Origin of the sequence: Wenjunlia tyrosinilytica (assembly GCF_014646055.1) — a bacterium.
GTDB lineage: Bacteria > Actinomycetota > Actinomycetes > Streptomycetales > Streptomycetaceae > Wenjunlia > Wenjunlia tyrosinilytica.
In genome coordinates, this window is sequence record NZ_BMMS01000010.1 from 168,825 (window position 1) to 225,951 (window position 57,127).

Below are 57,127 nucleotides of genomic sequence, written 5' to 3' on the forward strand. Positions count from 1 at the left end.
GCCGTGCGCCGTTCACCGAACGGGTACGGATGAGTACAGTGCGCTGTGCGAAACCGCCCACCGCGGAGGAGAGTTGATGAGGGTCCGTTGCGCCATGGCCGCCGCCGTCACGGTGGCGGCGCTGTCCGCCGCCGGTCCGGCCGACGCCGCTGAACAGCGGATCGCGCCGGGCCGACTGGGTTTCACCTTCTTCCAGTTCGACGCCCTCGGCGCGGACGACAGCACCAATGCCTCCATCAACGGTGAGTACCTCCGGCTGACGAACACCACCGACCTCCCCAGGCAGCTCAGCGGCTGGACCATTCCCGACCCCACCTCCGCGGGGCAGGACTTCGCCTTCCCCTCCTTCGTCCTCGCCCCCGGCAGGTCGGTGACGATCCATTCGGGCAGGGGCACCGGCACCTCCACCGACCTGTACTGGGGCCGGGGGCGGCACGTCTGGGACAACGAGAGCGGGTTCGCCTTCCTCTGGGACCAGGACTCCAGGACCAGGGACGTGTGCGACTACGACAGCGATTTCGACCCGGGCTGGGCGGGCTGCTGATCATGGCGAGGGGCGTGCCGGAAGCGCTCCCGCGCCGCTGATAGCGTTCAGCGGCGCGGTGGGGCCCAGGTCGGCCGCCCGCTCGCCATGGCCGTGTACAGGGGACGCCGTGGCCGTTCTCGTTGGACTGGAGAAGAGTGTGAGCCGCAGAACAACTGCCGCCGCCGTACTGCTGGCGACGGCGGCGGCCCTGACGGCCTGCTCCCACGAGGCGCCCGCCGACGGCGGCGCCCCCGCCGGCGCGACCCCGCCGTCCAAGCACGCCGTCGCCATCGGCCGCGGGGGAGCGGTCTCCAGCGTCAACCCCTACGCCTCCAAGGTCGGGCTGGACATCCTGCGGCACGGCGGCAACGCGGTGGACGCGGCCGTCGGCACGGCCGCCGCCCTCGGAGTGGTCGAGCCGTACTCCGCCGGTATCGGCGGAGGCGGCTATCTGGTGCGCTACGACGCCCGCACCCACCGCGTGGACACCGTCGACGGCCGGGAGACCGCTCCCTCGCGGATGAGGGCCGACTCGTTCACCGACCCGGGCACCGGGGAACCGATGGACCCCTCCGAAGCGATGGACTCCGGCCTGTCGGTGGGTGTGCCCGGCACGGTGAAGACCTGGCAGGAGGCGCTGAAGCGCTGGGGCACGCTGTCGTTCGCCAAGGCCGTCGAGCCGTCTGCGGCGCTGGCCGACAAGGGCTTCGTCGTGAACGAGGAGTTCCGCGCCCAGACCGAGATGAACGAGAAGCGCTTCCGCGCCGTCGACCCGACCCGGGAACTCTTCCTGCCCGGAGGGCGGCTGCCCGCCGTGGGCTCGACGTTCCGCAATCCCGACCTGGCCCGCACCTACCGGCTGCTCGCCCAGCAGGGCCCGGACACCCTCTACACCGGGCGGCTCGCCCGCGACATCGTCCACACGGTCCAGCACCCGCCGGCCGCCGAGGGCCATGAGGGCACCGTCACCCCGGGCCTGATGAGGCTGGGCGACCTCGACTCCTACACCGCCCCCACCCGGCGTCCGGTCCATTCCACGTACCACGGCCTCGACCTCTACGGCATGGGGCCCTCCACCTCCGGCGGCATCGCCGTGGGGGAGGCGCTGAACATCCTCAAGAGGTTCTCCGTGTCGAACGGCGACAAGGCGCAGGCCCTGCACCACTACCTCGAGGCCTCGCGGATCGCTTTCGCCGACCGCAACCGCTGGGTCGGCGACCCGAGCACCGTGCACGTCCCCAGTGACAAGATGCTCTCCCGGTTCTTCGCCAAGGACCGCGCCTGCCTCATCAACCCCCACCGCGCGCTCAACAGCCCGCTGGCGCCGGGCGACCCCAACCACTCGGATCACGCCTGCTCGGCCGGCAAGGGTGCGAGGCAGCCCCACGAGGGGACCTCCACCACGCACCTGGTGACCAGCGACAGGTGGGGCAATGTCGTCTCCTACACCCTCACCATCGAGCAGACCGGCGGTTCGGCCATCACGGTGCCGGACCGCGGTTTCCTGCTCAACAACGAGCTGACGGACTTCGACTTCGTCCCCGTCTCGCCCGGTACCTACGACCCCAATCTGCCCGGTCCCGGCAAGCGCCCGCGCAGCAGTATGTCCCCGACGATCATCCTGAAGAACGGCAAGCCCTGTCTGACCGTGGGTTCGCCCGGCGGGGCCACCATCATCACCACCGTCCTCCAGACGCTCGTCAACCGCCTCGACCTCGGCATGAGCCTGCCTCAGGCGATCGCCGCCCCACGGGCCTCGCAGCGCAACGCGGCGCAGACCGAGGCGGAGCCCGACTTCCTTGCCCTGCCGGAGCGCAAGGCGCTCGAGCGGCTCGGGCACAGCTTCGTTCCCGCCCCCAGGACGTTCACCCCGCGCCCGGAGATCGGCGCGGCCACGGGGATCGAGTTCCGGCCCGACGGGACCGTCCTCGCCGCCGCCGAACCCGTGCGCCGCGGGGGCGGATCGGCCATGGTGGTCGACCCCGTCCATTGAGCCGCAACAGGGCCGCAACGCTTCGGAATTAATTTCAAACGGTGAGCAATCCACGATGCGAGACGGGGCGAGAAATCGTTGACGCGGCCGAGAACCGCTGACATTCTCCAACATGTGAGTCAAGCCAAGAGCCTCGTAGCGCGCCTGCACGTCGATCTTCGACGGCACGCGAGCGCCCTCTGTGCCGGCGGTCGCTGAACCGCGTCCGGCTGACTCGCCCTTTCCTGCCTCCCCGGCCGAGTGGAGGCCGCAAGGCTCCGTCACGCCCCTGAGGTGCGGCAACGCGGTCATCTCCCGTGCCGCCCGCAAAGCCGCGGGCGGTCCCCGCGCGAGATCCCACCTCTGAAAACCATCCCCCACATCACCTCTCACATCACCACCGCTCCCGTCCCGTTCACCACCGGCGGGATCAGTGGATTTACGCATCCCGTGTCACGCGCGTATTCCCGCGCGCGCCGTGCGCGTATTTCGCCATGCCTTTTTCCGTGAATTCACGGCCGAACCCGAACTCTGAAACCTGGAGGAGCTCTTGTCCTCGATCATTGCCATTTCCGGGAGCCCTTCCGCGCAGTCGCGCACCGCCGTCGCGGTGGGCAAGGCGCTCGAGCGCCTGTCGTCGATCGGCTTCGACGTGCGGCACATCGCCGTTCGCGACCTGCCCGCCGAGGACCTGCTGGCGGGCCGGACCGACAGCCCCGCCCTCAGTGACGCCATCGGGGCAGTGGCCGCCGCCGACGGCGTCATCGTGGCCACCCCGGTGTACAAGGCCGCCTACACGGGCCTGCTGAAGTCCTTCCTCGACCTGCTGCCGCAGTCGGGCCTCGCGGGCAAGGCGGTGCTCCCCCTGGTGACCGGGGGGACCAACGCCCATGTACTCGCCATCGACTACGCCCTGCGGCCGGTGCTCACCTCGCTGGGCGCCCGCCATGTCGTCGCGGGCTGCTTCCTCCTCGACCAGCTCATCGACCGGCAGGCCGACGGCACCGCGACGCTGCGGCCCGAGGCCGAACTCAGGCTCTTCGACGTCGTCGGCCAGTTGACCGAGGCGCTGCCCGTCGGCTCCACGCTCGCCGCCTCCCGCTGACCGTCGCGCACGCGGCGTTCGTCCCGCTTCCGCTCCCCGTACAGACACCACAGAAGGACCGTGTCCATGCACACCACATCCCGCCGCCAGTTCCTCGTCATCGCCGGCCTCGCGACCGCTGCCGTCAGCTGCGGCACGGCGTCCGCCGAGCGTTCCGCCGGGGGCAAGGGCGAGACCAAGAAACTCCGATACCAGGGCTCGGTGGGTGCGGTGACCCTGCCCGAACTGGCCCAGGACCTGGGCTACCTGGGCGATGTGAAGCTGGATTGGGTCGGCAACACCATCAGCGGCCCCCAGGACATCCAGTCCGCGGCGACCGGCCAGACGGACTTCGGAGGCGCGTTCAACGGAGCGGTGGTCAAGCTGGCGGCCGCCGGATCCCCCATCAAGGCCGTGATCGGCTACTACGGCGCCGACAAGGACGCGTACAGCGGCTTCTACGTCCTCCAGGACAGCTCCGTCCACGGACCGCGCGACCTGATCGGCAAGAAGGTCGGCATGAACACCCTCGGGGCGCACAGCGAGGCCATGCTCGACATCTACCTCCAGCGGCACGGAGTGTCCGGCAAGGAGATCGCGAAGGTCGAGCCTTTGGTGGTGCCGCCGGTCAACACCGAGCAGTCGCTTCGCAAGAAGCAGATCCAGGTCGCCGTGCTCGGCGGCATCCTGCGCGACAAGGCCCTCGCGTCCGGCGGCATCCGCCGCCTGTTCACCGACTACGAACTGCTCGGCGCCTTCACCGCCGGGACCTATGTGATGACCGAGAAGTTCATCGAGCGCAACCCGACGACGGTGAAGACATTCGTCACCGGCGTGGCCAAGGCCATCGAGTGGTCCCGCAGGACCCCGCGCGAGGAGGTCGTGGCCCGCATGACCGACATCGTGAACAAGCGCGGGCGCAACGAGGACGCCAAGGCGCTCCAGTTCTGGAAGTCGTTCGGCGTGGCCGACACCGGGGGCCGGATCAGCGACAAGGAGTTCTCGCTCTGGATCGACTGGCTGGAGAAGCGGGGCGAGATCAAGAAGGGCCAGGTGAAGCTCTCGGAGATCTACACCAACGAGTTCAACGGCCTGGCCTCCGGCGGCGGTTCCTCCTCCGCCCCGTCCGCCTCCGCAGCCTCCTCCTCTCCCTCGTCCGCCTCGTCCGGGAACGGGTGACCGCCATGACCGCGAGCATCAGTTTCCGCGACGTCACCAAGACGTTCCCCGTCCGCGAGAAGGCGGGCTCCGGACGGCGTACGGAGTTCACCGCCGTCCAGGGCGTCGACCTGGAGGTCGCCGCGGGCGAGTTCACCGTCCTCGTCGGGCCCAGCGGCTGCGGCAAGTCCACCCTGCTCGACCTGCTCGGAGGGCTCACCCAGCCCTCCGGCGGGCAGATCCTCGTGGACGGCGAACCGGTGACCGGCCCCGGACTGGACCGCGGCATCGTCTTCCAGCAGTACGCCCTGCTGCCCTGGCGCACGGCGCAGGGCAATGTCGAGTTCGGCCTGGAGGCGACCGGGGTCCCCCGGCGCCGGCGTGCCGAGCGGGCCCGGCACTACCTCGACCTCGTGGGCCTCGCCGGCTTCGAGGACCGTCACCCCCATGAGCTCTCCGGAGGGATGAAGCAGCGGGTGGCGATCGCCCGCAGCCTCGCCTACGACCCGGACGTCCTGCTCATGGACGAGCCGTTCGCCGCTCTGGACGCCCAGACCAGGGAGTCCCTGCAGGACGAACTGCTGGGGATCTGGGAGCGCACCGGCAAGACCATCGTGTTCATCACCCACGGCATCGAGGAGGCGGTCTACCTCGGACAACGGGTGGCGGTGCTGACGTCCCGGCCGGGCCGGGTCAAGCAGGTGGTGCCGATCGACCTGGGGCGGCGCACCGATGTCGCCGACCTGCGGTCCAGCCCGGAGTTCGCGCACTACCGGCACCGGATCTGGGACCTGCTGCACGACGAGGTCGCCCGCGCACAGGAGCTGGAGAGGGCCCAACGGCTCGAGGCAGCCGATCCGGTGGGCAGGGCCCAGCGGATCGAGAAGGCCCTTCAGCACGACGAAGCCCTCGAGAAAGGGACGGTTCGCGCATGAGCACCGACATCGGCACCTCGGTCACCGGCACCGGGGCCCCCGCCCCGGCTGCCCCGCGTGACCACGAGCCCGCGGTCCCCCGGACCGCGGTGGCCACCGCCACGGCCCCCGTCCGGGAGGCCACCGGGCGCCCGCGAGCGCTGCGGATCGCCGCCGACTGGGGCCGGCGGACACCCGGCCTGCTGCTCGGGGCCCTGACCAAGACGGCCGCGGTCGCCGTCGTGGCGCTCCTGTGGGAGGTCGCCCCGAGGCTCGGGTGGGTCGACCGGACGTTCCTGCCTCCGCTCTCCCAGGTCGTCAAGGCCTGGCTGGACCTGCTCTCCAGCGGCCAGCTCGCCACGCATGTCGAGGCCAGCCTGGTCCGCTCCCTCAGCGGCTTCGGGCTCGCGGTGGCCATCGCCGTGCCGCTCGGCCTGCTCATCGGCTGGTACCGCCCGGTCGCGGACCTGCTCAATCCGCTGCTGGAGGTCTTCCGCAACACCGCGGCGCTCGCCCTGCTGCCGGTGTTCGTCCTGATCCTCGGCATAGGGGAGACATCCAAGATCTCCATCGTCCTGTACGCCTGCGCCTGGCCCATCCTGCTCAACACGGTCAGCGCGGTCCGCACGGTCGACCCCACCCTGGTCAGGCTCGCCAGGTCGATGGACCTGTCCGCGCCGAGGGTGTTCCAGAAGGTCATCCTGCCCGCCGCCGTGCCGACCGTCTTCACCGGCATCCGGCTGGCCGGCGCCGTGTCGATCCTCGTCCTGGTCGCCGCCGAGATGGTCGGCGCGAAGGCCGGGCTCGGCTACCTCATCAACGCCTCGCAGTTCAACTTCGCCATCCCGCAGATGTACGCCGGGATCATCACCGTCTCCGCCATCGGCGTGGTCTTCAACCAGCTCCTGGTCTCCCTGGAGCGCCGCTTCACCCGCTGGCGCGCTCCCCGGGGCGACTGACGCGCGCACCCAGGGATCACCACGGCGCCGAGCACCACGACCACCGAGACCGCAGAGAAGCAAAAAGGAAAGAGGACAACGTGACCACCGACCGCCGGTTCCATCTGAACGCGTTCCTGATGAACGCGGGTCACCACGACGCCGCGTGGCGCCATCCGCGCACCAGCCCCGAGCGCGCCACCGATCTGCGGTACTTCCAGGAGCTGGCGCGGACCGCCGAGCGCGGCAAGCTCGACTCGGTGTTCCTCGCGGACGGCCTCGCTCTGTGGGGCAACGCACGCCACAACGTGCTCGGCGGCTTCGAGCCGCTGACCCTGCTCTCCGCCCTGGCCGCGGTGACCGAGCACGTCGGGCTGATCGCCACCGTCTCCACCACGTTCAACGAGCCCTTCCACACCGCCCGCAAATTCGCCTCCCTCGACCACCTCAGCGGTGGGCGCGCCGGCTGGAACATCGTCACCTCCGGCAGCGTGGACGAGGCCCGCAACTTCGGGCAGGACGAGCACCTGGAGCACCGCCTGCGGTACGACAGGGCACGTGAGTTCGTCGACGTCGCCACCAAGCTGTGGGACAGCTGGGAGGACGAGGCCCCGGTGATCGACCGGGAGCGCGGGGTCTACGCCGACACCGACAAGGTGCGCGCGATCGATCACGAGGGCGAGTACTTCCGGGTGCGCGGCCCGCTCAACGTCCAGCGATCCCCGCAGGGCTACCCGCTCCTCGTCCAGGCCGGCTCGTCCGAGGACGGCAAGGAGTTCGCGGCGCAGCACGCCGAGGCGGTCTTCACGGCACAGCAGACCCTCGCCGACGGGCAGACCTTCTACAAGGACCTCAAGTCGCGGCTGGCCGGCCACGGCCGCGCGCCGCAGGAGTTGAAGATCCTCCCCGGCATCTGCCCGGTCATCGGCTCGACCGAGGCCGAAGCGCGGGCGCTGGAGGAGGAGCTGACCGCCCTTCAGGTCCCCGAGTACGGGCTGCACCAGCTGTCGAAGATGCTCGATGTGGATCTGAGCGGCCTCCCGCTGGACGGGACCCTCCCGGATCTGCCCGAGGAGCGGGACATCAACGGCAACAAGAGCCGCTTCACCCTGGTCGCCGAGATGGCCCGCCGGGACGGGCTGAACCTGCGGCAGCTGATCGCCCGGCTCGGCGGCGGCCGGGGCCACCGGGTCTTCGCCGGAACGCCCGAGCAGATCGCCGACCAGTTGGAGGAGTGGTTCACCGAGGGCGCCGCCGACGGCTTCAACATCATGCCGCCGCATCTGCCGGGCGGGCTCGAGGACTTCGTCGACCATGTCGTCCCGATCCTCCAGAGGCGTGGGCTGTTCCGTACCGAGTACACCGGGCGCACGCTGCGCGACCACTACGGCCTGCCCCGCCCCGCCAACCGGCTGGCCGTCCACGCCTGACCGACGCCTGGCGCAGGCCCGGCGGCCACCTGGGCCGCGCTCGAGGCGGCGCGGGCCGGTGCGGCCGTCGTCCGGCCGGCGGCCGCACACCGGGAGCCTCCCGGGCCATCCATCGGTCCACCGGCCCGGTGCTCGGACCTGCCCCGGATCGTCCGCGGCCGTCATTTCCGGAACGCTCCCTCCCGGCTCGTTCCCGGCTCCTGCGGCGCTTCCCGGCCTCCTCGAACCCGTCCGGTGGGGCGGCGGCCCCGGTACCGTCATGGGTGGATCCCCGTGGCATGCTTGGTCGTCCACAGCTCTGCCGGACGGGGAATGGCGGGCGTCTGGGGAGAGCCGGGGGGACAGGTTGAGACTGTGCTTTCTCGTTGAGGAGCACTACCGCGACGACGGCATGCCGTTGGACGTGGTGGGACGCCTCAGGTCCTGGGGGCACTCGGTGGACGTGCTGCTGCCCGGCAGCTCGCTCATCGCCATGCCGGAGCTCATCCGGGCCGGGACGCACGACGCCTGGGTCCTCAAGACCGTCTCCGGCGGCCCGGGCCTGAGCATGCTGGAGTCCGCCGCCGCGGTGGGCCTTCCCACGATCAACGACGCCCGCTCCATCCGGCCCGTCCGGGACAAGGCGGTCGCCGCGACGGTGGCCCGCAGCCGGGGCATACCCGTCCCTCCCACGTACTTCGCCGCCACACCCGCGCTGCTGGCCCGGGTCCCCGACGAGCACTACCCGCTGGTGGTCAAGCCCTGCGACGGAAGCTCGGGACGGTCGGTGCACCTCGTCAGCTCGCCCGGACAACTGGCCGACACCGGCGCCCTGCTGCGGGGCGAGGGGTACCTGCTCGCCCAGCCCTACATCCCCAACTCGGGCGCGGATCTGAAGGTCTACAGCATCACCGGTGAGCTGCACGCCACCGTCCGCCGCTCGCCCCTGCACCCCGGCCGACCGGTCCTGGAACGCGAGGTTCCGCTGACGACGGAGTTGGCGCGGCTGACGGCGAAGGTCGGCGAGGTCTTCGGGCTCGACCTGTTCGGCGTGGACATCGTCGAGGGCCCGGAGGGCCCGATGGTCGTGGACATCAATGACTTCCCCAGCTTCCGGCAGGTGCCCGACGCCGTCGACCGGGTGGCCCGTGCGGTGCTCCGCCTGGCGGGGTCGGCCGGCGACCGCGCCCCGATGGACCCCGAGCGCACGCTCGTCGGCTGACGGGACCGCACCGTTGCGGATATGCCTGCTCACCTCGCGTCCCGACCACCCTCTGCTGGAGGGGGCCCGCAGGGCGCTGGCCCCCCGTCACCAGGTGGTGGCGGCCGACCCCGACGCATCCCACGGCTCCCCCGCCGCGCCCGCGCCCGACCCGCCGTCCGCCGATGTGTACCTGCTCAAGACCCGGACCCCGCGGGCCCTGGCCCTCGCCCACCGGCTGGAGCGCCGCGGCGCCCGGGTGCTGAACTCGGCCTCGGCGACCGAGCTGTGCCAGGACCGGGCCCGTATGGCCGAGGTGGCCGGGAAGGCGGGACTGCCGTTCCCGCGCACCCGTGCCTATGACTGCCCGTCGAGGATCGCCGGGGACATCGGTGAGCTGGGCTTCCCGCTGATGGTCAAGAGCCGCAGGAGCGCGCGGCTCGACGTGGTCGCCCGGATCGACGACCGCGAGGGCCTGTCGGCGCTGGCGCGGAGCCGGCCGGGGCACCCGGTCGTCGTGCAGAGGTTCGTGGAGAACGACGGCTGGGACCGCAAGCTGTGGGTGGTGGACACCCAGGTCTACGCCGGGCTGCGCCCCACCCCGCTCGCGGACCCTCTCCCGGTGGGGGACAAGTCCCTCACCGAGCCGCTCGATCCCGCCGACGTGCCCGAGGCGTGGACCGCGCTCGCCCTGCGCGCCGGGCGGGCGTTCGGCCTCCAGGTCTACGGCGTCGACCTGATCGAGCGCGACGGCGCCCCGGTGATCGTGGACGTCAATGCCTTCCCGGGGATGCGCGGCATGGACGGCGCCCCCGAGGCCCTCGCCGCCCTTGCGGTCTCGGCGGGCTCCGGCCGATAGTCGCCCTCGTGCCCGAGGACCAGGTCACCGCGCTCATCGAACGCTTCATCGCCGACATCCGCCCCGTCGTCCCGCTGATCTGCGAAGGGCACGGCTGGCACGGGACTTTGTCCGCATCGGGATCGACCGGACGCCGGCGATGTGAACCGCGGCAGCTGTACTGCCGCTGGTGTGCCCGGCTGGATCAGCCGGAGTCGGATCCCGAGCCGGACTCCGGCGGCGGGGAGGGCGTCGTGTGCCTGGGGCGGATCCCGCGGCGTTCCAGGGGCTTGGTGGCCGGACCGTGCAGCACCGCGCCGTCGACGCCGAACCGGGAGCCGTGGCAGGGGCAGTCCCAGGTGCGCTCGGCGTCGTTGTACGCGACCACGCATCTGAGGTGGGTGCAGATCGCGGAGACCGCGTGCAGGTCGCCGTTCTCGTCGCGGTGGACGGCGCACCGATCCCCGCTCAGGCGCACCACGGCTCCGCCGCCGGGCGGGATGTCGTCCACCGACTCGATGTGGGCGGGGTGCAGCCGGTCGCCGACGAAGTGCCGGGCGACGGCGGCACCGGCCTTGAGGAGTTCGGCCGTCTCCACGGTGGGGTTGATCCGCCGAGGGTCGTACACCGAGGCCCACGGCGGCCGGTCGCCGCGCACAAGTTCCCGCAGCAGCCTTCCGGCGAGGACCCCGCTGCTCATGCCCCAGCCGTTGAACCCGGTGGCGACATAGACGTGTTCGGCGCGGGGGTGGAAGTGGCCGATGTAGGGCAGCCGGTCGGTGCTGATGTTGTCCTGGGCCGCCCAGCGGTGGGTGATCTCGTCGACGCCGAATCGTTCCTTCGTCCAGGCGGCCAGCCGCTCGAAGCGCTCGGCCACCTCCTCGGTGCCGGGCCGGAAGGTCTCGCCGGTCACGATGAGCAGCCGCCGCCCCTCACCGTAGGGGGCCGTGCGCACCGAACGGGTCGCCTCGTCCGGGGTGATGTACATGCCCCGCGGATCCCGGTCGGCCGGAATCGGCGCGGCCACCACCAGCTCACGGCGCGGGATGAGCCGGGAGAACAGCATGGCGCGGTCGAAGACGGGGTAGTGCGTGGCGACGACGACGGTACCCGCGGTGATCTCGACGCCGTCGTCGGTGGTGAGCCGGCAGGGCGCTGCCTCGTGCAGGCCGACCACCCTGGTCCGCTCGAAGATGCGCCCGCCCCGCCGGAGAAGGTCCTCGGCGAGCGCGAGCAGGTAGCGGCGGGGATGGAACTGGGCCTGCCCCTCCACCCGGACGGCCGCCGCGACCGGGAACGGCAGGTGGGTGTCGGTGGTGAAGGACGCGGCCAGGCCGGCGTCCTTCGCGGCCTCCGCCTCGTCCCGGAACTCCTCCACCCGATCGGCGGAGCCGGTGTAGGTGTAGGCGGGAGCGCGCTCGAACTGGCAGTCGATGCCGAGGCTCTGCGAGACGGCCTCGACGTGCTCCACCGCATCCTGCTGCGAACGCGCGTACAGGGCCGCCGCGTCGGCGCCGAACGACTTGCGGACATGACCGTAGATGAGGGTGTGCTGCGCGCAGAGCTTGGCCGTCGTATGGCCGGTCACCCCGGCGGCGATCCGGTCGGCCTCCAGCACCACCACGGAACGTCCGTCCCTGGCCATCTCCCAGGCCGTGCACAGCCCGGCGATCCCGCCGCCCACGACGGCCACGTCGGCGCCGACGGCCTCGGTGGCGCGCGGATGGTCGGTGGGCGCCGTGGACTCCATCCAGTACGAACCGGCCCTGCCCGGAAGTGCGCTCACTCCGCCACCTTCTTCGTCCCGGCGCCGGAGGCCGACCGCGTCACGGTCGCCCTCCTGCCCCTCGTATGCCTCGTGGGTATGCCTTCGTGGGTATGCCTTCGTGCTCCTGGCGTGTCCACCAGTACCCCCCGACCGGTGCGGCATACCCGCCGGTGGCCCGATTCCCCGTTTTCCGCCCCCCGCGCCGGGTACCCAGCGCCCGGCGACCCGCCGTCGTGAGGCCGCTGAGCGGGCCGGGAGCGGCAGAGCGGGCCGGGAGTGGAGGAGGCGATGGACGCCGACGCGGACGCGATCGTGGTGGGCGCGGGCCCCAACGGCCTGGTGGCGGCGAACATCCTCAGCGACGCCGGGTGGCGGGTCCTGGTCCTGGAGGCCCAGCCCGTGCCTGGCGGCGGCGTACGCAGTGACCGCGGAGTCCATCCGGACTTCGAGAGCGACCTGTGCAGCTCGTTCTATCCGCTGGCCGTCGCCTCGCCCGCCATCAGGGCGCTGCGACTCGAGCAGTGGGGCCTGACGTGGAGCCACGCGCCCACCGTCCTCGCCCACCCTCTGCCCGACGGCCGCTGCCCCGTCCTCGACCGGGACCTGGAGCGCACGGCGATGAGCCTGGACGCGTTCGCACCGGGCGACGGGCTGGCGTACGTGCGTCTGACCGGGCTCTGGGACCGGATCGGCGACGACCTCCTGCGCGCCCTGTTCACCCCGTTCCCCCCGGTGCGGGCGGGACTGGCGCTGGCCGCCGGGATGCGCGCCGCGGGGGGCCTGAGGCTGCTGCGGATGATGACGCTGCCGGTGCGGCGCCTGGGTGAGGAGGAGTTCGCCGGAGCCGGTGCGCCCGTGCTCCTGGCGGGCTGCGCCATGCACGCCGATTTCAGTCCCGAGTCCGCGGGCAGCGCCGCCTTCGGCTGGCTGATGGCGATGCTCGGCCAGAGGTTCGGCTGGCCGGTGCCGGCCGGTGGCGCGAGCGCGCTCACCACCGCCCTGGTGCGCCGCCCTGGAGGCCGGGGGCGGGAGCGTGCACTGCTCGACCCCCGCGCGGTCGGTGACCGTGAGGGACGGCCGCGCGGTCGCGGTGGTGACCGAGGACGGGGAGCCGGTACGGGCAGGGCGGGCGGTCCTGGCCGACGTACCCGCGCCCGCGCTGTACGGCGGGCTGGTCTCCTTCGACGACCTGCCACCGCGCACGCGCGACGACATCCGCCGCTTCCACTGGGACTACGCCACCTTCAAGGTGGACTGGGCGCTGTCCGGCCCGATCCCCTGGACCGCGCCGGCGGCCGCCGGCGCGGGCACCGTGCATCTGGCCGAGGGAGTGGACCACTTGACGCGCTGCAACGCGCAACTGACCACCGGCCGGGTTCCCGACCGGCCGTTCGCGCTGCTGGGACAGATGACCACCGCGGACCGGCTGCGCTCGCCCGAGGGCACCGAGTCCGCGTGGGCGTACACCCATCTTCCGCAGCACATAAGGGGTGACGCCGGGGACGCCGGAATCCGGGGGAGATGGGGGCCGGGGGAGTGCGAGGCGATGGCGGAGCGGGTGGAGGCCGAGATCGAGCGGCTGGCCCCGGGGTTCCGCGACCGTATCGCCGCACGCCGTGTGCTGGCCCCCGCGGACCTCCAGCGGCACAACGCGAGCCTCCTCAACGGTGCCGTCAACGGCGGCACGGCCGCCGTGCACCAGCAGCTGGTCTTCCGGCCGGTACCGGGCTCCGGCCGCCCCGAGACACCGGTCACCGGCCTCTACCTGGCCTCCTCGTCCGCCCACCCGGGCGGCGGAGTGCACGGCGCCTGCGGGGCGAACGCCGCCCGCGCCGCGCTGCGCGGGCAGCGGGCGGTGACCCGCAAGGTCCTGGGCCCGGGGCTGGCGCGGGTGCAGCGGTCACTCGCCGGGGGACGCGGAGGGAGCGGGGGAGGCGGGGGAGGCGGAGAAAGCGGATCCGAGCGCCGGGAGTGATCCACCCGGCGGCGGGTACCCGGACCGGCACCGACGGCAGCCGAGGATCAGGTGAGACACATGGCCGCACGACATGTCCTGGTGAACAGGCCCCCGCAGGCGGTGTGGGCGGTGCTCAGCGACGGCGAGAGGTACAAGGAATGGGTCGTGGGCACCAAGCAGTCGTGGGAGGTGGAGGGGCACTGGCCCTCGGAGGGCTCCTCGATCGGCTGGACCGTGGACGCGGGGATCACAACGCTGCGGGGCAGCACCGTGGTGCGCATCTGCGAGCCGGGGCGCAGGCTCGAACTGGAGGCCCTGGCGGGGCAGCTCGGTTCCGCGCGCATTTCCTTCCAGATCATGCCGTGGGGCGGGGGCGCCCTGGTGATCGTGGACGAACACCCCCTCAGCGGCCCGGGCGCCGCCCTGCACAACCTGGTCCTGGACGCCCTGCTGCAACTGCGGCACCGGCGCATGCTGGACCGGCTCGCCGAGGTCGTGGAGTCCTCCACTCCCGCCCCGAGGGAGAGGGAGGCGGCAGCCGCGTGAGCGGGCATCCACGATCCTGACGGGTCGTGCGACCCGCGTACGAGGTCCCTGTGCGGTGCCGGAGCCCCCGCTCCCAGCAGGCCGGGCACCGAGCTGCTGGACCCGCCCACCGGGGTGGTGGCGTCCTGTGTCCTCCTCGTGGGAAGAAGGCACGGCGGCCGCCCGAGCGGGGCCACCCGCCCCGTTCACTGGAGGGCGTGCACGGCGGCGTTGAAGAGCGGGGGGATCCGGGAGGCCGCCGGGACCACCAGGCGGGAGGCTGCCGGGTGGGCGCTCAGGCGGACGAGTCCTTCCGTCAGCAGGCGGTGGCGCCGCGAAAGCCCGCGCCAGCGTTGCTCGTAGTCCTGGGGGCGGCCCCGCGCCAGGCATCGCACCGCCGCCTGCGCCGAGGCCAGCGCCAGAGCCACGCCCTCGCCGGTCATCGCGTCCACGTATCCCGCCGCGTCGCCCACCAGGAGGACCCTGCCCGCCACGCGGGTGCGCACGCGGCGCCGCAGCGGGCCGGCGCCTCGGACGCCGCCCACCGGGGGACCGGCGAGGAGGGCGGCCAGCCGGGGAAAGCGGGCCAGATGCTCGTCGTACCCGCACCGGTCCGTGCTCAGCACGGCCACACCCACCAGGTCCTCGGCGACCGGCGTCACATACGCCTCACCACCTCGCGACCAGTGCACCTCGACGAAATCGCTCCACGGCCGCACCCGGTAGTGCCGCCGCAGCCCGTAGCGGCGTGGACGGCGGTCGGCCACGTCGAGCCCCAGCGACCTGCGCACCGGGGAGTGCAGACCGTCCGCCGCGATGAGCCACCGTGCCCGCAGCCCCGCGGCCCGGACCGTGTCCGAGCTCTGCTCGACGGCCTCGATCCTCCCGCGCACGACCCGCACCCCCAGCTCGGCGGCCCGCCGGTACAGCGCGGAGTGCAGCACCGTGCGCCGCACGCCCAGACCCGTCGCGCCCCGGAAGGCCGCCGTCGCCCGGCGCGGGCCCTGGACGTAGGCGATGCCGCGCAGCGGGTACCCGTCCACGTCCACGCCCAGGAAGCGCAGATGACGTGCCCCGCTCGGCATGATCCCCTCACCGCACGCCTTGTCCACCGGGGCCGTGCGCGGCTCGACCACCACGGCCTCCATCCCCGCCAGCGCGGCGTGGACGGCCGCGGCCAGCCCGCCCGGACCCCCGCCCGCCACCAGTACGTCGATCACCCGGACGCTCCCGCCGCCACCGGCTCGCCCGCCGAGCCGAGAGCCGTGTTCTCGCAGGCGATCCGTACCCCCAGCAGCACCCCGTTCAGCGCCGTGAACACCAGCGCGGTGATCCAGGCGCCGTGGACCAGCGGCAGGGCGATCCCCTCGGCCACCACCGCCACATAGTTGGGGTGGGACAGCCACCGGTACGGCCCCCGGTCCACCAACGGCAGTCCAGGAACGACGATCACCCGGGTGTTCCAGCGCGGCCCCAGCGTGCTGACGCACCACCACCGCAGCGCCTGGGCCGCCGCCAGCACTACGACCATGGGCACGCCCAGCGCGGCCACGAAGGGGCGCCCGCCGAGCCCCACCTCCGCCGCGCACCCGGCGAGCAACCCCGTGTGCAGGGCGACCATCACCGGATAGTGGCCCCTGCCCGACTCCACGGCACCACGCGCCAGGCTCCACTCGGCGTTTCGGCGCGCGACCGCCAGCTCCGCGACCCGCTCGGCCGCCACGGCCATCACCACCAGCGTGTACCAGCTCATCGGCTCCCCGCTCCCCCTACCACCGCAGCAGGACCAGTTCCGAGCAGAAGCCCGGCCCCAGCGCGAGCATCAGACCCGGACTGCCCGCAGGAAGCCGCCGCCGCTCGAGGGTGTCGCGCAGCACATGCAGCACCGAGGACGAGGAGAGGTTGCCGACGCGTCCCAGCGAGTCCCAGGTGATCTCCAGCGCGCCCTCGGGCAGGCCGAGCGATTCCGCCACGGCCTCCAGGACCCTCGGCCCGCCCGGATGGCAGATCCAGGCGGCCACGTCCTTGGGCTTGAGCCCGTGGTCGTCCAGGAATTCCATGACGTCGTCCGCGAGATGGGTGCGCACCACGTCCGGAACGGTGGAGTCCAGGACGACCCGGAAACCGCTGCCGGTGACGTCCCACCCCATGACCCGCTCGCTGTCGGGGTAGAGCCTGCTGCGGGTGGCCACCACGGTGGGCCCCGTGACCGCGGGCAGATGCCGCCCGGGGCCGCAGGCCACCACGGCGGCGGCTCCGTCGCCGAAGAGCGCCGTGGCCACCAGGTTGGCCCGCGAGGCGTCGTCGTGCTGGAAGGTCAGCGAGCACAGCTCCACCGACAGCAGCACCGCCACATGCCGGGGCCAGCCGCGCAGATAGTCGTGGAGCCGGGCGATCCCGGCCGCCCCCGCCACGCAGCCGAGGCCGAAGACCGGCAGGCGTTTGACGTCGGGGCGCAGGCCCAGCCGCCCGACGAGCCGGGCGTCCACGGACGGCGCCGCGACCCCGGTCACGGTGGTGAACAGCAGCAGGTCCACATCCCTGGGCGACAGGCCCGCCGCCCTCAGCGCCCCGCTGACCGCCCGGGCCCCGAGGTCGACGGCGGTGGAGATGAACCGGTCGTTGGCGGCGCCGAAGTCGGTCAGCTCGGCGTACTCGTCCAGCGGCAGTGCCATATGGCGGGTCCGCACCCCGGCGCTGCGGTGCAGACGGTCCAGGAGGCGGCGGTCTTCACCTGCGGGCAGGCAGGTGCGGGCCACCATGTCGGTGATCTCGCGCTGCTCGTGCCGGTGCGGTGCCAAAGTCGCGTGGACTGCGGCGATGCGGGTCATGGGATTCCCACGTCGGAGGGCGTCGGACGCTTTCCAATGTGTCCACCGCGCGTCCCGGCCATGCTCGATGTCCCCCGTCCGGCGCTGCCGACGCCGTCCTCTCCCCGGCTCCCGGCGTGGCCGCGGGGCGGCGGCGCGGGCCGCGTCTACCATCGCCGGCGTGGGCGCCCCGAACCGAACACCCCCCGGTAGCGCGGCCACACCGCCGTACCGGCGGACGGTGGGCCTGCTGAGGGCCTGCCACCCTGGCCCCAGCGCCGCGGTGACCCTGCTCGCGACCGGACTGGCCCGGAGTGCGGGTCAGGACACCGGGGGCTGTCTGCGCGTGGCCGCCTGTGTGCTCGCGGGACAGCTCTCGGTGGGCTGGTGCAACGACGCCGTGGACGCGCGGCGTGACACCGCCGCCGGGCGCCCCGGGAAGCCCGTGGCGTCAGGAGCCGTGGACGCCGCCACCGTCCTGGCCGCCGCGCTCGCCGCGCTGGCCCTCACCGTGCCGCTGTCCTTCCTGTGCGGCCTGCTCGCCGGGGCCGTCCACCTGGTCGCCGTCGGCGCGGCATGGGGGTACAACCTGCGCCTCAAGGCCACGGCGCTGTCCTGGCTCCCGTACGCGGTGGGCTTCGGCGGCCTGGCCGGCTTTGTCGCGCTGGGCCTGCCCGGCAACCCCCGGCCGACCTGGTGGGTCGTCGTCGCGGCGGCGCTGCTGGGTGTCGGGGCGCATCTGGCCGATGTGCTCCCGGACATCGGGATGGACCTGGCGAACGGGGTACGGGGCTGGCCCCAGCGTCTGGGCGCGGCCAGGGTGCGGCGCCTGCTGCCGCTCCCGCTGGTCGCCGCCTCCGCCGTCCTCGTCCTCGCCCCTCCCGGGCCGCCGGGCACCGTGGGCCTCATCGCGCTCGCGGCGGCGGCGGTGACCGCGTGCGCGGGCGCCGCCCTGAGCGGTGAGCGGCCGAGGGCCCCGTTCCCCGCGGCGGTCGCGGTGGCGGCGATCGACGTGGCGCTGCTGCTCTCCAGCGGCGCCACGATCGTGTGAGCCCGTCGTCCGCGCCCTCCTACGGGCAGGGCAGGGCCGCCCCATGGGCAGGGCAGGATCGGGCGGGGCAGGGGCCGGTGGGGCAGGGCAGGGTCCGGCGGGGCCAGGGCAGGGCCGCGCTCGTACCGCTCAGCGGGCCGTCCGCCCGCTGCGCCGGTGCGCGAGATGGAGTCCCGCCCAGATCAGATCGCCCACGAGTACGAGTACACCGATGACCAGCAGATAGGTCAGGCCCTCGGCGGCGGCGCCGATCAGCCCCAGGACCATGGCGACGATGATCAGGAACAGGAACAGGCTCATGGCACCCCCTTCCGCTCAGCGGCGGGCGAGTCGGCGCTCGCCGCCCGCGCCCGCCCGGTAGGTCAGGCCGTAGTGCTCGAAGACGCCCGCCTCGTCCTGCGCGAGGAGCTCGCCGTCGACGTCGATCGAGGGAGCGTCCTTGACCTGCTTTTTGTCGAAGGGGACCGTCAGGTGCCCCGGGCTCACCGTGGCACCGTGCAGGGGGACGAAGACCAGCCGCTGGCGGGTCAGCATTCCCGTCTTGACCGTCGCGAAGGACGGCTGATCGGTCCCGGTGTCGACATAGATCGCCTCGAGGTCGCCGATCTTGCCGCCGTCGGACCCCACGACCGCGTAGCCGCGCCACTGACGGATGTCCTGGGCCTCGAACATGGAGCCCTCCTGTCCTCGCACACCACCGCTGACACCTCTTGTAGGCATCGCTACCCCGTACCGCGCGGTGTACATCAAGCTTGCGCCGCCCGAGAAGGGCGGAACAGCCGCGGCTGATCCGATTGCGGCCGTCCGGGCCATCTCCTCCCGGAGTGCCCCGGCATCCGGCGCAGCCGCCGCCCCGCGTCCGGCCGGCCAGGGGTGGTGGAGGAGCCGCGGTCGGTGGTGGAGCGGCCACAGGGTGGCTCGAAGGCGGCTTCCCGCGCCCCGGTGCGCCGTCTTTCCTCGCTTCACGGTGGCCGAGGGGGAGACGGCTCGTGGAATCATGGACCCAGGCCCGCTTGGGAGAACAGGCGGTCCGCAAGACCGGTCCGTCGTGCTTCGCCGACGGGTGGAATGGTTGTACGCGGGCAAGCTTGTGAGGGCGGGCATGGTGGGCGAGAACAGAGATCGAAACGCGCGTACTGCGGCGGAGGGCAGAACCCCCCGGCCGGGCGACGGCGCGGGCGCGCCCGAGCTGGGGCAGTTGCTGGCCGGGCTGACGGCCGTCCGCGACGGAGACTTCGGGACCAGGCTGCCGGACGACGCGGACGGCCTGCTGGGCGAGATCGCCACGGTGTTCAACGGGATGGTCGACCAGCTGTCCCTGTTCACCTCCGAGGTGACCCGGGTGGCCCGCGAGGTCGGCACGGAAGGACGCCTCGGCGGCCAGGCGGAGGTACCGGGGGTCTCGGGCACCTGGAAGGACCTCACCGACTCGGTCAACGCCATGGCGGGCAATCTGACGACCCAGGTGCGCGACATCGCCCAGGTGGCGACCGCCGTGGCCACGGGGGACCTGTCGCAGAAGATCGACGTGGACGCCCGTGGGGAGATCCTGGAGCTGAAGGAGACCGTCAACACGATGGTCGACCAGCTCTCGGCGTTCGCCGACGAGGTCACCCGTATGGCGCGCGAGGTCGGCAGCGAGGGCCGCCTCGGCGGCCAGGCCGAGGTGCCCGGTGTCGGCGGGGTGTGGCGCGATCTGACCGACTCGGTGAACTTCATGGCGGGCAACCTCACCGACCAGGTGCGCAATATCGCCCAGGTCACCACGGCGGTGGCCCGCGGAGACCTGTCGCAGAAGATCACCGTGGACGCCCGCGGGGAGATCCTGGAGCTGAAGAACACCATCAACACGATGGTCGACGAGCTCTCGGCGTTCGCCGACGAGGTCACCCGCGTCGCCCGGGAGGTGGGCACGGAGGGCCGCCTCGGCGGTCAGGCGCAGGTGCCCGGCGTCGGCGGCACCTGGCGCGATCTGACCGACTCGGTGAACTTCATGGCGGGCAACCTCACCGCGCAGGTGCGCTCGATCGCCCAGGTGGCGACCGCGGTGGCCAAGGGCGACCTGTCGCAGAAGATCACGGTCGACGCCCGCGGGGAGATCCTGGAGCTGAAGAACACCATCAACACGATGGTGGACCAGCTCTCGGCGTTCGCCGACGAGGTCACCCGCGTCGCCCGGGAGGTGGGCACCGAGGGCCGCCTCGGCGGCCAGGCCGACGTCAAGGGGGTCTCCGGCACCTGGAAGGACCTGACCGAATCGGTCAATGTCATGGGCGACAACCTCACCGCCCAGGTGCGCTCGATCGCCCAGGTCACCACGGCGGTGGCCAAGGGCGACCTGTCGCAGAAGATCCGCGTGGACGCCCGCGGGGAGATCCTGGAGCTGAAGGAGACCATCAACACGATGGTGGACCAGCTCTCGGCGTTCGCCGACGAGGTCACCCGCGTCGCCCGGGAGGTCGGCACCGAGGGGAACCTCGGCGGCCAGGCGACGGTGCGGGGAGTCTCCGGCACCTGGAAGGACCTCACGGACAACGTCAACGTCATGGCGTCCAACCTCACCGGGCAGGTGCGCTCGATCGCCCAGGTGGCGACCGCGGTGGCCAAGGGCGATCTGTCGCAGAAGATCACGGTGGAGGCCAAGGGCGAGGTGGCGGCCCTTGCCGGAGTGATTAACACCATGGTGGACACCCTCTCGGCGTTCGCCGACGAGGTGACCCGCGTGGCCCGCGAGGTCGGCACCGAGGGCATCCTCGGCGGCCAGGCCAGGGTGCCGAATGTGGCGGGGACCTGGAAGGACCTCACCGACAACGTCAACTCGATGGCGAACAACCTCACCAACCAGGTCCGCAATATCGCCCAGGTCACCACGGCGGTCGCCAAGGGCGACCTCAACCGCAAGATCGACGTGGACGCCCGCGGCGAGATCCTGGAGCTGAAGACGACCATCAACACGATGGTCGACCAGCTGTCCTCCTTCGCCGCCGAGGTCACCCGGGTCGCCCGCGAGGTGGGCAGCGAGGGCCGGCTCGGCGGCCAGGCCGAGGTGGAGGGCGTCTCCGGCACCTGGAAGCGGCTGACCGAGAACGTCAATGAGCTCGCCGGGAACCTCACCCGCCAGGTCCGCGCGATCGCCGAGGTCACCAGCGCGGTCGCCGAGGGCGACCTGACCCGTTCGATCACCGTGGACGCCTCGGGAGAGGTGTCGGAGCTCAAGGACAACATCAACTCGATGGTGGAGTCGCTGCGCGAGACCACCCGGGCCAATCACGAGCAGGACTGGCTGAAGTCGAATCTGGCCCGGATCTCGGGGCTCATGCAGGGCCGCCGCGACCTCGCCGTCGTCGCCGAGCTCATCATGGACGAGCTCACTCCGCTGGTCTCCGCCCAGTACGGCGCCTTCTACCTGGCCGAGGAGTCGCCCGAGGGCACCCGGCTCGTCCTGATCGGCTCCTACGGCCACCCCGACAACGCGGTGCCCGGCTCCATGCGCTTCCGGCTGGGCCAGTCCCTGGTCGGGCAGGCGGCCCGCAGCCGCCAGACCATCGCGGTCGACGACGTCCCCGAGGGCTACGTCGCCATCTCCTCGGGACTCGGCCGGGCCGCCCCGGCGAGCCTGATCGTCCTGCCCATCGTGGTCGAGGGCCAGGTGCTCGGAGTGATCGAGCTCGCGGCCGTGCACCCGTTCACCCAGGTCCACCGCGGCTTCCTCGACCAGCTCATGGAGACCGTGGGCGTCAATATGAACACCATCGTGGCCAACGCCCGCACCGACGAGCTGCTGGACGAGTCCCAGCGGCTCGCGGGAGAGCTGAGGGCGCGCTCCGAGGAGCTCCAGGTCCGCCAGGAGGAACTGCAGATCTCCAACGCGGAGCTGGAGGAGAAGGCAGCGCTGCTGGCCAGCCAGAACCGCGACATCGAGACGAAGAACCTGGAGATCGAGCAGGCCCGGCAGGAGCTCGAGGACCGCGCCCAGCAACTGGCGCTGGCGTCGAAGTACAAGTCGGAGTTCCTGGCCAATATGAGCCATGAGCTGCGCACCCCCCTCAACAGCCTGCTGATCCTCGCCCAGCTGCTCGCCCAGAACCCCGGCCGCAATCTCACCCCCAAGCAGGTGGAGTACGCCGGAGTCATCCACTCGGCGGGCTCCGATCTGCTCCAGCTGATCAATGACATCCTCGACCTGTCCAAGGTCGAGGCGGGCAAGATGGACGTCAGCCCGGAGCGGGTCTCGCTGCGCCAGCTCCTCGAATACGTCGAGGTCACCTTCCGCCCGCTGACCTCGCAGAAGGGGCTCGACTTCCGTATCGGCGTCGCTCCCGGCGTGCCCGGCGAACTGGTCACGGACGACTCACGGCTGCGGCAGGTGCTGCGCAATCTGCTGTCCAACGCCGTCAAGTTCACCGAATCGGGCAGTGTGGAGCTGCGGATCGCCCCGGCGGAGGAGTCCGAACTGCCGCCCTTCGTGCGGCCGCACGGCCAGGCCGTGGTCTTCCGCGTCGTGGACACCGGCATAGGGATCGCCGAACAGCAACTGGAGACCATCTTCGGGGCGTTCCAGCAGGCGGACGGGACGACCAACCGCAAATACGGAGGCACGGGCCTGGGGCTGTCCATCAGCCGGGAGATCGCCTACCTGCTGGGCGGGGCGGTCCAGGCCTCCAGCGTCCTCGGTGAGGGAAGCACCTTCTCCCTCTTCCTTCCGGTCGCGCGGCGGGACTTCGAGGAGGCGGCGGCGCTGCCGCATCCCGCGGAGTCGGACGACTCGGGACCGCGGCCGCTCGAGGGCCAGCCGTCGGAGGCCGCCGCCCGGCAGAGCCGGTGCCTGCTGGTGGTGGAGGACAGCCCGCGTGGACTGCTGTCCTTGGTGGCGGAGAGCGTCGTCGCGGACCTGACCGAGAACCGGGGGCTGGCCGACCAGCGTGATCCGGTGCGGATGCGCGCCGTCGTGGGCGCGCAGGACGCGGCCGCCGCGCTCAGGGCCGAGGCCTACCACTGCGTCGTGCTGGACCTCGGGATGGGGCACGACGCCGCGATGCGGTTCCTGCGCGCCTTGGACGACGAGCCCGCGCTGGCCCGGGTCCCGGTGCTCGCGCACCACAGCCGCCGGCTCGAGCCCGGACAGGAGCGCCTGGTCGCCGAGCACGCCCGCTCGCGGGCGGTGGAGCTGCTGCCCAGCCTGGACGAGCTGCGTGAGCGCATCGCCCTGCATCTGACGGCGGAGACGGCCGACGACGTGGTGCCGCTGGTGCGGTCCGGGGCCGCCGGGCGCAGCGTGGTGCCGGAGGTACGGGAGAGCGTGGACAGCGGACTGGCCGGCCGCACGGTGCTGGTCGTGGACGACGATCCCCGCAATGTGTACGCCCTCAACGGCATCCTGGAACTGCACGGCGTGAACGTCCTGCATGCCGAGAACGGGCGCAAGGGCATCGAGGTGCTCGAGAGCACCCCGGGGATCGACATGATCCTGATGGACGTGATGATGCCGGAGATGGACGGGCATGTGGCCACCTCCGCCATCAGGGAGATGCCCGAGTACTCCCATCTGCCGATCATCGCCGTCACCGCGAAGGCCATGCACGGCGACCGGGAGAAGAGCCTCGCCTCCGGGGCGAGCGACTATGTGACCAAGCCCGTCGACGCGGACGTGCTCATCGCCTGCATGAAGAGATGGTTGGACCTGTGACCGGCCGGATGCGGGGCAGGGGCGCGGTCGAGGACACCGAGGAGCGACACCGTTGAGTCCGTCACCCGTGGCAGTGGGAGCCCGGCCATGACCGGGCCGCGCCCCCTGCCGCCGGACCCCGGTCCCGGCCACCTCGCCGAGACCGTCGAACGGCTTCGGGCGCAGCTCGACGCGGCGCGCGCCGCCGCGCGGGCCCGTGGTGTCGTGGAACTGGCCAAGGGCATCCTGGTGGAGCGCCTCAAATGCGGCCCCGCCGAGGCCGCCCGGCATCTCGCCCAGCTCGCCGACAGCGCCAGGACACCGGTCGCGGAGCTGGCCGCGGACATCGTCGACGAGGCGGCAGGCGACGCACTGAGCCGCGCCGACGACGGGGAGGGGGCCGCCGACGACGGCGTGCTGCCCCCGCTGCGCCTGCGGATCGCGGAATCGGGTGTGTCCGACGCGCCGGACACACAGGTGGCCGCCGAGTCCTTGCTGGATAACGCCCTGAGACCGCTGGGAGCGACAGCGCTCGCCGTCTGGTCCGCGGCCGGCGACGGCTCCCTGGCGCTGCGCGGCCACGCGGGCTTCACCGCCGCGGAGGCGGCAGGCTGGCGCCACGTCCCTCCGGGGGTGGGGAGCCTGGCCCAACGAGCCCTCACGGGCAGCACCCCGATGCTGGTGGCGGACAGTCCCGCCGAGACCGGGCCTGCCGAGACCGGGCCTGCCGAGACCGGGCCCGCAGGGGACGGGCCCGCGGGGGACGGCCTCATGAGCGACCCCGCCGACGCCGCGGCCGCCTCCATCGGACGCGGGGAGGCGCCCGGGGGACGGGTGGTCCTGCCGGCTCGAGTGGCGGGGCGGTTGCTCGGGGCTGTCGAGGTCTGCTGGCCGGGGCCGCTGCCCCCGCTCACACCCGCGGTCGGGCGGCAGCTCCAGGCGCTCGCCGATCTGTGCGCGCACACCCTCCGGGCCCCGCTCAGCGCGGAGGGAGGCGACCCGGCGCAGTTCGCCGAGCACGACCGCAGGGCGCCCCTGGTCGACCTCGCCGACGCGCTCCTCGATCCCGCCGTCCTGCTCCAGCCCCTCGTCGACGACCACGGCCGCGTCCGCGACTTCGCCGTCGTCCATCTCAACCAGCACGTCACCGACCTCGCCGGGCGCCCCCGCGCCGACCTCACCGGACGCTCACTGCTCGAGGCCCACCCCGGTGCCGCCGCCGAGGGCGGGCTGTTCGAGCAGGCCCTCCATGTGCACGCCACCGGCGAGCCCTTCAGCACCGAGGACATCGTTCTCGCGGACACCCCCGGCCCCGCGCCGCTGAGGGCCGCGGTGGGGATCGGCCGGTACGGCGAATGCCTGCTGGTCACCTGGCGGGTCCAGGACGAGGCCGCCCGGCTGTCCAGTCTGCTCCAGCACGCCCAGCGCCTCGGCCGCATCGGAGGCTTCGAGGAGAATCCCGTCACGGGCGAGGTCTCCTGGAGCAGTCAGCTCTTCGCCCTCCACGGCCTTTCCTCCACGGCTGCTCCCGTGCCGCTGAGGGAGCTGCGCTCCCGTGCCCACCCCGACGACGGCGTCGCCATCGGCCGGTTCCTGCGCACCCTCCTGCACCACCACCGGGCGTCCTCCGTCGCCTTCCGGCTCCAGCGCCCCGACACCGTGGTGCGCCACATGCGCGTGCTCGCCGAACCCGTCCTCGACGAGGCCGGCTGCCTCGTCGCCGTACGGGGCGCCTACCAGGACATCTCCTCGCAGCACTGGACGGAGGTGGCGCTGGCAGCCACCCGCGACCGGCTCGCCGACAGCGAGGAGCACGCCGCCGACCGCAAGCGCCTCACCCTCCAGCTCCAGGAGGCGATCATGCCTCCTGCCCCGGCCCAGGTCGATGCCTCCGGCCTCCAGATCGCGGTGCGCTACCGCCCCGCCGAGAACGACAGCCTCGTCGGCGGAGACTGGTACGACGCGGTCGTGCTGCCCTCCAAACAGGTCCTGCTCGCCGTGGGCGACGTGGCGGGCCACGGCATCGAGGCGGCCACCGGCATGGTCGCGCTGCGCAACGCCCTGCGGGGGCTCGCCACCACCGGATCCGGGCCCGGCCAGCTCCTGGGCTGGCTCAACACCGTCACCCACCACCTCACCGAGCAGGTGACCGCCACCGCCGTCGTGGGCGTCTACGACCCCCAGACCCGGACCCTGCGCTGGGCCCGCGCCGGGCACCTTCCCCCCGTCCTCATCCGGGACGGCGCCGCCGAAGCCCTCCCGCTGCCGAAGGGCATCCTGCTGGGCGCCCAGTCCGAGGCCGACTACGAGGAGAGGGTCCTCGAGATGCGGTCCGGCGACACCTTGCTGATGTACACCGACGGGCTCATCGAGCGCAGGGACCGCTTCCTCCAGCAGTCCCTTGACCAACTGGTGCGAGCGGCGTCCGAGTCCCGTCCCGGACTCGAGGAGCGTCTCGACCACCTGCTCACCCACAGCAGCTCCGACACCGACGACGACACCTGCCTGGTCGGCGTCCACCTCCGCTGAGCCGGGCCCCTCACCCCGGCGCAGGATCCGCCTCTGACTCCTGCCCCTTGCCCGCTTGCCCCCCTGACCCCGGGCCCCCTGACCCCGGGGCACCCTGACTCCGAGGCCCGCTGACCCCGGTGCCCCGGTCCCGGCGCACGGGCCCCGAACCCGTACCCGCCCCGGCACCCTTCCCCGATGAGTCCATAGGGCCGTCCAGCACTTACTCGGCTCGGGAGGCGTCGGCTATCCAGGGAGTACACACGCGTCACTCCTTATTCATTTCGGAGGAGGACCTCCATGGGCGAGACAACCGCCACCTCCGCAGATGTCGACACGATCGACGCCACCGAGGAATCCCCGATCCATATCCTGTGGATCAACGCCGGGCTGAGCTGCGACGGGGACTCCGTCGCGCTGACGGCGGCAACGCAGCCGACCATCGAGGAGATCGCGCTCGGCGCGCTGCCCGGCCTGCCCAAAGTGGCCGTCCACTGGCCCCTCATCGACTATGAGTGCGGTCCCGTGCAGGGGGCGGACAACTTCGTGGAGTGGTTCTTCAAGGCCGACCGCGGCGAGTTGGAACCCTTCGTCCTGGTGATCGAGGGCTCCATCCCCAACGAGGCCATCAAGAGGGAGGGTTACTGGTGCGGATTCGGGGACGACCCCGAGACCGGCCAGCCCATCACCACGAGCGAGTGGATCGACCGCCTGGCCTCCAAGGCGCTCGCCGTCGTCGCCATCGGCACCTGCGCCACCTACGGCGGCATCCACGCCATGCAGGGCAACCCCACGGGCGCCATGGGCGTACCCGACTACCTGGGCTGGGACTGGAAGTCCAAGGCCGGAATCCCCATCGTCTGCATCCCCGGCTGCCCGGTCCACCCGGACAACGCCTCCGAGACGCTCACCTACCTGCTGTACCAGGCCGCCGGATCGGCGCCGATGATCCCGCTGGACGAGGAACTGCGCCCCACCTGGCTGTTCGGTGCGACGGTCCACGAGGGCTGCGACCGCGCCGGCTACTACGAGCAGGGCCAGTTCGCCACCGAGTACGGCTCACCCCAGTGCCTGGTCAAACTCGGCTGCTGGGGTCCCGTGGTCAAGTGCAATGTGCCCAAGCGCGGTTGGATCAACGGCGTGGGCGGCTGCCCCAACGTGGGCGGCATCTGCATCGCGTGCACCATGCCGGGCTTCCCCGACAAGTTCATGCCGTTCATGGACGAGCCGCCGGGCGCCCGCATCTCCAGCACGGCGAGCGGCGCCTACGGAACGGTGATCCGCAAGCTGCGTGACATCACCGCGAGGACGGTCGACAAGGAACCCAAGTGGCGGCACAGGGGCGACAAGATCCTGACGGGCTACCGGCCGCCGTGGTGACCACGCGTGGCGGCAGCCGCGTCACCGCGAGCGGCGGACCGGAATCCGAAGGCTGAGGAAGGGTGCGCGAACGATGACGCCGAAGACGAAGAAAGCGGATGACGGCAGCGGGCTCCTGGAGATGTCCTGGGACCCGATCACCCGGATCGTGGGAAGCCTGGGTATCCACACCAAGGTCGACTTCAAGCAGAAGCGGGTCGCGGAGTGCTACAGCACCTCGTCCGTCTTCCGGGGGTACAGCGTTTTCATGAAGGGGAAGGATCCCCGCGACGCACACTTCATCACCAGCCGCATCTGCGGCATCTGCGGCGACAACCATGCCACCTGCTCCGTCTATACGCAGAACATGGCGTACGGGGTGGCGCCGCCGCACATCGGTGAGTGGATCATCAACCTCGGCGAGGCCGCCGAGTACATGTTCGACCACAACATCTTCCAGGAGAACCTGGTCGGGGTCGACTACTGCGAGAAGATGGTCAAGGAGACCAACCCGGGCGTGCTGGACCAGGCCGAGCGCACCCCAGCCCCCCACGCGGCCGAGCACGGCTACCGCACCATCGCCGACATCATGCGCTCCCTGAACCCGCTCGAGGGCGAGTTCTACCGCGAGGCGCTCCAGGTGTCCCGGATGACCCGGGAGATGTTCTGCCTGATGGAGGGGCGCCATGTGCACCCCTCGACGCTCTACCCGGGCGGTGTCGGCACGGTCGCCACCGTGCAGCTGTTCACCGACTACCTGACCCGGCTCATGCGCTACGTGGAGTTCATGAAGCGCGTGGTGCCGCTCCACGACGACCTGTTCGACTTCTTCTACGAGGCCATACCGGGCTACGAGGAGGTCGGGCGGCGGCGTGTCCTGCTCAACTGCTGGGGCGCCCTCAACGACCCGGAGTACTGCGACTTCACCTACCGCCGCATGAGCGAGTGGGGCAAGCGCATGTTCGTCACCCCGGGCATCATCGTGGACGGCGAGCTCATCACCAACGACCTGGTCGACATCAACCTCGGCATCCGCATCCTGCTCGGCAGCTCGTACTACGAGGACTGGGCGGGCCAGGAGAAGTTCGTGGAGCGGGACCCGCTGGGCAACCCCGTGGACGAGCGCCACCCGTGGAACCAGCACACCATCCCGGCGCCGCAGAAGCGCGACTTCGACGGCAACTACAGCTGGGTGATGTCCCCGCGCTGGTTCAACGGCTCCGAGCACCTCGCCCTCGACACCGGCGGCGGACCCATCGCCCGCCTGTGGTCCACGGCGCTGTCCGGTCTGGTCGACATCGGCTACGTCCAGTCCACCGGCCACAGTGTGAAGATCAACCTGCCCAGGACGATGACCAAGCCGGAGACCACGTTCGAGTGGAAGATCCCGCGCTGGAGCAACGCGCTGGAGCGCAACCGCGCCAGGACCTACTTCCAGGCGTACACCGCCGCGGCGGCGCTGCACTTCGTGGAGAAGGCCATGGACGAGGTCAGGTCGGGCCACACCCAGACCTGGGAGCACTTCGAGGTCCCCGACGAGTCCATCGGCTGCGGCTTCACCGAGGCCGTGCGCGGGGTCCTCTCGCACCACATGGTGATCCGCGACGGCAAGATCGCGAACTACCACCCGTACCCGCCGACTCCGTGGAACGCCAGCGTGCGCGACTCCTACGGCACCCCCGGCCCCTACGAGGACGCGGTGCAGAACACCCCCATCTTCGAAGAGAACGACGTGGAGAACTTCAAGGGCATCGACATCATGCGCGCGGTGCGCAGCTTCGATCCCTGCCTGCCGTGCGGTGTGCACATGTACCTGGGCGACGGCAGGACGCTCGAGCAGATCCACACCCCCACCGGCCTGAGCGGGCTGGGTGGCTGAACGGATCCGACAGGTCCACGGCCATGCGTCCCGGCAGGGAGCAGGAAGGCGGTGCCATGGGATCGGCAGCGAAGGAACAGCAGCAGGCGGGGGAGCGGATATCGGCACTCCTCGACGAGCTGGACCGGACCGCGGGACCCGCGGTCCGGGACACCGCCGACGAACTCGTGCGCCAGATCGTCGAGTTCTACGGAGCGGGCCTGGCCCGGATCGTGGAGCTGATGGAGGCGCGCGAGGACGGCGCCGCCGCCCTCGAGGCGCTCACCCACGACGAGCTCGTGGCCGGGCTCCTGGTCCTGCACGACCTGCATCCCGACGACACCATGACCCGCGTCCAGAAAGCCCTGGACGAGGTCCGGCCCTACCTCGGCTCGCACGCCGGCGACGTCGAGGTGGTCGGCCTCGATCCCGGGACCGGTGTCCTGACGCTGCGCCTGAGCGGCAGCTGCGACGGATGCCCGTCCTCCACGCAGACCGTCCGCTGGACCATCGAGGGGGCGGTGGCCCGGGCCGCCCCCGAGGTGGCCGCGGTCGAGGTGGAGGGCGTCACCGACGCCCCCGGAAATCCCGAACTGCTGCAGATCATGTCCGGCCCGCCGGGCACGGCATCGGCGTCGTCGGCCACCGCGCCGCCGGCCTCCCCGCCCTCGGCGGGCGAGGGCGAAGCGCGGTGGCACACCCTGACCGGGCCGCTGCCGTCGGCCGACGGCGAGACGGCGGTCCACCGGGTGGAGGGGCTGTCCCTGCTGGTGGTCCGCCTCCCCGGGAATCTGTACGCCTACCGCGACCACTGCCCGGCCTGCGGGCACCCCGTCCACGACGGGACGCTCGACGGCTCCGAACTGGTCTGCCCCGGCTGCTCGCAGCGGTACGACGTACGCCGGGCCGGGCGGGGAAGCGCCGGTCATCTGGAGCCGGTGCCCCTGCTGGAGCAGGACGGCACGGTGCGGGTGGCGCTGCCCGCGGTGCTTCAGGAGGCCACGACATGACGGCTCGCCGGATCCAGGCCGGGCCGGAGCGGGCCGTCCGTCCGGACCGGGCCCGTCCACGTCCTGGCCGGGCTCCGGAGGTCCGGGCTTCCGAGGTCCGGGGTGCCCAGGACCGGGGTGGCCGGGGTGGTGAGGCGGGGCCGCCGACCGGGCCGGCCGCCCTGCGCCGCTTCACCCGGCGCCCCGCGGGTCCCGCCGAGGAGCGGTGCGACCTGTGCGGCGAGACGCTGCCGCCGGAGCACCGCCACCTCGTCGACACCCGGCAGCGCGCCCTCAAATGCTCGTGCGTCCCCTGCCACATGCTGTTCACCCGGCCGGGAGCGGGGTCGGGCCGCTTCCGCGCCGTACCCGACCGCTATCTGCGGGACCCGGATTTCACCCTCGACGACGCCGACTGGAACCGTCTGCAGATCCCCGTGGCGCTCGTCTTCTTCTTCCGCAACTCCGACCTCGGGCGCCTCGTCGCCTTCTACCCCAGCCCCGCCGGAGCCACCGAGAGCGAGCTCGACCCGCAGACCTGGGACGACGTCATCGGGGGCAGCCGCCTCGCGCAGACCCTGGAGCCCGATGTCGAGGCGCTGCTCGTGCACCGGGAGAAGGGCGAGCACGGGGAGTGCTTCCTCGTCCCCATCGACACCTGCTACGAGCTGGTCGGCAGGATGCGCCTGCACTGGCAGGGCTTCGACGGAGGGGCCGAGGCACGCGCCGACCTCGCCGAGTTCTTCCAGCGAGTCCGCGAGCACGCCCGTCCCTGCGCCGACGCCGAGGGGAGCACGCCGTGACCGACCTCGACTTCACCTGCACGGACGTACGCCCCGAGGACTACGCGGCCGGGCCCACGCTGCTGTTCCGGCTGCGGATCGACGCGGCGGGCGGGGAGAGGGTGCACGCGCTCGCGCTGCGCTGCCAGATCCGCATCGAACCCGCGCGCCGCAAGTACGACGCGGGAGAGGCGGCGCTGCTGGGCGACCTGTTCGGCGAGCCGGAACGCTGGGGCACCACCCTCAAGCCCCTCCAGTTCGCTCATGCCTCGATCACCGTCCCCGGCTTCACCGGGTCGACGGAGACCGACCTGCCGGTGCCCTGCACCTATGACACGGAGGTCGCCTCCGCGAAGTACTTCCGGGCGCTGGCCGGCGGTGAGGTCCCGCTGCTCCTGCTCTTCTCCGGCACCGTCTTCACCGGGGAGCGGGGCTTTCGGGCCGAGCCGGTGCCCTGGCACAAGGAGGCCACCGTCCGTATGCCGGTGCGGGTGTGGCAGCAGATGATCGACCAGTACTTCCCCAACACCGGCTGGCTTCTGCTGCGCAGGGACAGCCTGGACGCGCTCCAGCGCTACCGCTCGCAGCGGGCGCTGCCGTCCTGGGAGCACGTCGTGGACGAACTCCTGCGTACGGCCGAGGCTCGGCAGGCGCAGGCGCAGGCGGGGACACCGACGGGGACACAGGCGGGGACACAGAAGACACCGAGGGCACAGGAGACACAGGCAGGGACACAGGCGGGGACACCGAACGCCCCGCAGAGTGGGACGGGGACTCGTGCGGCCCCGCAGAGGGGGTGGGCCCGATGACCGGCGATTCCACCACCCGGGTCCGCGACGGCTTCGCCGAGGCCCGCAAGGCCGCCGACGCCGTGCTCTTCGAGGGCTATGTGCTCTACCCCTACCGTGCCTCGGCGGCGAAGAACCGGATGCGCTGGCAGTTCGGGGTGCTCGTTCCCCAGTCATGGGAGGACGCCGGAGGCGAGCACGCCCACCAGCGCACCGAGTGCCTCCTGGAGCCGCGCGGGGCCGAACGGCTCGTCGTGGAGCTGCGCTTCCTCCATGTGCGGCGCCGCACCGTGGAGCGCCCCTTCGCCGACGGCGGCGGCTTCGAGGAGGTGCCGGAGCTGGAACTGCCCGACCGGGTCCTGGTGCCCTGGGACGAGGGCAGCGAGGAGCGGATCGAACTGGCCGTGCCGCTGGAGGAGCTGTCCGGCGACGGCCACACCGCCCGCTTCACCCGGCCGTGGTCGCGCGAGTACGAGGCCGTGGAGGGCGCCGACGGCCGCACCGCCGCCCGCCTGCGGCGTGAGGCGCAGCGGCTGGAGGGCGAGATCCGGCTGCGGATGGAGCCGGTGCCCGGCCCGTACGGCGCAATGCGCCTGACCGCGACGGTGCGCAACACCTCTCCCTGGGCGCCTCCCGCCTCGCGGGCGGGACGGGAGGACGCGCTGCCGTACAGCCTGGTCGGCGCCCATCTCCTGCTCGGACTGCCCGGCGGGCGCTTCGTGTCGATGACGGACCCTCCGGAATGGGCACGCCCGGCCGCGGAGGCCTGCCGCAACGAGCACACCTGGCCGGTGCTGGCCACACCCGACGGCGACGACGTCCTGCTGTCCTCGCCGATCATCCTGGAGGACCGCCCGCAGGTGGCCGCCGAGAGCGCGGGAACCCTCTACGACGCCACCGAGATCGACGAGATCCTCTCCCTGCGCACCGCGGCCCTGACCGAGGGCGAGAAGCGCGAGGCGCGCGGCACGGACCAGCGGGCCGCCGAGGTGATCGACCTCGTGGACACCCTCCCCTCCGATGTGATGGAGCGGCTGCACGGGGCCATTCGGGGGCTTCGGGAGGTCACGCGGGACGAGGACGAGTCCCCGGCGGACGGGACGGAGTCGGACAGGAGCGGGCCGGACAGGAGCGGGCCGGACAGGAGCGGGCCGGACGGGAAGGAGCCGGACGGGACGGAGCCCCCGGCGGTGCCCTCGCTGCCCACGGGTCCGGGCATGCCCTGGTGGGACCCCGGCAACGATCCGGAGGTCGACCCCGACAGGGACACCGTGAGTGTGTCCGGCTGCGCCCTGGGAGCGGGCAGCCGGGTGGCGCTGCGGCCGGGACAGCGCCGCACCGACGCGCAGGACATCTTCCTGCACGGGCGGACGGCGACGGTCGAGGCGGTCCTGCACGACGTCGACGGTGAGGTGCACTTCGCGGTGGTCGTCGACGGCGACCCGGGCGCGGACGTGCGCCGCGAGCAGGGACGCTTCCTCTACTTCCGCCCCGACGAGGTGGAGCCGCTGACCGAGGAGGACGTATGAGCACCGCCTCCGCACCCCGGGTCCCCTCGGCCGACCGCACCCTGGTGGCCGGAGTGGGCAATATCTTCCTGGGCGACGACGGCTTCGGCGTCGAGACCGTACGGCGGCTGGCCGGACATCCCCTGCCCGAGGACGTGGACGTCATGGACGTCGGCATCCGCGGTGTCCACCTCGCCTACCGGCTGCTCGAGGGCTACCGCAGGCTCGTCCTGGTGGACACCGCCTCCCGGGGAGCGCGGCCGGGGACCGTGCACCTCGTCGAGGCCCCCGCCACCGCGGCGAAGGCCCCGGGACCCCCGATGGACGGGCACTCGATGGACCCCGCCGCCGTGCTCGCCCTGGTGCACGAACTGCGCGAGGGCGCGGGCGGAACGGTGCCCGAGCAGGTGCTGGTGGTGGGCTGCGAGCCGATGGACCTCGACGAGGGGATCGGCCTGAGCCAACCGGTGGCGCAGGCCGTCGACCGGGCCGTGGACCTGGTCCTGGAGATCGTGCGCGGACCCGGCCCCGCCGTGGTCGGGCGGCCGGACGCGGCCCTCACAGGCGACGCCGCCAACCGCCCCACCGACGACCGCTTCACCGACGACCGCTTCACCGACAACCGCTTCACCGACGACCGAGCGAGCGAAGGAGACGGGCATGGATCGGATGTGGATGGCCGCCACCGCGGCGGTGGCGCTGGGAGCGACGCTGCTGCTGACGAAGGCCGTGCTGCCGGACGTGCAGCGCTACCTGCGGATCCGCCGGATGTGAACCGATGAGGGCTCGCCTACGGCCAGGTCCTCCGGCGCTCGGGACGCTCGGGGCGATCCGCCCCGGGCCGTCGGACGACGTCCGCGCACTCGAGCTGCGCGTAGCGTTCGAGGAAGACATGGAGCGTGCTGTGCAGTTCGCCCAGGCGCATGAACCACAGGGCCAGCTCCATGGCGCCCTTCGGCGTGATCTCGTACTCGCGCCGCGCGGGACCGGTCGCGGACGCCCTCCAGGAGGAGGCCACGACCCCGTCGTGCTCCATACCGCGGAGCAACCGGTACACATGCGCCGACTCAGTCATCGGCCAGCCGAAGGCCTCCATCCGCTGGACGAGTTCGTATCCGTGGTCCGGCCGCTCGGCGACCAGGAGCAGAAGCACCGGGACGGCGAGAGCGCGCCGTTCGACACCGTGAACGGTCATGGCATGGCTCTCCATAAGGCTGTCGCCCACCGTGGGGAGGCGATCTCCGCTTTCCACGGTAAACAGCCCCGCCGGTGCCGGCCAGCCGGGACGGCGCGGACCGACGCCGCCCGGTCGATCGCCGTACGCGGCGGGCCCGTCGGGCTCCTCGGACTCTCCCGGCCGCCACCGGAAGGCAGCACACCGGAAGGCAGCGCACGGCAAGGCAGGACACCGGAAGGCAGGAGGTGAGCCGGTGCACGAACTGTCGATCGCTCTGGCGATCATCTCGCAGGTCGAGGACGCGGCCCGCCGACGCGGCAGTGCCGCCGTCGCCGAGGTGCGGGTCCGCATCGGCGAGCTCGCCGGTGTGGTGCCCGACGCGCTGACGTTCTCGTTCGAACTGGCCAGGGAAGGCACCCTCCTGGCCGACGCGGGACTCGAGGTGGAGATCGTCCCCGCCAGGGCGCGCTGCCCCTCCTGCGCGGTGGAGACGCTCGTCGGCGTACCTCCCGACCTGTGGTGCTCCCACTGCGGTGAGCCGCTGTCGCAACTGCTCGCAGGACGGGAGCTGGAGATCGCGGAAGTCGTGCTCGAGGACGCCGGGACGCAGGGGGGTACCCAGGGCCGCGGGGATGGCCGGAGCGGGGGCTCAGGGGGCTCAGAGGAGGAGGCGGAGCATGTGCCGGGTCGTTGATCTGCGGCAGGCCGTACTGGCGAAGAACGACGAGCGGGCCGTGGGGCTGCGCGGCCGGCTGGCCGAGCACGGCACGGTCGCGCTCAATCTGATGTCCAGCCCCGGCAGCGGCAAGACCGCCCTGCTGGAGGTGCTCCTGGAGCGGGCGCTGGAGCGGGGTGTCACCGCGGCGGCCGTCACCGCCGACCTCGCCACCGAGAACGACGCGCGCCGCCTCGCGGCGTCCGGGGCGCCGGTCAAACAGGTGCTCACCGACGGGCTGTGCCACCTGGAGGCGGGCATGCTCAGCCGCCATCTGGACGGGTGGCTGCCCGAGGGCACCCGGCTGCTGTTCGTGGAGAACGTCGGCAATCTCGTCTGCCCGGCCTCCTACGACCTGGGGGAGACCTCCAGGATCGTGCTGGGATCCGTCACCGAGGGCGAGGACAAGCCGCTCAAGTACCCCTCCGCCTTCGGCCTCGCGAACCTCGTGGTGATCACGAAGACCGACATCGCGGAGGCCGTGGAGTTCGACGGCCCCGCCTTCCACCGCCATGTGCAGCAGGTCAACCCCGGTGTCCCGGTGCTGGAGACCTCAGCGAGGACCGGGGCGGGCATGGACGGGCTCCTCGACCTCCTGCTCGAGGCGGCGGACGGCGCCCCCGTGCACCAGCCCGCACTCGCCCATCAGCACCAACAGCACATGCACAACCACGACGAGGCCGCACACGATGGTGACGAAGAGCCCCATCACCCGGCGGCCGTGCCCACCTAGCCGCACCGCTGCCGAGGGAGCGCCCATGAGCCGCCCCGACCGACGCCCGGCGACCGCCGCCGGCGAGGACGCCGCCCGCGAGCGGCGGCACGTCGCCGTGCGCGGGGCCGTCCAGGGGGTGGGCTTCCGGCCCTTCGTCTACACCCTCGCCAGTGAACTGGGCCTGACCGGCCACGTCATCAACACCCCCGAGGGCGTCGTGGCCGAGGTCGAGGGCCCCCGCGGCGCCGTCGCCTCCTTCTGCGGACGCCTCGTCTCCGAGGCGCCACCGCTGGCCGTCGTCGAATCCGCCGAGCACCACGGCGTCCCCACCCGGGGCGGCACGGGCTTCACCATCCGCTCCTCCGAAGGCGGCTCCGGCCGCACGCTCGTCTCCCCGGACGTGGCCACCTGCGACGACTGCCTCGCGGAACTCGGCGACCCCCGGGACCGCAGGTACCGCCATCCGTTCATCACCTGCACCCACTGCGGGCCGAGGTTCACCGTCGTCACCGGACTGCCGTACGACCGCGCCAGGACCACCATGGCGCGCTTCCCGATGTGCGGGGCCTGCGCCCACGAGTACGAGGATCCCGCCGACCGCCGCTTCCACGCCCAGCCCATCGCCTGCCACGACTGCGGTCCCCGGCTGACCCTGGTGCGCGGGGCAGGCGACCCGGGCCCGCTCACCGGGGAGGACGCGCTCGCCGAGGCCCGGCGGCTGCTGGCCGACGGCGCCGTCGTCGCGGTCAAGGGCCTGGGCGGCCACCACCTGGCCTGCGACGCCTCGGACCCGGCCGCGGTGCGGGCCCTGCGCAAGCGCAAGAACCGGGGCGACAAGCCCTTCGCCGTCATGACCGGCTCGTTCGAGACCGTCGAACGCCTCACCCACGTGGGTCCGCGGGAGCGGGAACTGCTCCTCGGCCGCCGGCGCCCGGTCGTCCTGCTGCGACGCCGCGAGTCCTCGGGGCCCTCGCCGGTCGCCGAGGCCGTCGCCCCCGGCAGCCCCGACCTCGGTGTGCTGATGCCCTACACACCGCTGCACCACCTCCTGCTGGGACTGCCCGGCGACCCCGAGGGCCCGCCCGTCCTGGTGATGACCAGCGGCAACCGCTCGGGCGAGCCCATCGTCACCGACGACGAGGAGGCGCTGACCCGGCTCGAAGGACTCGCCGACGCCTGGCTCACCCACGACCGGCCGATCCATGTGCCCTGCGACGACTCGGTGGTGCGCGTCTGCGACGGCGAGGAACTGCCCGTTCGCCGCTCGCGCGGCTACGCCCCGTTCCCCGTCGCCCTGCCCGCGCCCGTGGAAGCGGCGCTCGCCGTGGGCGGCGATCTGAAGAACACCTTCTGCGTCGCCGAGGGCCGCTACGCCTGGCTGTCCGCCCATGTGGGCGACATGGACGACCTCGCCACCCTGCGCGCGTTCGAGACCGCCACCGGCCACCTCGGCGAACTGACCGCCGTGGCCCCCCGCCTGCTCGTCGCGGACCGCCATCCCGGATACCGCTCCGGGCAGTGGGCGCACCGCGAGGCGGGACCGCGCCCGGTGCGCACCGTCCAGCACCACCACGCCCATGTCGCCTCCACGATGGCCGAACACGGACTCGACGGATCGTCCCCGGTGATCGGGATCGCCTTCGACGGCACCGGGTACGGCGACGACGGCGCCGTGTGGGGCGGCGAGGTCCTGCTCGCCGACTACGACGGCTTCCGGCGCTTCGCGCACCTGGCCTACGTCCCGCTGCCCGGCGGTGACGCGGCGGTGCGCAACCCGTACCGGATGGCCCTGTCCCACCTGCGCGCCGCGGAGCTGCCCTGGGCCCAGGACCTGCCCTGCACCGCCGCCTGCACTCCGGGGGAGCGCCGCCTGCTGGCTCGGCAGCTCGAACGGAACCTCAACTGCGTTCCCACCTCCAGCATGGGCCGGCTCTTCGACGCCGTCTCCTCGCTGGCGGGTGTCTGCCACCGGGTGGACTACGAGGCGCAGGCGGCCATGGAGCTGGAGAACGCGGCACTGGGCCACCTGGGCGAGGCCGGGGCCGACGGCGGGGGCGGCTACCGCTTCCCGCTGCGCCCCGCCCGCGGCACCGGCGCCGGACTCGAGGCCGACGCGGGGCCGGTGCTCGCCGCCGCCGTCGAGGATCTGCGCTCCGGGGCGGGGGCGGGCACAGTGGCGGCCCGCTTCCACCTCGGGGTCGCCGCGCTGGTGCGCGAGGTCTGCGCGGCCGCCCGGCAGCGCACGGGCCTGCGCACCGTGGCCCTGACGGGTGGCGTCTTCTGCAACGCGGTGCTGACGTCCGCGTGCGCGGACGGGCTGCGTGAGGACGGGTTCACCGTGCTGCGCCACCGCAGGGTGCCCCCCAACGACGGCGGACTGGCGCTGGGCCAGTTGATGGTGGGCGCACGGGCCGCCGCGGCCGCGGGGGCCGCCGGGGGGGAAACGACCGGGACCGGCGTCACCGACGACGTCGGCGTCGCCCAGGCGACGAGCTGAGGAGGAGAAATGTGCCTTGCCGTGCCCGGCAGAGTGCTGGAGATCGAGGAGCGCGACGGGACCCGGATGGCACGCGTCGACTTCGGCGGTGTCGTCAAGGACGTGTGCCTGGAGTACCTGCCCGACATGCAGGTGGGTGACTACGCCATCGTCCACGTGGGCTTCGCCCTGCAACGGCTGGACGAGGAGTCCGCCCGGCAGACGCTCGAGCTGTTCGAGAACCTCGGCGTTCTCGACGAGGAGTTCGGGGACGCGTGGGGGCGCGCCGCCAAGGAGGCGGGGGCCCAACGTCCCACAGGTACCGAAACCGGTACAGAACCTGGTGCCCGACCCGGTACCGGCCCGTCGAAGGAGGCGCAGGCGTGAAGTACCTCGACGAATTCAGCGACCCCGTACTGGCCAAGAGGCTCTTCGACGACATCCGTGCCACGGTCACCAAGCCGTGGTCGCTGATGGAGGTCTGCGGCGGACAGACCCACTCGATCATCCGCCACGGCATCGACCAGCTCCTGCCCGAGGAGATCCAGCTGATCCACGGCCCCGGCTGCCCGGTGTGCGTGACCCCGCTGGAGATCATCGACAAGGCGCTGGAGATCGCCTCCCGCCCGGATGTGGTCTTCTGCTCGTTCGGCGACATGCTGAGGGTGCCGGGCAGCGGCCGCGACCTCTTCCGGGTCAAGAGCGAGGGCGCCGACGTGCGCGTCGTCTACTCGCCCCTGGACGCGCTGAAGATCGCACGGGAGAACCCCGAGCGGCAGGTGGTGTTCTTCGGCATCGGCTTCGAGACGACCGCGCCGCCCAACGCGATGACGGTCTACCAGGCGCAGAAGCTCGGCATCGAGAACTTCAGCCTCCTGGTGTCGCATGTGCGGGTGCCCCCGGCGATCGACGCCATCATGAACTCGCCGGACTGCCGCGTCGAGGCGTTCCTCGCCGCCGGACACGTGTGCAGTGTGATGGGCATCCGGGAGTACCCCGAGCTCGCCGAACGGCACCGCGTCCCCATCGTGGTCACCGGGTTCGAGCCTCTGGACATCCTCGAGGGCATCCGCCGCGCGGTGCGCCAGCTCGAGGCGGGCGAGCACACCGTGGAGAACGCCTACCCGCGGGCGGTGCGCACCGATGGCAACCCCGCGGCCAGGGCGATGCTCGACGACGTGTTCGAGGTGACCGACCGTGCCTGGCGGGGCATCGGGATGATCCCGGACAGCGGCTGGAGGCTGTCCCCGAAGTACCGCGACTGGGACGCCGAGTACCGCTTCTCGGTGGGCGACATCGACACCGAGGAGTCCACGGTCTGCCGCAGCGGCGAAGTGCTCCAGGGGCTGATCAAGCCCCATGAGTGCGAGGCCTTCGGCAAGACCTGCACCCCGCGCAATCCGCTGGGCGCCACCATGGTCTCCAGCGAGGGCGCGTGCGCCGCCTACTACCTGTACCGAAGGCTCAGCACGCCGTCCGCAGGCCAGGAGGAGGCGAGTTCCGTTGGCTGACTCGCTCGACACCCACCAGGCGCAGGGCTCCGCGCGCCCGGCAGACGACCCGGAGCAGGCCCCCGACTTCTCCGGCTGGACCTGCCCGGCGCCACTGCGCGACAACCAGAGGGTGGTGATGGGCCACGGCGGCGGCGGTGTGCTGTCCGCCGAACTGGTCGAGCACCTGTTCGCGCCAGCCTTCGGCAGCGAAGTGCTGGCCGAACTCGGTGACTCGGCCACCGTGACGCTCGGTGGTGCGCGGCTGGCGTTCTCCACCGACTCGTTCGTCGTGCGCCCGCTGTTCTTCCCCGGGGGCAGCATCGGCGACCTGGCCGTCAATGGCACGGTCAACGACCTGGCGATGGTGGGGGCCCGCCCGGCCTATCTCTCCTGCGGCTTCATCCTCGAGGAGGGAGTGGAGCTGTCGGTCGTCGGCCGGGTGGCCGAAGCCCTCGGCGCCGCGGCCAAGGAGGCCGGGGTCACGGTGGCCACCGGCGACACCAAGGTCGTCGACGCGGGGCACGGCGACGGGATCTTCATCAACACCGCGGGTATCGGGCTGATCCCCGAAGGTGTGGACATCCGCCCGCAGCGCGCGGCACCCGGCGACGTGGTGATCGCCAGCGGCGCCATCGGGGTGCACGGCGTGGCGATCATGAGTGTCCGCGAGGGCCTCGAGTTCGGTGTCGAGATCGAGAGCGACACCGCCGCGCTGTCGGGGCTGGTGGAGAGCATGCTCGGCGCCACCCGGGACCTCCATGTGCTGCGCGACCCCACACGCGGTGGCGTGGCCACGACGCTCAATGAGATCGCCTCGGCGTCCGGAGTGGGAATCCGCGTCAACGAGCGCAACCTCCCCGTGCCGGACGCGGTCGCCAACGCGTGCGCCTTCCTCGGACTGGACCCGCTGTACGTGGCCAACGAGGGCAAGCTCATCGCCTTCGTCCCACCCGAGCACGCCGACGCGGTGCTCGCCGCGATGCGGGCCCACCCGCACGGGAAGGAGGCCGTGGCCATCGGCACATGCACGACGGAGCACCCCGGAATGGTGGTGGCCGACACCGGCCTCGGCGGTTCCCGGGTGGTCGACGTCCCCCTCGGCGAGCAGCTCCCGCGCATCTGCTGACGCGCGGCCGAGCCCACCGAAGCACCCGTCGAAGCAAGGGTCAAGGACAGGAGGCACGCGATGGGCAGCAAGAAGCACCCTCCGATGGGAGAGGGTCCGAGCAGGCACGAGGGCAAGGACCAGCACGGCTGGTCGCCCGACGTGGGCGAGAGCGGCGACGACGTCAAGCAGAGCGCGCACCGCTCCTTCCACCCCGACGAGTACGCCGGCGAGCCCGGGAAGGGCCGACGTGTTGCCAAGGAGGAGAAGTCCGGTACCCCCGACCCCGGCCGCAGCGAGACACGCGGTGGGGAAGAGGTGCGCAAGGAGGAGGGCGGTGGCTCCCGCCCCACCGGCCGGCACGGCGCGTCCAGGCGTCCGAGCGGCCATATGCCCGGTGAGGAGTTCACCGGTGTCGGCGAGAAGAAGCCCCCGTCCTCGACGCCCGACGAGGCCAAGGAGGACGACGACCGCTAGGACCTGACCCGGGGACCGGCCGCAGGGCGGCGCTCCCGCTCGAACGGGCCCCCAGCGGATGCGCGCCCAGTGGCGAGTGCATAGCGTGGCCGCATGGCTACCATACGTAGCATCGGCCTCTTCGAGGAGATCTCAGTGAGGATCACACGCTGCCTCGCCACTGGCTCGACCACCCGACGCGCTGGAGTGCTCGCCGCGACGGCCTGCCTGATCACGGCGGGAGTCACCACCTTCACCGGTGGGGACGCGGCCGCCGCGGACGCGCCGTCACCCGACAGAGCAGCCGCTGTCGAGGCGCAACTGGGTGCGTCGAGAACCGCGGGGACCTACTACGACAACGAGACCAAACGCATGGTCGTCAATGTCACCGACTCGGCCGCCGCGGACGCCGTACGCGGCGCCGGAGCCGAGCCGCGGCTCGTGGGCCGCAGCTCGGCGGCGCTCGCCGAGGCGGGACAGGCGATCGAGGAATCCAATATCGCGGGCACCGCATGGGGTGTCGATGTGAAGGCGAACAAGCTGATGGTGTCCGTGGACTCGACGGTCAAGGGCGCCGAGCTGGCGACGGTCTACAAGGTCGCCGACCGCTTCGGCGACCGGATGGCCGTGGCCGCCGTCGACGGCCGGTTCAGCAAGTTCGTCACCGGCGGAGACCCCGTCTGGGGCGGGCAGTACCGCTGCTCGGCCGGCTTCAATGTACGCAGCGGCACCACGTACTCCTTCATCACCGCCGGGCACTGCGCCTCGATCGTCTCGCAGTGGTTCGCCGACGCCGCCAAGACGGTCCCGATCGGCCCGACGACCGGCTCCAGCTTCCCGGGCAACGACTACGGCATCGTCCGGTACGACAATGCCGCCGTCCCCCACCCCGGCACCGTGGGAACGGTCGACATCACCGGCCCGGCCAACGCCTACGTGGGCCAGTCGGTCTGCCAGCGCGGCAGCACGAGCGGTATCCACTGCGGCCTCGTCACCGGGCTCAACCAGACCGTCAACTACGGCAGCGGGCAGATCGTCAGCGGTCTGATCCGCACCGGGATCTGTGCCGAGCCCGGTGACAGCGGCGGTCCGCTGTACGCGGGCAGCCTCGGTGTCGGCCTGGTCTCAGGTGGCTCGGGCAACTGCGTCGTCGGCGGCACGACCTTCTACAACCCGGTCCCCGAGGTGCTCTCCGCCTACGGGGTGGCCCTCTACTGACGGCCCTCTACTGACGGACCCCCAACTGACGGAACCCCTACTGACGGACCCCCAACTGACGGAACCCCTACTGACGGAACCCTCGGACGGAACCCCTACTGACGGATCCCGTGGTGCCGGGTGGCCGCGATGGCGGCCACCCGGCACACGTGTGTCCTCACGCGCGGCCAACCGCCCGCGCCGAGGGCCCCGTTCAGCCGGTGTAGCCCTTGAGGATGTTGGTGAACTCCCAGTTCGACTGCGAGATGCCACTGCACGTGGGGGAGACACCGCCGCCCGGGCAGCCGCCGTTGTCCCGGCCGGCCGACCAGAGGCCGATCGACGCGATGTGGTTGGCCTTGGCGAAGGACAGCACCTTGCGCGCGTCGGCCTGGGTCGTGGTCATCCCCGAGTCGTTGCGGCCGATCATCGGGGTGACGCCGAGCATGCGGTAGAGCTGGGCGTCCGACTTGCCGGTCCACACCGTCCTCAGCTGCCCGACGGTGGCCCTGGCCGCGGAGACCATGGCATCCCCCCAGTTGCCGCTGTAGCCGAAGTTCATCAGCATCGGATTGACGGTGACCTGGACTCCCCGCGCCTTGGCGCTCTGGAGCACCTGGAGGGAGTAGGGGTCGAGCCCGTAGTCCTGGCCCTGCACCCGCAGGGTGTAGCTCACCGAGGTACCGCGCTCGGCCTGGAGCTGGGCAAGGGCCCGGTTGACCATGTCCTGGGGGATGGAGGCCTCGACGTCGACGTCGAGGTGGTTGCTGCCGACGGTGTCGAGCACCTTCTTGTAGGCGTTCTTCAGCGCGGTGGCCGAGGAACAGGTGTGCTCCAGGTAGGGACCGATCGCTCCGCCGGTGGCGACCACGACATCGCCGCCGAGCGCCTTGAGCGCCGCGACGTCGTTCTTGATCCGCGCGTCGTCGATCGCGACCGTGCCGCCCCACTTGGGGTCGCAGCCGCCGCTGGAGCCGAGGGCGAAGGCGAGCACGTACTTCTTCTGGCCGGTGGCCCGGGCGGCCTGGACCAGTGAGGGCTTGGACATGGTGATGTCGATGTAGGGGGCGACACGCGGAGGTGCCACGACGGTGGCGCGTGCGGGGGCGGGCGTCGGGTCGGGAGTGCTGTGCGCGCTCGGAGCGGCCAGGGCGGCGCAGACGGCGGCGACCGCTGTCGCTGCCGTGGCCGCGGCGCCGCGGCGGAGCGCCGGACGGGGGCGGGGGGAGTGGGACTGGCGTCTGCGAGGCATGCCGAATCTCCTCGTCGGGGCGTGGGGGGTCGCCGACTGCGGGGGTCGCCAACTGCCTTGTTTCGACAGTTGGTTGACTCCAAGTGCACAAGCCCCCGACACACTCCGTCAAGGTCTGGACCAAGCGTTCATGGCAATCGGGCGATCCCCGAGGGGAGCGTCGATCGATCCCCCGGAGGAGTGTCAAGTGCGCCGACCGCGGCTCAGCGGCACGAGCACCGAGGCGCCTGCCACCGCCACCGCCCCGGCGGCCAGGAAGCCTCGGGAGGCACGCCAGGACAGCACCGACCAGCGTGACTGCGCGGACAGCAGCGACCCCGTGCTCAGCCAGGACCCGGCGGAGATCAGCGAGAGGGCCGAGCCGATGGAGCCGACGGACAGGGTGCTGCCCACGGAGCCGATGGACAGCGCGGAACCGACGGAGCCGATGGACAGCACCGACCCCACCGATCCGATCGAGAGCACCGAGTCCTTCGACCACAGGGACAGCGTCGAGCCGCTGGAGGACGCCCGGCACGCGGACGACGAGGGCGCGGAGGACGCGCAGGGCGAGGGCGCGGAGGGCGACTTGGTCTCGTGGGTCATGAGGTTCATCCTGCCCGGGAACACCGGAAATCGCGGCCGATCGGGGGCACCGAAAGCGCCTCGTACCGGCGGCACGACGGCCGCGGCCACGGCGGAGTCCCCACCGTGCGTACCGTCGTCACCCCGCTGTCCTGGACGCGGAACGGGACCGGCGGCGTCGCCGCGCTCGTCGTCGGCCCCGAGGAGGAGCCTTTTCGGCCCTTTCCGCAAGTGAGCTGAACCCGGGGCCGAACGGGGGTAATCGCCACCGGGTTCTCGGGTAGGCGACCTCGCACGGGCGCGCCGATCATTGCTCGGGTCATGGCCCCGGCAAGCCGCATCGGCGCGAAGAGTCCACGATGTGCCCTCACGGGTAGGAGGAGTGTTCGTATGAACTGGCGTCACCGTGCGGCCTGCCGACACGAGGACCCCGATCTCTTCTTTCCGGTCGGCAGTTCCGGACCGGCGCTGCTCCAGACGGAGCGGGCCAAGGAGGTCTGCCGTCGCTGCCCGGTCCTGGCCCAGTGCCTCGACTGGGCCATGGAGGCGGGGCAGGACTGGGGTGTCTGCGGCGGCATGAGCGAGGACGAGCGCAGAGCGGCCCACCGCCGCGCCTGCCGAAGGCGCGCGGCGGTGGAGGCCGCCCGGAGCTGACCGGCCATCCGCGGGGAAGGACCGTGGCGAGCACGTCCGGCAGCGGGTGCCAGTCGGCGGTGACGATTGCCGGCGTGCTCGGCGGCGAGGTCCGCCACGCGTGTACGGGCCGGTCGCTCGGTCGGGTCGGTGCCGTCGATCGCGGGCGCCACATCCTGGGCGTCCGTCATCACCAGCAGGTAGTGGCGCTGGTCGTACCAGGCCGGATCCATTCCCGCGCCCGTCACAAGGACCGAGGCGCCACCGTCGAACACGACGAACCACGGGCGTATCGAGGTGTCCGAGTAGCGGGTCCGCGGGTCGCCGGCGGCGGCGCCGTTCACGGCGGGGAAGGCCGCGGATGGATGCCGCCAGCGCTGCGACGATGCGGTACCTGTGCATCTGCTGCCACCATCGGTGTGGGTGAGAGAAGTGGCAGCAGAGTATGAGAACTGACGGATAGTCAGGCAAGCGTTGCGGACACGCCGGGATGGCTGGAACATGTCGAGGAAGGGCGTGCCGTCGCGCACCTGCTGGGCGCCGACGGCCGCCCGCACCCCGTGGTCGGGGCACCCCGGGGTGCCCCGGGTGGCACTTCGGCACGCGCGTCGGACAGAGAAAAGCCACCGCGCACGACGTGTGTCACGCGCGGTGGCTGTGCGGCGGGGTTACTCGACCACGCGTGTGGCCGCGGGCGGACGCAGCGTCTGGTGCCCTCCGCTGGCCAGCATGCGCACCTCCCCGCGTTCGCTTATCTCGGCCCGCAGGATGCCGGTGTCGTCGCAGTAGACCGGATAGCCGCCCGGCCCCTTCGCATCCGTGCGGTGCACCACCACCACGTCCTCGGTCCGCTCGCCGCGGTCGGCGGGGGAGCGCTCGAAGGTCAACTGGTAGCGCTCGGAGTTCTCCATGGTGACCTCCCGACCTTGGTCATACAGGGACGAAGTTCTCGTATCTCCATGATGACCGATCCGCCGGGAATGGAGACCTGCGTCACAGAGGGCAACCCGGAGGGCCGGCCGACCGGTTCCAGATGGCATGGGAACGGCGAGAAGACGTCTCCGACCGGCACGAGGACGACATGGCGAGCAGTTGGACGGATTTCGAGGAGTTCGTGGCCGCCTGCGGACCCCGGCTGCTGCGCTCGGCATGGCTGCTCACGGGCGACCGGTACCTCGCGGAGGACCTGCTCCAGACCGCACTGGCCCGTGCCTGGCCGAAGTGGCGGCGGATCGCCGACCAGAGCCCCGAGGCGTACGTGCGGCGGATCCTCGTCCACGAGTACGCGTCGTGGTGGAGGCGCCGGTGGCGGCGCGAACTGCCCTTCGCCGACCTCCCCGAGACCAGCGGCCCGGCCGACCGGTACGGGGAGGTCGACCAGGAACGCTCCCTGGTGTCGGCCCTGCGGCGGCTGCCGGTACGGCAGCGGGCCGTGGTGGTCCTGCGCTACCTGGAGGACCGCACCACCGAGGAGACGGCAGCCCTGCTGGGCTGCTCGGTGGGCACGGTGAAAAGCCAGGCCTCCAAAGCCCTGCGCACGCTGCGCCAGTGCGTTTCCCGGGGGGATGCCGATCCCCCCGGGAAGGACGCACCCGACGCTCCCAGCCCGGCGGTCCTGGGAGAACGGAGGTGAACGGATGACCGGGAACGAGCCGAACCGGCCCGGCACAGGCGTCGACGGCGCAGGCGACACGGGCCGGGCCGCCGGGGCGTGGAACGCCGACGGCGGCCGTCGTACGGACGGCACCGGTGCCGACGGGGGCGACGGCGGCCTGGACACACGTCTCCTGCGCGACGCGGTCCTGAGTCGGCTGCCGCGGGACCTCGCTGCCCCGCCCGATCGCATGGACAGGGTCCGCGACCGGGTGCGGCGGGCCGGGCGGCGGCGGGCGGTGGGGGCTGCCGCGACCGTCGTGCCGCTCGTGGCGCTGGCCTCGCTCGCGCTGCCGGGGATCGGCTCCGACCACCGCGGCCCGGGCCCCGCCGCCTCGCCGACCGCACCGGACCCCCGCACGGTCCGACCCCGACCCTCCTACACCTCACTCGTGGAAAAGCAGCTGCACGGCCTTCGGCTGCGCATGGTCGAGAACTGGCGGTCGGTCGTGGTCCGTTCGGTCGGCAACGCTCCCCGCGAGACCCCGCCGGTCGTCGCCTACGTCTCCAATGGGCCCCTCGATCCCGGCAGCGGACCGTGCGCCGGCGCCCTGGACGGCATATCGGACGGCACCTGCCTGCCCGTCGCAGCCCTCGGCGAGGACACCGTGCTCATCTCGTGGCACATCGAGACCAGCCCCGTCTCAGCCGAAGAGCTCAAGGGCGAGGGCACCGTCGTCACCGAGCCGCCCTCGCCCCAGTGCTCGGCCATCGGCGGCACCTCGGCCCTGACCCTCCTGCGGCCGGTGGGACGCCCGGCTCCCCGGGGCGTCCTCCATGCCACCGCATGCATGAACATCCCCGGTGACACCGTCCGGGCCCAGACCGCCGGGATTCTGCGGTCCGCCCGCTTCCCGCAGGGCCGCTGACCGCCGGGCCCGTCCACTCCGCTCCCCTTACTCCCGCCGCGGCGGGAGCCGCACCGAGAGAAGGCCTCGCCGTGCCCTTGTCCACCCCTGCCGTCGCCCCCCGGCGCTCTGTGGCACTGGCGGCCCTCGTGCTGGCCGCCGCCACCGGCTGCGGGGCCGCCCCGGCGCCCGCCGGGTCCAGGACGGTCCAGCCCGCCCCGGTGCCCGACGCCGCGGTCAGTAGCGCCCCCAGCACCGACAGCACTCGGGCCGCCGACAGCGGCACGGCCGGGGACACGGCGGGCACCCCGCCCGCACGCCATGGGGCGCCGACCGGCCTGGGTCCGGCCGTCCTGGCGCGGATACCGGCCTCCACCAGCCGGCTCGTCGTGGTCACCGGCAAGGGAGCGGACTCCTACCGGTCCACGGCCGCGCTCTGGATCCGCGACCACGACGGCACCTGGTGGCGGAAGGCGACATGGCCCGCGCACAACGGCAGGCGGGGATGGAGCGAGCACCATGTCCAGGGCGACCTGCGCAGCCCGGCGGGGGTGTTCACGCTCAGCGACGCGGGCGGCCGCCTTCCCGATCCGGGGACCGGGCTGCCCTACCATCGCTCGACCGCCTTCACCGTGGGCGGGACGGGGTTCCTCGGCGAGCCCCTGGCGGGCTCGTTCGACTACGTGGTGGCCATCGACTACAACCGCGTCCCCGGGACCTCGCCCCTGGACTGGACACGGCCCATGGGCGCGGCGCGCGGTGGCGGCATATGGCTCCACGTCGACCACGCGGGCCCCACACACGGCTGCGTCAGCCTGTCGAAGAGGCACATGGCCGCCCTCCTGCGCGCCCTCGACCCCGCGGCCCACCCGGCTGTCGTGATGGGCGACGCGACCTTCCTGGCCCGCTGAGACCCCACCCGCCCCGGGCACGGCCCAGCACGCCCCGTGCGGCCGCCCCGCAGCGCCAAGGGCGGCGTGGGGCGGCCCGGACGCGGCGACGGGTCCGCGGCCATCCGCTGCCTGCCCGAAGCGGGGGACGGCTGGGACGGTGGCGAGGAACGCATGTCAGTCTCCCGGATCGGCGGGACGGGGTGCGCCGAGCTCCACCGGCAGCGTGTCCGGGCCGCGCACGGAGGCGAACCGCCAGGTGAGCTCGTCGGGCTCCACGGCCAGTCGCAGATCGGGGAACCGCTTCAGCAGGCTGCCGATGGCAACGCGGCCTTCGAGTCGCGCCAGCCGGGCGCCCAGGCAGAAATGGGCACCGTGCCCGAACGCCACATGCGGATTGTCCTGGCGGCCGATGTCGAAGAGGTCCGGATGCGGGAACCGGCGGGGATCGCGGTTGGCGGCGCCAAGCACGATCAGCACCCGGGAGCCGCGCGGGATGGTGACTCCCCCGACCTCGACATCGTCGAGTGTGTAGCGGAACAGGCCGGGGCTGGTGGGTCCGTCGAAGCGCAGCAGCTCGTCGATCGTGCCCGGCAGCAGGGCGGCGGGGTCCCGGCGCAGCGCCGCGAGCTGGCGGGGGTGGGTCAGCAGCGTCAGGACCCCGGTGCCGATCAGCTGGACCGTGGTCTCATGTCCGCCGACCAGGAGCAACAGGGCCATGGCGAGCAACTCGTCGTCGCTGATGCGCCGCCCGTCCGCGGCCTGCGCCGCGACGAGCTCGCTGAGCAGGTCGTGGCCGGGACGGGAGCGCTTGGCCGCGATGAGCAGGGCCAGGTACTCCCGTGTCCGGCTCAGCGTGGCCCGGGCATCCCGCGCGGACCGCTGGTCGGTCACGAAGCCCAGCAGGTCGCCGCCGATCCGGCGCAGGCCCGGCAGGTCCCGGTGCGGCACGCCGAGAAGCTCGCCGATCACCCGGATCGGCAGGGGAAAGGCCAGGGCCTCGACCAGGTCGGCGTGCTGCTGTCCCTCGAGCGCGTCGAGCAGCTCGTCGGTGATCTCCTGGATCCGGGGGCCCATCCGCTCCACACGCGCGGCGAGCATCCTGCCGACCAGCCTGCGCAGCCGGGTGTGGCTCGGTGGGTCGCGGTCCATCAGTGTCCCGTTCATCATGTGGTCGCCCGGGTGGGACCGGCCGGGGGCCGCGCCGGCCGGCGTCAGCGCGCGGCGCGCCTCGCTGCCCATCCGGGGGTCGGTGAGCACGCGGACCGCGTCGGCGTACCGGCTCACCGCCCAGTGCTCGCTGCCGTCGGGCAGCACCACGTGGCGCACGGGACCACCCGCCAAGAGCTCCGCCAGAGCCGGGAAGGGGTCCGCTGTGAAGCCCGCGTCCAGGGTCAGCGGCGCTTCGCCGGTCATCCGGCTGTCCCCGGCGAGCGTGCGACGCGGCAGTCGGCCGGCAACCGCAGCGCATCCCCCCGCGGCCCCGGCTCAGTGGTGTACAGCGGGGCCCGCCAGGACTCGAGGACCTCGAACCCGGCCTCGGCGAGCAGGCCGTCGAACGCTCCTTCGGACCATGAGGCGGGACGCAGACCGTGGCGCAGGGCGCGGCCGAGTTTGGGAAGGGTGAGGTCGCCGGAGTCCCGGCCCGGGGCGCTCGGTTCTCGCGGCTTCGCCTCCGGCGCGAGTTCGACCGCGAACAGATGGCCCCGCTCCCCGACGAGGGTACGCAGCCCGGCCACGGCATCGGGCCGCATCGGCTCGGGCATCTGGTGGATGACGACGCGCATGTGGACGTTCGCGTCTCCGATCCGCTCGTGCAGGGCAGCGACCGCCGCCGGGTCGCACAGGTCCAGCCGCTCGTAGTGCGGGCCTTGTTCCCCGCTCGCGCGGCGCGCCAGCCGCAGCGCCGCCTCGGAGAAGTCCACGCCGATCACTCTGGGGAAGCGGCCGGCCAGGAACCGGGTCTGCGTCCCGTTCCCGCAGCCCACGTCGAGGACCGGCAGGTCGTTGCCGAAGTAGCGCTCGATCAGTGGCAGATCCACGGCCGTGGCCAGCTCGGGGACGGCGTCCCAGACGGCCTCCTGGGGTGCGTCCGGCAGATCGGCCCAGTAGCTCTCCCACGCCTCACCGGACGGCTTTGTCATTGGCTCCATGCCCTGCACGCTGCCGGGCCGCGGTCCGGCAGCCATCGGTAGAACGCGCAGTCCCCCCGCCCCGGTCGACGCACCGGTCGTCGGGCGGGGCCGCTGCGCCTTTTACCGATGGCGCGGCCGACGGCTGGTGTCCACGCTCACCCCTGTCCACCGGTCGCTGCGGCGTCCGGCCGCGGGGCGGGCCGCGGAGCCCGGCGCGACCACGCGGACTCCGCCCCGGGACGCACGAGTCCGGACTCGGCAGTGCGGCCGTCCACGAGTTCGGACCACCGGGTGCCCAACCACGCGTTCCAGTCCCCACTCACGAGTCGGGACCCACCAGTTCGGACCCCAGAAGCGCCGATCGCCGAGAAGGAGGCGACACCGCATGAGGAAGGTCATGGCGGTCATCGACGAGTGGCGAGAGCGGATCGAGGACCATCCGCTGCACCGCTGGCTTGCGGCGGAGGACGAGGTCTTTCCGGAGCACAGGCTCTGGTTCGCCCTCTACTTCACGAACTTCATCATGTACTTCCGCGAGCTGAACCTCTATCACATCTCCTACCGCGAAGCCCGGGGCATGGACCCGGGGCGGGAGGCCATCTCGGCCCACGCGGACGAGGACATGACGCACTCGCGGCTGTTCATGCGCGACTTCAAGACCCTCGGCTGGGACGACCTGCTCGGCTGGAAGCCCTCAGAGGTCTTCCACTGGCTCTTCTCCAGCGAGGTGAACGAGCAGCTGCGGCGGCGCACGACCGCCATCGCCAAGCTCGTGATCGAGGCCGAGGACCCCGCGGTGCGCTTCGCGGTGTCGGAGGCGATCGAGGCCTGCGGCAACGCGTTGTTCCGGCACACCACCGAGGCCGCGAACCGTTACACGGCCCGCACCGGCAAGGAACTCGTCTACTGGGGCCAGTTCCATCTGGAGCGGGAGACCGGGCACGCGGTGGACGAGAACGTCTTCGAGGAGATGCTCCTCACCCGTCGGCAGCGCGAGGCCGCGATCCGGCGGGCCGTGCGTGTCTTCGAGCTGATCGACGAGCAGAACAGCGACATGCTGACCCTGGCACAGGAGACCGTCTCACAGGGCGGGTTCGACTTCCGGCGGGCCCGGCACGCCGCCGCGTCGATCGACGGGGTCGAGGCCGTCGAACCCCCGAAGGGCGCGGGCTTCAACTTCTGGCCGTCCGACCCGCACCCGTCCCAGCAGCCCGTCCTGGACACCCTGCACAAGTGCACCGAGTCCCTGCACGGTTCGCGCAGCGTGGAGTTCTTCGTCACCGATGACCTCGAGCAGTCACTGATCCGGCTGCGGGCCGCGCTGCTGTTCCACGCCACGGACACCCTGGGTTCGGTCACGCTGTACCGGCACATGGTGTCGTACCCCTTCGCGACCGACGCCGTCACCCGCGCGCTGAACCGGATGGCACGGCGCTTCGGGGGACCCCTGGAGCAGGGGCACGACCGGCGGTCGCTGTTCTTCGTCGACTGGGCCTCGCTCGAACTCGACGACGTGCTGGCCTGGCCGGTCAGCAGGACTTTGGAGTTCATCTACCTGGACGCGGCCACCGAGCCGTGGCGGGACATGCGCGCCGTCGCCACCCATCACATCGACGCGACCCAGAATCCGGTCCTGCGGTACTGGGCGATCCTGGCGCTCAAGTCGCTGAACACGGTCCAGGGGCGGGCGATGGCCGACCTGGCCCACCGGGTGGAGCGGCAGGCCGGCCTGCGGCTGCCGCACCTCACCCTGAAGATCAACGCCCAACGGCCCGAGCTGGAGCCGGACCCCGAGGCGGACGCCATCCGGTTCGAGTCCCTGCCCCTCGCCCCCGACGCGGCACAGCAGGCCGTCACGCTCGTGGGGGAGATCCACGAGGCGTTCGTACGCCGGTTCGACACGATGATCGAGGCGGTACGGCAGGCCAAGTACCCGCTGGCCTTGTGAGGGCGCGCGTGACCAGGACCCGGGAGGCCTGCATGCCGGTGAAGGGGGAGCGGTGACGGACGCCGAGCTGGGCACGCGAGCCGTGCCGGTGCCACGCGGTGACCAGGCGGGCCCGCCGACCGCCCCGGCCTCGACCGCCCCGGCCCCCGTCCCCCCGGCCCCGGTCTCCGCGGTCGCGGCCCGGGGGACCGCCGCCATGCGGATCTGCGTGTTCTGCGGAGCGCTTCCCGGCCGCAGGCCCGTCTACGGCGAGTCGGTCGAGCTGCTGGGGCGAGAGCTCGTCGCGCGTGGGATGGGCATCGTCTACGGCGGTGCGAGCATCGGGCTGATGGGCCGGCTCGCCGACGCGGTGCTGGCCGCCGGTGGGGAGGTGATCGGGGTGATGCCGCGGTACCTGATGGCCTTCGAGGTCGCCCACAGCGGACTGACGCGGCTGCACATCGTCGACGGCGTGCACGAGCGCAAGGCCCTCATGGCCGAACTCGCCGACGCCTTTCTGGGACTGCCCGGCGGGATCGGCACCCTGGAGGAGCTGTTCGAGGTGTGGACGTGGCGGCAGCAGAACCTGCACACCAGTCCGTGCGGGCTGCTCAACCTGGAGGGCTTCTACGACGGGCTGCTGGCCTTCCTGGACCATGTGGCCGACGAGGGCTTCGTCGCGGGCAGCCATGTCCGTGACACCCTGACGGTCCACCGGGAGGCGGGAGCACTGCTCGACGTGCTCGCCGCCGGGGCCGGGTACGTGCCGCCCGCTCGGCCGTCAGGATGACCCGCCGCCTCGGGGGCGGCCTTCGCGGGCGCGGCCATGGTCGGCCGGTCCCTCGGGCCCGCCAATCCTGAATGTCCACCAGTTCGTGCTAGGTGCCTCGGCGGGATCGACGCCGCCGGGGACCGGGCGGCGCGTTCGGACTCCGGGCCGCAAAGGTCCGGGTCCTGACCGCGTCGGCGCCGGCCGGGCCGGGAGGCCAGCCGCAGCGGTGTCAAGAACCCTCGTGATCGATGCGGCCCGCGGCCCAGATCGCGATCTGGGTGCGCGAGCGCAGGTCGAGCTTGTTGCGGATGTGCTCCAGGTGCGCGTCCACGGTGCGGGGGGAGATGCCCAGCCGCGCGGCGATCTGGCGGTTGGTCAGCCCTTCCGCGACCATGGTGGAGATCTTGCGCTCCCGGCCGCTGAGCACCGAACCGCCGTTCCGGCGCCGGTCCACGGCGCCGTCGGCCGGATCCACCCAGTGGTCGTCGAGCCCGTAGGCGCGCGCGGCTTCCAGACCGAGCCGGCTTCCGGCGGCGGCCGCAGCCGAGTTCTCCTTGTGGGGCAGCTTCGCACGCGCCGCGGTGACGGCCTTGTCCACCCTGTCCCGCCACGTCGGCGCGGCGGGCACGCTGTGCCTTCGGCGCAGCGCCTCGGCCGACGACGCCAGGCGCAGCGCGCGCTCGGCACGGCCCTCCTGCGCGGACAGGACCGCCAGGGCCTCCAGGGAGTACAGGCACTGGTAGGGCGCGGGCGCAACGCTGCGCAGGGATGCCCGGAAGTGCTCCGAGGCCGTGGCCGTGTCGCCACGGGCCAGAGCGACCATCCCGGCGACTGCCAGGCCGTGGGCCCGTACGGGGGAACCGGCACTGTCCTCGGTGCTGGGCAGCGCCTCCCTCAGGAGTTCCTCGGCCTCCTCCAGGTCCCCCGCTTCCGCCGCCGCCAGCGCGAGATGCTGCCGCCACCACGCGACCATCCCTGGACGCTGGATCGACACCGCCACGTCCACGCACTCCCGGAAGCGCCAACGGGCCACGCCCGGGGCGCCGAGCGTCAGCTCGACCAGCCCGCGGATGCCGAGCGCCTCATGGAGCAGGTCCGGGCGCTCCATTCCCCTCTCGGCCGCCACCGCCGCGTCGGCCAGTGCACGCGCCTTCCCGCCGTCTCCGTGGGCAAGGGCGAGCCAGGCCGCGTACACGAGGGCCACCGTGCGGTCGCGGCAGTCCTCGCGGGTACGCGCCAAAATGGCCCCCAGGAGGTCGCTGCCCTCCTCCAGATACCCCTGTTCCTGCCAGCAGCGGGCCAGAGCGGCACCGAGAAGGCAGGCGCGCTCGTCATCACCGCGGGCCGTGGCCCATACGACCACCTGGAAGAGGTTGTCGGCCTCCTCCTCCAGGCTGAGCAGCCCAGGGAAGGCCATGGTGTCGGGCTCCGGCTGGGCGAGCCGGACCAGCCGCGTCGCGAGGCGGTTGTGGACGAGGTCCAACTCGCCGCGCAGGCGCAGCTGCTCCAGGCCGTACATGCGGATGGACTCCTGCTGCCGGAAGCGGGCGGTTCCCCGCTGACCGGCTGTCGGGACGACCAGCGACTTGACCTCCAGCCCGGCGACCACCTCGAGCATCGCGCGCTGCGAGAGATCCGTGCCGCAGCACACGGCGGCCGCCGTGTGCAGGTCGAATTCACCCGGGAGCACCGACAGCCGCCTGCACGCGATCTGTTCGGCCTCGTTCAGCAGCCCGTAGCTCCAGCCGATGGCGTCCCGGAGGGTGCGATGGCGGCCCGCCGAGGTCCGGGTGCCGAGGTTGAGCAGCTCGAACCGATCGTCCAGGCGTGCGAGGATCTCCTCCACCGGGAACATGCTGATCCGCCTCGAGGCGAGCTCGATGGCCAGCGGATTGCCGTCCAGGTGGCGGCAGATCGTGGCGATGACGGGGCCGTTGTCCGCGGTGACCTCGAAGTGCCGTTCATGGGTTCGGGCCCGTTCTACGAACAGCCGTACCGCGTCCGAGCGCAGCAGTCCCTCCCGGGACCGGGTGCCCCCCAGCTCGGGCAGGGACAGTCCGTCGACCCGGAATGTCATCTCTCCGGGGACTCGCAGCACCTCGCGGCTGGTGGCGATGACGCTCAGGGCGGGGCAGGACGACAGCAGCCATCCGACCAGGGCGGAGCACTCCTCCAGCACATGTTCGCAGTTGTCGAGGACGACAAGCGTCCGGCAGTCCTGCGCGGCCTCGGCGACCGCCCTGGCCACATCCTCCCCGGGCCCTTCACGCACCCCCAGGCAGCGCGCGAACAGGCGCGGCACCGAAGCGCCGTCGGTCACCGAGTCCAGGCGCACCAGCCGCACACTGTCGGGCGGACGGCCGCGTAACTGGCCGGCCAGTTCCAGGGCGAGCCGGGTCTTGCCCACCCCGGCGGTGCCGACGAGCGTCAGCAGACGGTGCCAGCGGAGCAGGTCATTGAGTTCGCCCAGCTCGCGCTTGCGGCCCACGAAGCTGTCCAGCTGCACCGGAAGGTGGGCTCCGGAGCCGGCGCCTTCGGTCTCGATGCGATGGACCGTCATGACGTACCCGTGCCAGTGGCATCGCCCCCCGGGACGTCGATGCGCGGTAAGGCGTGAGGAATGCGGAGATCCGCTTTGGCGGCAGCCATGCCCTCACACTAGCGGCGGTCACCCAAAGCGAACATGTTGGCGACAGAAACTCATCAGACCTCTTTGCGGTGCGCCTGGTTGCCCATGAGTGGTACAGGGTTCAGTCGCCCGATCCGAACTCCCGGCGGTCGCATAGAAAGTCACTGATGATCCGCTTTGCCCAAGGAATCCGGTTGACCACCCGCATACCCATGCGCAGGCCGGTCAAAGCGGAAGGTCCGACGACTGGCTTGTGGATCAGGGAACCACCTCCCATCCGCAAACGGGATCTGCGGGCGGCCTCGAAGCCATGGGCCGCCATCCGCGTCTCATAGCGGTGCACCGCCTCGACGACGGTCATGTGTCCCTCGCGTGCGGCCGCCAGAGCGTGGGACAGCCGGGCGGCGTCGCGAAGCGCCGCGTTGGTGCCCATGCTGCGGCCGGGCGCCATCGTGTGGATGGCGTCGCCCAGCAGCGTGACATTGCTGCTCGGCCAGGCCGGGACGGCGGCCGAGGTGCGGACGCCGGTGGCGGAGCAGGTGGCCGGGTCGGTCAGGCCGAAGAGCGTGCGCAGACCGGGGTGCCAGCGGCTCGTCCTGTCCAGGACCACCTCGAGGAGTCCGTGGCCGCGGGTGGCCAGCAGGTCGGCAGGGAATCTGGACGCGGCCGCGGCGAGGGCCCAGGAGATGTAGTCGCGGGTGTCGTCGTACCGCAGACCGGGCCACGCGGCGAGCAGGGCGGCGTCGCCGTCGTCGACGCCTTTCTTCATGGCGCCGTCGGTGTCCCAGTTGAACTCCATCGCCTCCACCGCGCACAGATAGCCCTTCGTGGTGAAGATCAGCGACTCCCCGTCGAGCGCAGGAGGAGGCAGGATGCCCCGGT

Annotated in this window: 49 protein-coding genes and 2 pseudogenes (1 of these 51 running past the window's edge); 36 read left to right on the forward strand and 15 right to left on the reverse strand. The window is 72.1% G+C overall.

Translation table 11 applies throughout. The features are described 5' to 3' along the window. Positions 1 to 76 precede the first annotated feature (76 nt). The 10 genes from IEY86_RS13580 (at position 77) to IEY86_RS13620 (ending at position 10,061) form a co-directional block, all read left to right on the forward strand. Entirely contained in the window at positions 77 to 544 is a 468-nt protein-coding gene (locus IEY86_RS13580; protein ID WP_189131886.1) for a lamin tail domain-containing protein, read from the forward strand. A 139-nt stretch (positions 545 to 683) separates the two neighbouring features. Next, entirely contained in the window at positions 684 to 2,519 is a 1,836-nt protein-coding gene (gene ggt, locus IEY86_RS13585; protein ID WP_229698400.1) for a gamma-glutamyltransferase, read from the forward strand. A 114-nt stretch (positions 2,520 to 2,633) separates the two neighbouring features. Then, positions 2,634 to 2,717 carry a putative leader peptide gene (locus tag IEY86_RS38055; protein ID WP_373287017.1) on the forward strand — a complete coding sequence of 28 codons (84 nt, stop codon included), beginning with the start codon at positions 2,634 to 2,636 and terminating at the stop codon, positions 2,715 to 2,717. A 331-nt stretch (positions 2,718 to 3,048) separates the two neighbouring features. Continuing rightward, positions 3,049 to 3,603, forward strand: coding sequence for an NADPH-dependent FMN reductase (gene ssuE / locus IEY86_RS13590; RefSeq protein WP_189131887.1), 555 nt, complete (start codon positions 3,049 to 3,051; stop codon positions 3,601 to 3,603). Positions 3,604 to 3,669: 66 nt separating this feature from the next. Further along, entirely contained in the window at positions 3,670 to 4,761 is a 1,092-nt protein-coding gene (locus IEY86_RS13595; protein ID WP_189131888.1) for an ABC transporter substrate-binding protein, read from the forward strand. 5 nt (positions 4,762 to 4,766) lie between these two features. Beyond that, positions 4,767 to 5,675, forward strand: a complete 909-nt coding sequence (locus tag IEY86_RS13600) for an ABC transporter ATP-binding protein (RefSeq protein WP_189131889.1) — start codon at positions 4,767 to 4,769, stop codon at positions 5,673 to 5,675. Further along, positions 5,672 to 6,613, forward strand: a complete 942-nt coding sequence (locus IEY86_RS13605; RefSeq protein WP_229698401.1) for an ABC transporter permease — start codon at positions 5,672 to 5,674, stop codon at positions 6,611 to 6,613. The genes IEY86_RS13600 and IEY86_RS13605 overlap by 4 nt, the downstream gene beginning before the upstream one ends. A 119-nt stretch (positions 6,614 to 6,732) precedes the next feature. Then, positions 6,733 to 8,022 carry an LLM class flavin-dependent oxidoreductase gene (locus tag IEY86_RS13610; protein ID WP_189131958.1) on the forward strand — a complete coding sequence of 430 codons (1,290 nt, stop codon included), beginning with the start codon at positions 6,733 to 6,735 and terminating at the stop codon, positions 8,020 to 8,022. Positions 8,023 to 8,368: 346 nt separating this feature from the next. Beyond that, entirely contained in the window at positions 8,369 to 9,223 is an 855-nt protein-coding gene (locus tag IEY86_RS13615; RefSeq protein ID WP_189131890.1) for an ATP-grasp domain-containing protein, read from the forward strand. Between the two features lie 13 nt (positions 9,224 to 9,236). After that, a complete protein-coding gene (locus IEY86_RS13620) occupies positions 9,237 to 10,061 on the forward strand; it encodes an ATP-grasp domain-containing protein (protein ID WP_189131891.1) in 825 nt (274 codons plus the stop codon). A 184-nt stretch (positions 10,062 to 10,245) separates the two neighbouring features. Here IEY86_RS13620 and IEY86_RS13625 read toward each other — a convergent pair whose 3' ends face one another. Further along, entirely contained in the window at positions 10,246 to 11,790 is a 1,545-nt protein-coding gene (locus IEY86_RS13625) for an FAD-dependent oxidoreductase (protein WP_189131959.1), read from the reverse strand. Positions 11,791 to 12,096: 306 nt separating this feature from the next. Between IEY86_RS13625 and IEY86_RS37825 the strand changes: the two are divergent. Together IEY86_RS37825 and IEY86_RS13640 are read left to right on the forward strand one after the other, a co-directional pair. After that, positions 12,097 to 13,783: pseudogene (locus IEY86_RS37825) on the forward strand (phytoene desaturase family protein). Positions 13,784 to 13,843: 60 nt separating this feature from the next. Beyond that, complete coding sequence (locus IEY86_RS13640; RefSeq protein WP_189131894.1) at positions 13,844 to 14,311, forward strand: SRPBCC family protein; 468 nt, start codon at positions 13,844 to 13,846, stop codon at positions 14,309 to 14,311. A gap of 185 nt (positions 14,312 to 14,496) precedes the next feature. On the opposite strand, the gene IEY86_RS13645 is transcribed toward IEY86_RS13640, so the two are convergent. From IEY86_RS13645 to IEY86_RS13655, 3 genes are read right to left on the reverse strand one after another with little or no spacing between them, the layout of a single operon-like run. Then, positions 14,497 to 15,510: an NAD(P)/FAD-dependent oxidoreductase gene (locus IEY86_RS13645; RefSeq protein ID WP_189131895.1), complete on the reverse strand. Its 1,014-nt coding sequence runs from the start codon at positions 15,508 to 15,510 to the stop codon at positions 14,497 to 14,499. Continuing rightward, positions 15,507 to 16,043: an isoprenylcysteine carboxyl methyltransferase family protein gene (locus IEY86_RS13650; RefSeq protein ID WP_189131896.1), complete on the reverse strand. Its 537-nt coding sequence runs from the start codon at positions 16,041 to 16,043 to the stop codon at positions 15,507 to 15,509. The genes IEY86_RS13645 and IEY86_RS13650 overlap by 4 nt, the downstream gene beginning before the upstream one ends. Positions 16,044 to 16,059: 16 nt before the next feature. Beyond that, positions 16,060 to 17,121: a type III polyketide synthase gene (locus tag IEY86_RS13655; protein WP_189131897.1), complete on the reverse strand. Its 1,062-nt coding sequence runs from the start codon at positions 17,119 to 17,121 to the stop codon at positions 16,060 to 16,062. Positions 17,122 to 17,281: 160 nt separating this feature from the next. Here IEY86_RS13655 and IEY86_RS13660 point away from each other — a divergent pair, with 160 nt between their 5' ends. Then, positions 17,282 to 18,151, forward strand: coding sequence for a UbiA family prenyltransferase (locus IEY86_RS13660; protein ID WP_229698402.1), 870 nt, complete (start codon positions 17,282 to 17,284; stop codon positions 18,149 to 18,151). Between the two features lie 129 nt (positions 18,152 to 18,280). Here IEY86_RS13660 and IEY86_RS13665 read toward each other — a convergent pair whose 3' ends face one another. Together IEY86_RS13665 and IEY86_RS13670 are read right to left on the reverse strand one after the other, a co-directional pair. Then, positions 18,281 to 18,451 carry a hypothetical protein gene (locus IEY86_RS13665; protein WP_189131899.1) on the reverse strand — a complete coding sequence of 57 codons (171 nt, stop codon included), beginning with the start codon at positions 18,449 to 18,451 and terminating at the stop codon, positions 18,281 to 18,283. 15 nt (positions 18,452 to 18,466) lie between these two features. Then, positions 18,467 to 18,823, reverse strand: coding sequence for a PRC-barrel domain-containing protein (locus tag IEY86_RS13670; protein WP_189131900.1), 357 nt, complete (start codon positions 18,821 to 18,823; stop codon positions 18,467 to 18,469). Positions 18,824 to 19,253: 430 nt separating this feature from the next. On the opposite strand from IEY86_RS13670, the gene IEY86_RS13675 reads away from it, so the two are divergent. From IEY86_RS13675 to IEY86_RS38490, 9 genes are all read left to right on the forward strand, one after another. Further along, positions 19,254 to 23,837, forward strand: a complete 4,584-nt coding sequence (locus IEY86_RS13675; RefSeq protein ID WP_189131901.1) for a HAMP domain-containing protein — start codon at positions 19,254 to 19,256, stop codon at positions 23,835 to 23,837. 87 nt (positions 23,838 to 23,924) lie between these two features. Next, complete coding sequence (locus IEY86_RS13680) at positions 23,925 to 26,345, forward strand: SpoIIE family protein phosphatase (RefSeq protein ID WP_189131902.1); 2,421 nt, start codon at positions 23,925 to 23,927, stop codon at positions 26,343 to 26,345. Positions 26,346 to 26,624: 279 nt separating this feature from the next. Continuing rightward, a complete protein-coding gene (locus IEY86_RS13685) occupies positions 26,625 to 27,704 on the forward strand; it encodes an NADH-quinone oxidoreductase subunit B family protein (protein WP_189131903.1) in 1,080 nt (359 codons plus the stop codon). Positions 27,705 to 27,777: 73 nt separating this feature from the next. Continuing rightward, positions 27,778 to 29,562 carry a nickel-dependent hydrogenase large subunit gene (locus tag IEY86_RS13690; RefSeq protein ID WP_189131904.1) on the forward strand — a complete coding sequence of 595 codons (1,785 nt, stop codon included), beginning with the start codon at positions 27,778 to 27,780 and terminating at the stop codon, positions 29,560 to 29,562. 56 nt (positions 29,563 to 29,618) lie between these two features. Further along, positions 29,619 to 30,551, forward strand: a complete 933-nt coding sequence (locus IEY86_RS13695) for a NifU-related iron-sulfur-binding protein (protein ID WP_189131905.1) — start codon at positions 29,619 to 29,621, stop codon at positions 30,549 to 30,551. After that, positions 30,548 to 31,333, forward strand: coding sequence for a DUF5947 family protein (locus tag IEY86_RS13700; RefSeq protein WP_308425140.1), 786 nt, complete (start codon positions 30,548 to 30,550; stop codon positions 31,331 to 31,333). The genes IEY86_RS13695 and IEY86_RS13700 overlap by 4 nt, the downstream gene beginning before the upstream one ends. Beyond that, on the forward strand, positions 31,330 to 32,121 hold the full coding sequence (locus IEY86_RS13705) for a DUF6084 family protein (protein ID WP_189131906.1): 792 nt from the start codon (positions 31,330 to 31,332) through the stop codon (positions 32,119 to 32,121). Before IEY86_RS13700 ends, IEY86_RS13705 begins: the two co-directional genes overlap by 4 nt. Next, on the forward strand, positions 32,118 to 33,629 hold the full coding sequence (locus IEY86_RS13710) for a hypothetical protein (protein WP_189131907.1): 1,512 nt from the start codon (positions 32,118 to 32,120) through the stop codon (positions 33,627 to 33,629). The genes IEY86_RS13705 and IEY86_RS13710 overlap by 4 nt, the downstream gene beginning before the upstream one ends. After that, positions 33,626 to 34,390, forward strand: a complete 765-nt coding sequence (locus tag IEY86_RS38490; RefSeq protein ID WP_189131908.1) for a hydrogenase maturation protease — start codon at positions 33,626 to 33,628, stop codon at positions 34,388 to 34,390. Before IEY86_RS13710 ends, IEY86_RS38490 begins: the two co-directional genes overlap by 4 nt. An 8-nt stretch (positions 34,391 to 34,398) precedes the next feature. Here IEY86_RS38490 and IEY86_RS13720 read toward each other — a convergent pair whose 3' ends face one another. Continuing rightward, positions 34,399 to 34,803, reverse strand: coding sequence for a helix-turn-helix transcriptional regulator (locus IEY86_RS13720; protein WP_189131909.1), 405 nt, complete (start codon positions 34,801 to 34,803; stop codon positions 34,399 to 34,401). 235 nt (positions 34,804 to 35,038) lie between these two features. On the opposite strand from IEY86_RS13720, the gene IEY86_RS13725 reads away from it, so the two are divergent. The 8 genes from IEY86_RS13725 to IEY86_RS13760 all read left to right on the forward strand — a co-directional run bounded on the left by IEY86_RS13725 (position 35,039) and on the right by IEY86_RS13760 (position 42,963). Beyond that, positions 35,039 to 35,479, forward strand: a complete 441-nt coding sequence (locus tag IEY86_RS13725; protein ID WP_189131910.1) for a hydrogenase maturation nickel metallochaperone HypA/HybF — start codon at positions 35,039 to 35,041, stop codon at positions 35,477 to 35,479. Beyond that, a complete protein-coding gene (hypB, locus tag IEY86_RS13730) occupies positions 35,463 to 36,233 on the forward strand; it encodes a hydrogenase nickel incorporation protein HypB (protein ID WP_189131911.1) in 771 nt (256 codons plus the stop codon). Before IEY86_RS13725 ends, hypB begins: the two co-directional genes overlap by 17 nt. A gap of 25 nt (positions 36,234 to 36,258) precedes the next feature. Beyond that, positions 36,259 to 38,712, forward strand: a complete 2,454-nt coding sequence (gene hypF / locus IEY86_RS13735) for a carbamoyltransferase HypF (RefSeq protein WP_189131912.1) — start codon at positions 36,259 to 36,261, stop codon at positions 38,710 to 38,712. A gap of 9 nt (positions 38,713 to 38,721) precedes the next feature. Next, positions 38,722 to 39,078: a HypC/HybG/HupF family hydrogenase formation chaperone gene (locus tag IEY86_RS13740; protein ID WP_189131913.1), complete on the forward strand. Its 357-nt coding sequence runs from the start codon at positions 38,722 to 38,724 to the stop codon at positions 39,076 to 39,078. Next, positions 39,075 to 40,202, forward strand: a complete 1,128-nt coding sequence (gene hypD / locus IEY86_RS13745) for a hydrogenase formation protein HypD (RefSeq protein WP_189131914.1) — start codon at positions 39,075 to 39,077, stop codon at positions 40,200 to 40,202. Before IEY86_RS13740 ends, hypD begins: the two co-directional genes overlap by 4 nt. 118 nt (positions 40,203 to 40,320) lie before the next feature. After that, the gene (hypE, locus tag IEY86_RS13750; RefSeq protein WP_189131961.1) at positions 40,321 to 41,310 is read left to right on the forward strand and encodes a hydrogenase expression/formation protein HypE; all 990 of its coding nucleotides are present in this window, start codon (positions 40,321 to 40,323) and stop codon (positions 41,308 to 41,310) included. Between the two features lie 60 nt (positions 41,311 to 41,370). Next, positions 41,371 to 41,766: a hypothetical protein gene (locus IEY86_RS13755; protein ID WP_189131915.1), complete on the forward strand. Its 396-nt coding sequence runs from the start codon at positions 41,371 to 41,373 to the stop codon at positions 41,764 to 41,766. A gap of 93 nt (positions 41,767 to 41,859) precedes the next feature. Then, entirely contained in the window at positions 41,860 to 42,963 is a 1,104-nt protein-coding gene (locus tag IEY86_RS13760) for a S1 family peptidase (protein WP_189131916.1), read from the forward strand. Positions 42,964 to 43,156: 193 nt separating this feature from the next. Here the strand turns inward: IEY86_RS13760 and IEY86_RS13765 are convergent, their stop codons facing one another. Next, positions 43,157 to 44,194 (reverse strand): chitinase, encoded by a 1,038-nt coding sequence (locus IEY86_RS13765; RefSeq protein WP_189131917.1) that lies wholly within the window; start codon positions 44,192 to 44,194, stop codon positions 43,157 to 43,159. Positions 44,195 to 44,377: 183 nt separating this feature from the next. Beyond that, positions 44,378 to 44,779 carry a hypothetical protein gene (locus tag IEY86_RS13770; protein WP_229698403.1) on the reverse strand — a complete coding sequence of 134 codons (402 nt, stop codon included), beginning with the start codon at positions 44,777 to 44,779 and terminating at the stop codon, positions 44,378 to 44,380. 369 nt (positions 44,780 to 45,148) lie between these two features. Between IEY86_RS13770 and IEY86_RS13775 the strand changes: the two genes are divergently transcribed. Beyond that, positions 45,149 to 45,412: a WhiB family transcriptional regulator gene (locus tag IEY86_RS13775; protein WP_189131918.1), complete on the forward strand. Its 264-nt coding sequence runs from the start codon at positions 45,149 to 45,151 to the stop codon at positions 45,410 to 45,412. A gap of 7 nt (positions 45,413 to 45,419) precedes the next feature. On the opposite strand, the pseudogene IEY86_RS36440 reads toward IEY86_RS13775, so the two are convergent. Continuing rightward, a pseudogene (locus IEY86_RS36440) lies at positions 45,420 to 45,753 on the reverse strand (hypothetical protein); the annotation flags it as partial. A gap of 306 nt (positions 45,754 to 46,059) precedes the next feature. After that, positions 46,060 to 46,302 carry a DUF6296 family protein gene (locus IEY86_RS13780; RefSeq protein WP_189131919.1) on the reverse strand — a complete coding sequence of 81 codons (243 nt, stop codon included), beginning with the start codon at positions 46,300 to 46,302 and terminating at the stop codon, positions 46,060 to 46,062. 170 nt (positions 46,303 to 46,472) lie between these two features. On the opposite strand from IEY86_RS13780, the gene IEY86_RS13785 reads away from it, so the two are divergent. From IEY86_RS13785 to IEY86_RS13795, 3 genes are all read left to right on the forward strand, one after another. Beyond that, entirely contained in the window at positions 46,473 to 47,024 is a 552-nt protein-coding gene (locus IEY86_RS13785; RefSeq protein WP_189131963.1) for a SigE family RNA polymerase sigma factor, read from the forward strand. 4 nt (positions 47,025 to 47,028) lie between these two features. Next, positions 47,029 to 47,913, forward strand: coding sequence for a hypothetical protein (locus IEY86_RS13790; protein WP_189131920.1), 885 nt, complete (start codon positions 47,029 to 47,031; stop codon positions 47,911 to 47,913). 71 nt (positions 47,914 to 47,984) lie between these two features. After that, positions 47,985 to 48,803 carry a L,D-transpeptidase family protein gene (locus tag IEY86_RS13795; protein WP_229698404.1) on the forward strand — a complete coding sequence of 273 codons (819 nt, stop codon included), beginning with the start codon at positions 47,985 to 47,987 and terminating at the stop codon, positions 48,801 to 48,803. A 156-nt stretch (positions 48,804 to 48,959) separates the two neighbouring features. Here the strand turns inward: IEY86_RS13795 and IEY86_RS13800 are convergent, their stop codons facing one another. Beyond that, on the reverse strand, positions 48,960 to 50,198 hold the full coding sequence (locus tag IEY86_RS13800; RefSeq protein ID WP_189131921.1) for a cytochrome P450 family protein: 1,239 nt from the start codon (positions 50,196 to 50,198) through the stop codon (positions 48,960 to 48,962). Further along, a complete protein-coding gene (locus IEY86_RS13805; RefSeq protein ID WP_189131922.1) occupies positions 50,195 to 50,935 on the reverse strand; it encodes a class I SAM-dependent methyltransferase in 741 nt (246 codons plus the stop codon). The genes IEY86_RS13800 and IEY86_RS13805 overlap by 4 nt, the downstream gene beginning before the upstream one ends. A gap of 367 nt (positions 50,936 to 51,302) precedes the next feature. On the opposite strand from IEY86_RS13805, the gene IEY86_RS13810 reads away from it, so the two are divergent. Together IEY86_RS13810 and IEY86_RS13815 are read left to right on the forward strand one after the other, a co-directional pair. Beyond that, a complete protein-coding gene (locus IEY86_RS13810; RefSeq protein WP_189131923.1) occupies positions 51,303 to 52,865 on the forward strand; it encodes a hypothetical protein in 1,563 nt (520 codons plus the stop codon). 52 nt (positions 52,866 to 52,917) lie between these two features. Next, complete coding sequence (locus IEY86_RS13815) at positions 52,918 to 53,634, forward strand: LOG family protein (RefSeq protein WP_229698405.1); 717 nt, start codon at positions 52,918 to 52,920, stop codon at positions 53,632 to 53,634. Positions 53,635 to 53,845: 211 nt separating this feature from the next. Here the strand turns inward: IEY86_RS13815 and IEY86_RS13820 are convergent, their stop codons facing one another. Continuing rightward, a complete protein-coding gene (locus IEY86_RS13820; protein WP_189131924.1) occupies positions 53,846 to 56,176 on the reverse strand; it encodes an ATP-binding protein in 2,331 nt (776 codons plus the stop codon). Positions 56,177 to 56,366: 190 nt separating this feature from the next. Next, positions 56,367 to 57,127: the 3' portion of an FAD-dependent oxidoreductase gene (locus tag IEY86_RS13825; protein ID WP_189131925.1), read on the reverse strand. 607 nt of this gene lie beyond the right edge of the window; 761 of the gene's 1,368 nt are visible here — the last part of the coding sequence; the start codon falls outside the window, past its right edge; it ends in the stop codon at positions 56,367 to 56,369.

What these genes read in the sequence shown, in the direction of transcription:
- IEY86_RS13610 (WP_189131958.1), top strand. Translation starts at nt 6,733, where the DNA reads ATGAACGCGGGTCACCACGACGCCGCGTGGCGCCATCCGCGCACCAGC.
- IEY86_RS13600 (WP_189131889.1), top strand. Translation starts at nt 4,767, where the DNA reads ATGACCGCGAGCATCAGTTTCCGCGACGTCACCAAGACGTTCCCCGTC.
- IEY86_RS38490 (WP_189131908.1), top strand. Translation starts at nt 33,626, where the DNA reads ATGAGCACCGCCTCCGCACCCCGGGTCCCCTCGGCCGACCGCACCCTG.
- IEY86_RS13760 (WP_189131916.1), top strand. Translation starts at nt 41,860, where the DNA reads ATGGCTACCATACGTAGCATCGGCCTCTTCGAGGAGATCTCAGTGAGG.
- IEY86_RS13810 (WP_189131923.1), top strand. Translation starts at nt 51,303, where the DNA reads ATGAGGAAGGTCATGGCGGTCATCGACGAGTGGCGAGAGCGGATCGAG.
- IEY86_RS13680 (WP_189131902.1), top strand. Translation starts at nt 23,925, where the DNA reads ATGACCGGGCCGCGCCCCCTGCCGCCGGACCCCGGTCCCGGCCACCTC.
- IEY86_RS13695 (WP_189131905.1), top strand. Translation starts at nt 29,619, where the DNA reads ATGGGATCGGCAGCGAAGGAACAGCAGCAGGCGGGGGAGCGGATATCG.
- IEY86_RS13775 (WP_189131918.1), top strand. Translation starts at nt 45,149, where the DNA reads ATGAACTGGCGTCACCGTGCGGCCTGCCGACACGAGGACCCCGATCTC.
- IEY86_RS13625 (WP_189131959.1), bottom strand. Translation starts at nt 11,790, where the DNA reads ATGGAGTCCACGGCGCCCACCGACCATCCGCGCGCCACCGAGGCCGTC.
- hypB (WP_189131911.1), top strand. Translation starts at nt 35,463, where the DNA reads ATGTGCCGGGTCGTTGATCTGCGGCAGGCCGTACTGGCGAAGAACGAC.
- IEY86_RS13685 (WP_189131903.1), top strand. Translation starts at nt 26,625, where the DNA reads ATGGGCGAGACAACCGCCACCTCCGCAGATGTCGACACGATCGACGCC.
- IEY86_RS13805 (WP_189131922.1), bottom strand. Translation starts at nt 50,935, where the DNA reads ATGGAGCCAATGACAAAGCCGTCCGGTGAGGCGTGGGAGAGCTACTGG.
- IEY86_RS13650 (WP_189131896.1), bottom strand. Translation starts at nt 16,043, where the DNA reads ATGAGCTGGTACACGCTGGTGGTGATGGCCGTGGCGGCCGAGCGGGTC.
- IEY86_RS13755 (WP_189131915.1), top strand. Translation starts at nt 41,371, where the DNA reads ATGGGCAGCAAGAAGCACCCTCCGATGGGAGAGGGTCCGAGCAGGCAC.
- hypE (WP_189131961.1), top strand. Translation starts at nt 40,321, where the DNA reads ATGGGCCACGGCGGCGGCGGTGTGCTGTCCGCCGAACTGGTCGAGCAC.
- IEY86_RS13700 (WP_308425140.1), top strand. Translation starts at nt 30,548, where the DNA reads ATGACGGCTCGCCGGATCCAGGCCGGGCCGGAGCGGGCCGTCCGTCCG.
- IEY86_RS13690 (WP_189131904.1), top strand. Translation starts at nt 27,778, where the DNA reads ATGACGCCGAAGACGAAGAAAGCGGATGACGGCAGCGGGCTCCTGGAG.
- IEY86_RS13640 (WP_189131894.1), top strand. Translation starts at nt 13,844, where the DNA reads ATGGCCGCACGACATGTCCTGGTGAACAGGCCCCCGCAGGCGGTGTGG.
- hypF (WP_189131912.1), top strand. Translation starts at nt 36,259, where the DNA reads ATGAGCCGCCCCGACCGACGCCCGGCGACCGCCGCCGGCGAGGACGCC.
- IEY86_RS13710 (WP_189131907.1), top strand. Translation starts at nt 32,118, where the DNA reads ATGACCGGCGATTCCACCACCCGGGTCCGCGACGGCTTCGCCGAGGCC.
- IEY86_RS13785 (WP_189131963.1), top strand. Translation starts at nt 46,473, where the DNA reads ATGGCGAGCAGTTGGACGGATTTCGAGGAGTTCGTGGCCGCCTGCGGA.
- IEY86_RS13670 (WP_189131900.1), bottom strand. Translation starts at nt 18,823, where the DNA reads ATGTTCGAGGCCCAGGACATCCGTCAGTGGCGCGGCTACGCGGTCGTG.
- IEY86_RS13740 (WP_189131913.1), top strand. Translation starts at nt 38,722, where the DNA reads ATGTGCCTTGCCGTGCCCGGCAGAGTGCTGGAGATCGAGGAGCGCGAC.
- IEY86_RS13720 (WP_189131909.1), bottom strand. Translation starts at nt 34,803, where the DNA reads ATGACCGTTCACGGTGTCGAACGGCGCGCTCTCGCCGTCCCGGTGCTT.
- IEY86_RS13655 (WP_189131897.1), bottom strand. Translation starts at nt 17,121, where the DNA reads ATGACCCGCATCGCCGCAGTCCACGCGACTTTGGCACCGCACCGGCAC.
- IEY86_RS13765 (WP_189131917.1), bottom strand. Translation starts at nt 44,194, where the DNA reads ATGCCTCGCAGACGCCAGTCCCACTCCCCCCGCCCCCGTCCGGCGCTC.
- IEY86_RS13790 (WP_189131920.1), top strand. Translation starts at nt 47,029, where the DNA reads ATGACCGGGAACGAGCCGAACCGGCCCGGCACAGGCGTCGACGGCGCA.
- IEY86_RS13665 (WP_189131899.1), bottom strand. Translation starts at nt 18,451, where the DNA reads ATGAGCCTGTTCCTGTTCCTGATCATCGTCGCCATGGTCCTGGGGCTG.
- IEY86_RS13580 (WP_189131886.1), top strand. Translation starts at nt 77, where the DNA reads ATGAGGGTCCGTTGCGCCATGGCCGCCGCCGTCACGGTGGCGGCGCTG.
- IEY86_RS13780 (WP_189131919.1), bottom strand. Translation starts at nt 46,302, where the DNA reads ATGGAGAACTCCGAGCGCTACCAGTTGACCTTCGAGCGCTCCCCCGCC.
- IEY86_RS13675 (WP_189131901.1), top strand. Translation starts at nt 19,254, where the DNA reads ATGGTGGGCGAGAACAGAGATCGAAACGCGCGTACTGCGGCGGAGGGC.
- IEY86_RS13605 (WP_229698401.1), top strand. Translation starts at nt 5,672, where the DNA reads ATGAGCACCGACATCGGCACCTCGGTCACCGGCACCGGGGCCCCCGCC.
- IEY86_RS13770 (WP_229698403.1), bottom strand. Translation starts at nt 44,779, where the DNA reads ATGACCCACGAGACCAAGTCGCCCTCCGCGCCCTCGCCCTGCGCGTCC.
- IEY86_RS13800 (WP_189131921.1), bottom strand. Translation starts at nt 50,198, where the DNA reads ATGACCGGCGAAGCGCCGCTGACCCTGGACGCGGGCTTCACAGCGGAC.
- IEY86_RS13820 (WP_189131924.1), bottom strand. Translation starts at nt 56,176, where the DNA reads ATGACGGTCCATCGCATCGAGACCGAAGGCGCCGGCTCCGGAGCCCAC.
- IEY86_RS13595 (WP_189131888.1), top strand. Translation starts at nt 3,670, where the DNA reads ATGCACACCACATCCCGCCGCCAGTTCCTCGTCATCGCCGGCCTCGCG.